51 protein-coding genes (1 of these 51 only partly in view) are annotated in these 57671 nt (G+C 46.9%); 26 read left to right on the forward strand and 25 right to left on the reverse strand.

What is annotated here, in order from left to right:
* Positions 1–63: 63 nt before the first annotated feature.
* Together QZW47_RS05790 and QZW47_RS05795 are read left to right on the forward strand one after the other, a co-directional pair.
* A complete protein-coding gene (locus QZW47_RS05790) occupies positions 64–330 on the forward strand; it encodes a hypothetical protein (RefSeq protein WP_293124935.1) in 267 nt (88 codons plus the stop codon).
* Between the two features lie 128 nt (positions 331–458).
* Positions 459–776 (forward strand): DUF433 domain-containing protein, encoded by a 318-nt coding sequence (locus tag QZW47_RS05795; protein WP_293124937.1) that lies wholly within the window; start codon positions 459–461, stop codon positions 774–776.
* A gap of 15 nt (positions 777–791) precedes the next feature.
* On the opposite strand, the gene QZW47_RS05800 is transcribed toward QZW47_RS05795, so the two are convergent.
* Positions 792–2141 (reverse strand): NB-ARC domain-containing protein, encoded by a 1350-nt coding sequence (locus tag QZW47_RS05800; RefSeq protein ID WP_293124939.1) that lies wholly within the window; start codon positions 2139–2141, stop codon positions 792–794.
* Positions 2142–2330: 189 nt separating this feature from the next.
* On the opposite strand from QZW47_RS05800, the gene QZW47_RS05805 reads away from it, so the two are divergent.
* The 6 genes from QZW47_RS05805 (at position 2331) to ileS (ending at position 9198) form a co-directional block, all read left to right on the forward strand.
* Positions 2331–3269 (forward strand): GTPase, encoded by a 939-nt coding sequence (locus tag QZW47_RS05805; protein WP_293124941.1) that lies wholly within the window; start codon positions 2331–2333, stop codon positions 3267–3269.
* A gap of 50 nt (positions 3270–3319) precedes the next feature.
* Positions 3320–3592: a hypothetical protein gene (locus QZW47_RS05810; protein WP_293124943.1), complete on the forward strand. Its 273-nt coding sequence runs from the start codon at positions 3320–3322 to the stop codon at positions 3590–3592.
* A gap of 84 nt (positions 3593–3676) precedes the next feature.
* Positions 3677–4105 (forward strand): hypothetical protein, encoded by a 429-nt coding sequence (locus QZW47_RS05815; protein WP_293124945.1) that lies wholly within the window; start codon positions 3677–3679, stop codon positions 4103–4105.
* Between the two features lie 173 nt (positions 4106–4278).
* Positions 4279–4689 carry an Npun_F0494 family protein gene (locus QZW47_RS05820; RefSeq protein ID WP_293124947.1) on the forward strand — a complete coding sequence of 137 codons (411 nt, stop codon included), beginning with the start codon at positions 4279–4281 and terminating at the stop codon, positions 4687–4689.
* 94 nt (positions 4690–4783) lie between these two features.
* Complete coding sequence (locus QZW47_RS05825; RefSeq protein ID WP_293124949.1) at positions 4784–5347, forward strand: Uma2 family endonuclease; 564 nt, start codon at positions 4784–4786, stop codon at positions 5345–5347.
* A 266-nt stretch (positions 5348–5613) separates the two neighbouring features.
* Positions 5614–9198: an isoleucine--tRNA ligase gene (gene ileS / locus QZW47_RS05830; protein WP_293124951.1), complete on the forward strand. Its 3585-nt coding sequence runs from the start codon at positions 5614–5616 to the stop codon at positions 9196–9198.
* 375 nt (positions 9199–9573) lie between these two features.
* Here the strand turns inward: ileS and QZW47_RS05835 are convergent, their stop codons facing one another.
* The 6 genes from QZW47_RS05835 to QZW47_RS05860 all read right to left on the reverse strand — a co-directional run bounded on the left by QZW47_RS05835 (position 9574) and on the right by QZW47_RS05860 (position 15174).
* The gene (locus QZW47_RS05835; RefSeq protein ID WP_293124953.1) at positions 9574–9837 is read right to left on the reverse strand and encodes a hypothetical protein; all 264 of its coding nucleotides are present in this window, start codon (positions 9835–9837) and stop codon (positions 9574–9576) included.
* Between the two features lie 30 nt (positions 9838–9867).
* On the reverse strand, positions 9868–10164 hold the full coding sequence (locus QZW47_RS05840; RefSeq protein ID WP_293124955.1) for a hypothetical protein: 297 nt from the start codon (positions 10162–10164) through the stop codon (positions 9868–9870).
* A 7-nt stretch (positions 10165–10171) separates the two neighbouring features.
* Positions 10172–10507, reverse strand: a complete 336-nt coding sequence (locus QZW47_RS05845) for a XisI protein (RefSeq protein WP_293124957.1) — start codon at positions 10505–10507, stop codon at positions 10172–10174.
* Complete coding sequence (locus QZW47_RS05850) at positions 10495–10914, reverse strand: XisH family protein (protein WP_293124959.1); 420 nt, start codon at positions 10912–10914, stop codon at positions 10495–10497. The genes QZW47_RS05845 and QZW47_RS05850 overlap by 13 nt, the downstream gene beginning before the upstream one ends.
* A gap of 171 nt (positions 10915–11085) precedes the next feature.
* Positions 11086–11325 carry a DUF4926 domain-containing protein gene (locus QZW47_RS05855; RefSeq protein WP_293124961.1) on the reverse strand — a complete coding sequence of 80 codons (240 nt, stop codon included), beginning with the start codon at positions 11323–11325 and terminating at the stop codon, positions 11086–11088.
* Between the two features lie 87 nt (positions 11326–11412).
* Entirely contained in the window at positions 11413–15174 is a 3762-nt protein-coding gene (locus QZW47_RS05860) for a leucine-rich repeat domain-containing protein (protein ID WP_293124963.1), read from the reverse strand.
* 330 nt (positions 15175–15504) lie between these two features.
* On the opposite strand from QZW47_RS05860, the gene QZW47_RS05865 reads away from it, so the two are divergent.
* Genes QZW47_RS05865 through QZW47_RS05875 form a run of 3 tightly spaced genes read left to right on the forward strand, consistent with a single transcriptional unit; the run spans position 15505 to position 16372 of the window.
* On the forward strand, positions 15505–15657 hold the full coding sequence (locus QZW47_RS05865) for a hypothetical protein (RefSeq protein ID WP_293124965.1): 153 nt from the start codon (positions 15505–15507) through the stop codon (positions 15655–15657).
* A gap of 29 nt (positions 15658–15686) precedes the next feature.
* Positions 15687–15956 (forward strand): type II toxin-antitoxin system VapB family antitoxin, encoded by a 270-nt coding sequence (locus tag QZW47_RS05870; RefSeq protein ID WP_293124967.1) that lies wholly within the window; start codon positions 15687–15689, stop codon positions 15954–15956.
* Entirely contained in the window at positions 15953–16372 is a 420-nt protein-coding gene (locus tag QZW47_RS05875; RefSeq protein WP_293124969.1) for a type II toxin-antitoxin system VapC family toxin, read from the forward strand. The genes QZW47_RS05870 and QZW47_RS05875 overlap by 4 nt, the downstream gene beginning before the upstream one ends.
* Positions 16373–16413: 41 nt before the next feature.
* On the opposite strand, the gene QZW47_RS05880 is transcribed toward QZW47_RS05875, so the two are convergent.
* The 3 genes from QZW47_RS05880 to QZW47_RS05890 are packed head-to-tail and all read right to left on the reverse strand — an operon-like array spanning position 16414 to position 17564.
* Entirely contained in the window at positions 16414–16830 is a 417-nt protein-coding gene (locus tag QZW47_RS05880) for a hypothetical protein (protein WP_293124971.1), read from the reverse strand.
* 25 nt (positions 16831–16855) lie between these two features.
* On the reverse strand, positions 16856–17317 hold the full coding sequence (locus QZW47_RS05885) for a DUF5615 family PIN-like protein (protein WP_293124973.1): 462 nt from the start codon (positions 17315–17317) through the stop codon (positions 16856–16858).
* Complete coding sequence (locus tag QZW47_RS05890; protein ID WP_293124975.1) at positions 17244–17564, reverse strand: DUF433 domain-containing protein; 321 nt, start codon at positions 17562–17564, stop codon at positions 17244–17246. Before QZW47_RS05890 ends, QZW47_RS05885 begins: the two co-directional genes overlap by 74 nt.
* A 402-nt stretch (positions 17565–17966) precedes the next feature.
* Here QZW47_RS05890 and QZW47_RS05895 point away from each other — a divergent pair, with 402 nt between their 5' ends.
* Together QZW47_RS05895 and QZW47_RS05900 are read left to right on the forward strand one after the other, a co-directional pair.
* Entirely contained in the window at positions 17967–18854 is an 888-nt protein-coding gene (locus QZW47_RS05895; RefSeq protein WP_293125069.1) for an aspartoacylase, read from the forward strand.
* Between the two features lie 282 nt (positions 18855–19136).
* Positions 19137–20216 carry a M23 family metallopeptidase gene (locus QZW47_RS05900; protein ID WP_293124977.1) on the forward strand — a complete coding sequence of 360 codons (1080 nt, stop codon included), beginning with the start codon at positions 19137–19139 and terminating at the stop codon, positions 20214–20216.
* Positions 20217–20246: 30 nt separating this feature from the next.
* On the opposite strand, the gene QZW47_RS05905 is transcribed toward QZW47_RS05900, so the two are convergent.
* Together QZW47_RS05905 and QZW47_RS05910 are read right to left on the reverse strand one after the other, a co-directional pair.
* The gene (locus QZW47_RS05905) at positions 20247–20381 is read right to left on the reverse strand and encodes a hypothetical protein (RefSeq protein ID WP_293124979.1); all 135 of its coding nucleotides are present in this window, start codon (positions 20379–20381) and stop codon (positions 20247–20249) included.
* A 550-nt stretch (positions 20382–20931) separates the two neighbouring features.
* A complete protein-coding gene (locus QZW47_RS05910) occupies positions 20932–21165 on the reverse strand; it encodes a hypothetical protein (protein ID WP_293124983.1) in 234 nt (77 codons plus the stop codon).
* 180 nt (positions 21166–21345) lie between these two features.
* Here QZW47_RS05910 and QZW47_RS05915 point away from each other — a divergent pair, with 180 nt between their 5' ends.
* A complete protein-coding gene (locus QZW47_RS05915) occupies positions 21346–23538 on the forward strand; it encodes a flavin-dependent dehydrogenase (protein ID WP_293124985.1) in 2193 nt (730 codons plus the stop codon).
* 168 nt (positions 23539–23706) lie between these two features.
* Here the strand turns inward: QZW47_RS05915 and QZW47_RS05920 are convergent, their stop codons facing one another.
* The 3 genes from QZW47_RS05920 to chlP all read right to left on the reverse strand — a co-directional run bounded on the left by QZW47_RS05920 (position 23707) and on the right by chlP (position 28213).
* The gene (locus QZW47_RS05920) at positions 23707–25035 is read right to left on the reverse strand and encodes a hypothetical protein (RefSeq protein WP_293124987.1); all 1329 of its coding nucleotides are present in this window, start codon (positions 25033–25035) and stop codon (positions 23707–23709) included.
* A 618-nt stretch (positions 25036–25653) separates the two neighbouring features.
* On the reverse strand, positions 25654–26352 hold the full coding sequence (locus tag QZW47_RS05925) for a (2Fe-2S) ferredoxin domain-containing protein (RefSeq protein ID WP_293124989.1): 699 nt from the start codon (positions 26350–26352) through the stop codon (positions 25654–25656).
* A 640-nt stretch (positions 26353–26992) separates the two neighbouring features.
* Complete coding sequence (chlP, locus tag QZW47_RS05930; protein ID WP_293124991.1) at positions 26993–28213, reverse strand: geranylgeranyl reductase; 1221 nt, start codon at positions 28211–28213, stop codon at positions 26993–26995.
* Positions 28214–28766: 553 nt separating this feature from the next.
* Here chlP and QZW47_RS05935 point away from each other — a divergent pair.
* The gene (locus tag QZW47_RS05935; protein WP_293124993.1) at positions 28767–29159 is read left to right on the forward strand and encodes a hypothetical protein; all 393 of its coding nucleotides are present in this window, start codon (positions 28767–28769) and stop codon (positions 29157–29159) included.
* A gap of 407 nt (positions 29160–29566) precedes the next feature.
* Here the strand turns inward: QZW47_RS05935 and QZW47_RS05940 are convergent, their stop codons facing one another.
* Together QZW47_RS05940 and QZW47_RS05945 are read right to left on the reverse strand one after the other, a co-directional pair.
* Positions 29567–29968, reverse strand: a complete 402-nt coding sequence (locus QZW47_RS05940; protein WP_293124995.1) for a type IV pilin protein — start codon at positions 29966–29968, stop codon at positions 29567–29569.
* A gap of 150 nt (positions 29969–30118) precedes the next feature.
* Positions 30119–30430 carry a hypothetical protein gene (locus tag QZW47_RS05945; RefSeq protein ID WP_293124997.1) on the reverse strand — a complete coding sequence of 104 codons (312 nt, stop codon included), beginning with the start codon at positions 30428–30430 and terminating at the stop codon, positions 30119–30121.
* A gap of 211 nt (positions 30431–30641) precedes the next feature.
* Here QZW47_RS05945 and QZW47_RS05950 point away from each other — a divergent pair, with 211 nt between their 5' ends.
* The gene (locus tag QZW47_RS05950; protein ID WP_293124999.1) at positions 30642–32084 is read left to right on the forward strand and encodes an NB-ARC domain-containing protein; all 1443 of its coding nucleotides are present in this window, start codon (positions 30642–30644) and stop codon (positions 32082–32084) included.
* Between the two features lie 372 nt (positions 32085–32456).
* On the opposite strand, the gene QZW47_RS05955 is transcribed toward QZW47_RS05950, so the two are convergent.
* From QZW47_RS05955 to hisD, 5 genes are all read right to left on the reverse strand, one after another.
* Positions 32457–33062 carry a hypothetical protein gene (locus QZW47_RS05955; RefSeq protein WP_293125001.1) on the reverse strand — a complete coding sequence of 202 codons (606 nt, stop codon included), beginning with the start codon at positions 33060–33062 and terminating at the stop codon, positions 32457–32459.
* Positions 33062–33415 (reverse strand): STAS-like domain-containing protein, encoded by a 354-nt coding sequence (locus QZW47_RS05960; RefSeq protein ID WP_293125003.1) that lies wholly within the window; start codon positions 33413–33415, stop codon positions 33062–33064. The genes QZW47_RS05955 and QZW47_RS05960 overlap by 1 nt, the downstream gene beginning before the upstream one ends.
* A gap of 15 nt (positions 33416–33430) precedes the next feature.
* A complete protein-coding gene (locus tag QZW47_RS05965) occupies positions 33431–34309 on the reverse strand; it encodes an ATP-binding protein (protein WP_293125005.1) in 879 nt (292 codons plus the stop codon).
* A gap of 90 nt (positions 34310–34399) precedes the next feature.
* Positions 34400–34825, reverse strand: coding sequence for a universal stress protein (locus QZW47_RS05970; RefSeq protein ID WP_293125071.1), 426 nt, complete (start codon positions 34823–34825; stop codon positions 34400–34402).
* Between the two features lie 320 nt (positions 34826–35145).
* Positions 35146–36459: a histidinol dehydrogenase gene (gene hisD / locus QZW47_RS05975; RefSeq protein WP_293125073.1), complete on the reverse strand. Its 1314-nt coding sequence runs from the start codon at positions 36457–36459 to the stop codon at positions 35146–35148.
* Between the two features lie 827 nt (positions 36460–37286).
* On the opposite strand from hisD, the gene rpsT reads away from it, so the two are divergent.
* On the forward strand, positions 37287–37586 hold the full coding sequence (gene rpsT, locus QZW47_RS05980; protein WP_293125007.1) for a 30S ribosomal protein S20: 300 nt from the start codon (positions 37287–37289) through the stop codon (positions 37584–37586).
* Positions 37587–37728: 142 nt separating this feature from the next.
* Positions 37729–38508: a TatD family hydrolase gene (locus QZW47_RS05985; RefSeq protein ID WP_293125009.1), complete on the forward strand. Its 780-nt coding sequence runs from the start codon at positions 37729–37731 to the stop codon at positions 38506–38508.
* Between the two features lie 71 nt (positions 38509–38579).
* On the opposite strand, the gene QZW47_RS05990 is transcribed toward QZW47_RS05985, so the two are convergent.
* Positions 38580–38753 carry a hypothetical protein gene (locus tag QZW47_RS05990; protein ID WP_293125011.1) on the reverse strand — a complete coding sequence of 58 codons (174 nt, stop codon included), beginning with the start codon at positions 38751–38753 and terminating at the stop codon, positions 38580–38582.
* Between the two features lie 332 nt (positions 38754–39085).
* Here QZW47_RS05990 and rpoB point away from each other — a divergent pair, with 332 nt between their 5' ends.
* The 4 genes from rpoB to QZW47_RS06010 all read left to right on the forward strand — a co-directional run bounded on the left by rpoB (position 39086) and on the right by QZW47_RS06010 (position 50193).
* Entirely contained in the window at positions 39086–42469 is a 3384-nt protein-coding gene (rpoB, locus tag QZW47_RS05995) for a DNA-directed RNA polymerase subunit beta (RefSeq protein ID WP_293125013.1), read from the forward strand.
* A gap of 140 nt (positions 42470–42609) precedes the next feature.
* Entirely contained in the window at positions 42610–43701 is a 1092-nt protein-coding gene (locus tag QZW47_RS06000) for an HNH endonuclease (RefSeq protein WP_293125015.1), read from the forward strand.
* 83 nt (positions 43702–43784) lie between these two features.
* Complete coding sequence (locus tag QZW47_RS06005; RefSeq protein ID WP_293125017.1) at positions 43785–45659, forward strand: DNA-directed RNA polymerase subunit gamma; 1875 nt, start codon at positions 43785–43787, stop codon at positions 45657–45659.
* A gap of 376 nt (positions 45660–46035) precedes the next feature.
* Positions 46036–50193: a DNA-directed RNA polymerase subunit beta'' gene (locus QZW47_RS06010; protein WP_366930818.1), complete on the forward strand. Its 4158-nt coding sequence runs from the start codon at positions 46036–46038 to the stop codon at positions 50191–50193.
* Positions 50194–50731: 538 nt separating this feature from the next.
* Here the strand turns inward: QZW47_RS06010 and QZW47_RS06015 are convergent.
* Positions 50732–51124, reverse strand: coding sequence for a response regulator (locus tag QZW47_RS06015; protein WP_293125021.1), 393 nt, complete (start codon positions 51122–51124; stop codon positions 50732–50734).
* Between the two features lie 330 nt (positions 51125–51454).
* On the opposite strand from QZW47_RS06015, the gene QZW47_RS06020 reads away from it, so the two are divergent.
* The 4 genes from QZW47_RS06020 to QZW47_RS06035 all read left to right on the forward strand — a co-directional run bounded on the left by QZW47_RS06020 (position 51455) and on the right by QZW47_RS06035 (position 56592).
* Complete coding sequence (locus QZW47_RS06020; protein ID WP_293125023.1) at positions 51455–51652, forward strand: hypothetical protein; 198 nt, start codon at positions 51455–51457, stop codon at positions 51650–51652.
* Positions 51653–51995: 343 nt separating this feature from the next.
* Positions 51996–54545 carry a DNA topoisomerase (ATP-hydrolyzing) subunit A gene (locus tag QZW47_RS06025; RefSeq protein ID WP_293125025.1) on the forward strand — a complete coding sequence of 850 codons (2550 nt, stop codon included), beginning with the start codon at positions 51996–51998 and terminating at the stop codon, positions 54543–54545.
* A 175-nt stretch (positions 54546–54720) separates the two neighbouring features.
* Positions 54721–56175 carry an ATP-binding cassette domain-containing protein gene (locus QZW47_RS06030; protein WP_293125027.1) on the forward strand — a complete coding sequence of 485 codons (1455 nt, stop codon included), beginning with the start codon at positions 54721–54723 and terminating at the stop codon, positions 56173–56175.
* Between the two features lie 264 nt (positions 56176–56439).
* A complete protein-coding gene (locus QZW47_RS06035; protein WP_293125029.1) occupies positions 56440–56592 on the forward strand; it encodes a chlorophyll A-B binding protein in 153 nt (50 codons plus the stop codon).
* A gap of 435 nt (positions 56593–57027) precedes the next feature.
* Here QZW47_RS06035 and rpoD read toward each other — a convergent pair whose 3' ends face one another.
* Positions 57028–57671: the 3' portion of an RNA polymerase sigma factor RpoD gene (rpoD, locus tag QZW47_RS06040; RefSeq protein ID WP_293125031.1), read on the reverse strand. It continues 526 nt past the right edge of the window; only the last 644 of its 1170 coding nucleotides appear in the window; the start codon falls outside the window, past its right edge; it ends in the stop codon at positions 57028–57030.

The following is a 57671-nucleotide window of genomic DNA, read 5'->3' on the forward strand; positions in this document are numbered from 1 at the left end:
TTAGATTGTGGGCGTGTACTCCGAATTTTATGACGCTATTAAACTTGATAAAGTAAGTAAAATATGATAGATTTTTACACTGTTATTATTCGCAAAAGTGCCGAATATTGGGTAGCTTTGTGTTTGGAAAATGGATTAGTAGGACAAGGCAACACTCCCGAACAATCCATCGATAAACTCAAACAGGCGATCGAGTCTTTTTCGGAAGTTTATGAAACTGAATCAGATATTTATCTCAGTCCTCTGGCTATTAATGAGTTGCATGAGTTTCTTACTTTAGAAGATGCGGAAGCTTCAGACACTTATGAACTAAGAAAAGTTTATGCCTAAAAATATTCCTGTGAAGCTATAAATACTTGTTGGCAACCCAGCAAGAGGCTAGCCTAAAATGCCATTTATAGTCAAACTCGTCTAACCTGTTCTAAAATAGAAGAGACATCCTATATTAATTCTCTACCATGTCGATCGCCATAATTCAAGAACACATCGAAATCACCCCTGGAGTCTGTGGTGGAAAACCTCGGATCGCCGGACATCGCATCCGAGTTCAGGATATTGTTGTTTGGCACGAACAAATGGGAATGTCACCAGACGAAATTCTGTATCATTATCCGAGTATTACTTTATCTGATATCTATGCAGCTTTAGCTTATTATCACGATCGCCCAGATGAAATTCGGTCTGCGATCGAAGCAGATGCAGAATTTGCCCGCCAATTGAAAGCTCAAACCCCATCGCTATTGCAACAAAAATTAAAAACTCGTCAGCATGGCTAAGATTAAATTTCATCATTAATCTTGACAACAAGTTCTAACATATTCTCGAACAACAAGAGATAAATCAAACAATACTTGCTCTCCTTGTATTCTTTTGAGTAAATAACGTTGATGCAATGATTCCAACCCATTCATTAAGTCCATTGATGAGAGAGATAAACTTTGTCTTAAATCTTCTCTTGACACAGGTCTATCCAATTTACTTAAATGTAAAACAATCTCTTGTTCTCTGGGTGATAGTCGTTTGAATAATTCAGTCAACCGAGGTTTCATGTCTTTGGTGATGATTAAACTATCTTCTTTCAAGAAATCAGCGACTTTGCCCCCAAAAATATTTTTAATTAAGCTGACAATATCTTTTAGATAAACGGGATTACCTTCATATAACTTTATAATTTTCGCCCAAGCTTCATCATCATTTAATCCCCAATTTTTCAGGATTGACATATTCTCTAATCCTTCTAACTCTAAGCAATTAATAGGATATAATTCCTCATCTAAGCAAATCATTTCTTGACATTGTTCCTGACTAATTAAGATTAAACTACTTTGATGTTCAATATTTGTTATCATGGTTAACAAGTTGTGGTAATTCTTATATTCTGTTTTGAATTGTCCTGCCAATTCTCCCTTGATAAATAGTTCTTGCAAATCATCAAGGATAATTAAACATCTTTGCTGACGTAAAATATTAAAAAGTTGAGTTAACTTATTGTCAGGTTGAACAGGAGCATCATTAACACCTGTTAGAATTTCAGTAATAATGCCATCTAAAGATTGAGATAGTTTGAGGTTTTTCCAGATGACTACATCAAAATCTTGTAAATTAAGATCGACAAACTGTTTGACTAGGGTAGTTTTACCTATTCCGCTTAAGCCTAAAACTGAGATTAGACGAGTATTTTGATGAGTTAGCCAATGGGATAGGGTTTGAAGTTCGGTTGTGCGATCGTAAAAATGGGTGATTTTAGGGGCTAGAGTTAAATCGTTATACCCTGTGCTTTTCGTTGGCTTCTCTTCATCAGCAATAGATTGATTTGTATCTGCTTGATGAGAATTAGGACACCAATTAATTTTACTATTTACTAAGCCGACAAACTGAGAATTTATCACTCTTTCAATCGTCCAAGAAAAATTATGTCTACTAATATCTTCATCTAGCTGTTCGGATAAAATCTTAAATAACTTACGACTAACATCTCCAATATAGTTTTTACTTTTATACCCACATTTCTCTGCAATCTCACTGTAAGTTTTACCTTCCCACAGTCCCTTAACAACAGCTTTTTCTAGGTCGTCGAGGTGTTCTCCTGTTTGTTTCTCGACTACCCGATCGACAAATTGTAAAATTTCTGTAATATTCATTTAAGTCATAAGGGGTATGGATTTTAGCTATTATAGCTTAATATAAACCAATAAAATCAGGTTTTTTCTGGTTTGTACTTAATATTTTGTTATAAATAATTCAATAAAATCTGTTTTTTTCAGTTAGCGGTGTTACGAACAGGATATTTATCATGGAGAAGATTTAACTTTACCGCTCTGAAAAACATTATGGATTTACGAGCTTTAGTCCAAGATTTAGCAAGAGACATTCTGGGCGATCAGAAGATGTCGGAGGAGGATTTTGAGAAAATCTACCACATGATTGAAGACAAGGTAGATAATGAACCACCGCCTCGTTTTGCTTTTATTGGTGAAACAGGAGTAGGAAAATCCTCTACACTGAATGCACTTTTTAACGCCGGTTTAGAGGTGAGCCATATCGAAGCTTGTACCCAAGAAGCAACAGGAATTGAAGTATCTTTTAATCAAGTTGAAGGTGTTAATGGAGCATTAGTTGCTTATGATATGCCTGGACTGGGTGAAAGTCGCTTAAAACAAAAAGAACACATTGCACTTTATGAAAAAGTGTTAAAAGACGTAGATGTTGCCTTGTGGATTTTAGATGCACAAAATCGGGCGATCGCGTCAGTACAGCAATATTTAGAAACTGAACTCAAAGCAGTTAATCCTAGACTTTTAGATCGGATGGTAATTGCTTTAAATAAAGTGGATTTAGTGCATTCTGGGGGAACAGCTTGGATTGAAATAGCTAATTTACCGAGTGAAGAACAAGAAAAAAATATCGAAGGAAGAATCCGTGATGTTCAAAGAAAAGTTCGGGAAGTATTGCCAAATTGGAAAGGAACAATTATAGGATATTCTGCCAACAGACGCTACAACTTACCTCAACTTTTTGATGCCATGATGGATGCTGTACCTAACAAAAGAAGATGGGTAGTTGCATCTCGTAAAGCATTAGCTGATTTTCTGGAATTGGTCGATCCTCAGTTATTACCACCAGAAAAAAGACGAGAAAGAGCAACTCATCAACAACCTCAACCTTCAAAGATGTCTGATATTGTTGCTAGTATGCCTCCTGAAGAATTTGCTAAATTTGCTGGAGATAAAAAAGCATTTTTAGCCTGGCTAAAACAACAAGAAATTTAATTCAACATCTGGTGCATCTCAAGTCAAATTAAAAAACAGGAGATTTATCCATGAGAGAAGTTCCCAATGAAAACTATATTCCGAGTGATGACGCAGCTAAAATTAGACAGAGATTACTAAATCACATCGGCGGTATGAGTGATGCTGAATTGAGGATAGCTGCGAAATCTGAAGCAAGTTTAAGAGCTTTTGTAGCCGATCTATTTAAGTCAATTGCTAGACTGTTTGGCTATATTGTGGGACAAGTAGTTGGTGTTGCCAGAGATATAGTGAGATCGATAGGTGACGGATGGTCAGAAGGCTGGAAAGCTGGATTAGGTTAAACTCTGCTTGTATTATCTCAATACCTCTACATTACTTTTTTGTATGTAGAGGTCAAATTATTTATTTGTTTTAAACTAATAATCATGAGTGAATGGATAGCATTTCCTTTTCCTAAATGCCCAAGTTGTGGTAAACAATGGGGCAAAAGCTATCATAAAGATTGTCTTTTTAATGGTCAATTACTCGTTGAACCTTATCAAAGACAGGTTAAATGTGAATCTTGTAGCGCTCAGTGGTATATTCTCGATAGTAAATTTCACTGTTCTTGTGGGTATCAATTTTATCCTTCAGAAGTGGAAGATGCTCTCTCCACAACTCAGCTATTAAGACAGCGTTTACTTCAAAAACTCAATGAAATGGATAGTTATGAAAAAAGCATTATTTCCAAATCAAACAGTTCTTTTCAACAATGGATACATGATATTAGTTATGAGATAGCAAGAGCATTGGGGACAACAATATCAAAAGCCCAAGAAGTTATTAAAAATTTCTTTGATAAGTGGTCATTGTAGCTAAGATCCTAATAGCGTCATAGTCTTTGCGATTGCTTCGCGGGGACGCTCGCAATGACATTAGCGTTAACTGAACCGTATTGTGTCATATTTGGGTATATTTTTCAGAACTCTACTTTGCTGACTCTAAATAGGTAATCATAAAAATATACTACCTATTCTGAGCCAAATCAATGACTTTTATCCCATCCGAAGCGTTTAAATCAATTAGTTATCCCGATCGCACGGTAAAAAGAGCCGATCGCGCGATCCGGTGCGCCCCTTTTCAATTACACTTCTTCCAGACCATCCGCGATAACAGCGTTTTCCTCAGTGCGATCGCCTCAAATGCGGGTGTTGAAAGCGGCTACACCCGATCGCCCGTAGCCGAACTCGCAGCCGAAAACTCCCTGCTGTGGCTGATTCAAGTCGGCGTGTTGCGGCGCGAAGTAGATGGACAAGGTATTACCGATAGTTTTAGACTCACGCCGCTGGGCCGCCAACTTGTGGAAAAATGGGAACAGCAAGGAAATAGTTTACCGACTGCTTCATTGTGCGATCGTCTGGGAAATTCTGTCAGCCGCGGGTTCGGGTTGTTCTCGTAATCGGAATTTCTATAACCGCAGATTTAAAGCAGATAAACACGGATAAACGTAGATAATTTCAGAATACGAAAGCTTGGGAGTGCAATCTTGTCTAATGGTTCAAGCCCGCACTAAACCTTTGACTCTCGATGAATTTCTCAAACGGCCGGAAACCAAACCAGCCAGCGAATTCACCGACGGTCAAATTATCCAAAAACCTATGCCGCAAGGAAAACACAGCACGATTCAAAGCGATTTGGGTGGTGACATCAACCGGGTACTCAAACCCCAACGCATCGCCCGCGCCTATCCAGAATTGCGCTGTACCTTTGGCGGTCGATCGACTGTACCAGATATTGCAGTCTTTACCTGGGAACGGATTCCCCGCGACGAGAACGGCGCAGTAGCTAACATTTTCGCGATCGCCCCCGACTGGACAATCGAAATTCTTTCCCCCGACCAAAGTCAAACCAAAGTCGTCCGCAACATTCTTCACTGTATCGCCTGCGGAACTCAGATGGGCTGGCTGATTGACGCGGAAGAACAACTGGTATTTGTCTATTTTGCCGATCGCACGATAGCAGTTTTTGAACAACCGGACGATCGCATCCCCGTTCCCGCCTTTGCTGAATCCTTTAGTCTCACCGTCGGTCAAATGTTCGGTTGGCTGACCCAGTAGCGTAATCTGGATTTATGAATGATTTTTTAACCACAGAGGCCGCAGAGGGCGCAGAGTTAGAGAAGAGAGGGTAGGTTACGGATTTGCTTTGAGCGAATGTGCGATCGATCGCTTATACTGGGATATCTGGTTGTCAGCTCTTCAAGGACGAGAGAGGACGGTCGTCCTCACTACAAACTTAATTATGATTATTAAACCGGACTTGATATCAACTCTCAATTAACCGCTAACTACTAACAACTAAGTACAAAAAACGTTTCTCAAAAATGGAAGCTAAATCTTACAAAGACACGGTAAATTTGCCCAAAACTAAGTTTGATATGCGCGCCAACGCCGTCAAGCGCGAACCGGAATTGCAACAATTTTGGGCAGATCAAGATATCTACGATCGCCTTTCCCAGGATAACCCAGGCGATTTGTTCATCCTCCACGACGGGCCGCCCTACGCTAACGGACAACTCCACATTGGCCACGCCCTTAACAAAATCCTCAAGGATTTTATCAACCGCTATCAAATGCTGCGCGGTAAAAAAGTTCGCTATGTTCCTGGTTGGGATTGTCATGGATTGCCGATCGAACTTAAGGTATTGCAGAACATGAAATCGGACGATCGGCTAAATCTTACTCCGATCGATCTCCGCCGTAAAGCCGCCGCCTTCGCACAGCAAACAATGGAGCAGCAGCGCGCATCTTTTCAGCGCTACGGCGTTTGGGGCGACTGGGAAAAACCGTATTTAACTCTGAAACCCGAATACGAAGCAGCACAAATCGGCGTTTTCGGTGAAATGGTGCTCAAAGGCTACATCTTTCGCGGCTTCAAACCCGTGCACTGGAGTCCGAGCTCGAAAACAGCTCTCGCTGAAGCTGAATTGGAATATCCCGAAGGCCACGTTTCGCGCAGCATCTACGTCGGCTTTCACGTGAGAAATTTGTCAAAATCTCTGCAAACAAAGCTCAAGCGCTATATGCCGAGCCTCTGGGCGGCGATTTGGACGACTACTCCTTGGACAATTCCGGCTAACTTGGCGATCGCAGTCAATCCCGAACTGATGTATGCAGTGGTGGAACCGCCGGCAAATTCCCACATCGCACAACAATTTATGTTAGTCGCTGTCGATGCGGTCGATCGACTGTCGGCAACTTTCAACACAGAATTAAAAATCCTGGCTACTTTCCCAGGTAAAGATTTAGAAGGTTCCACCTACAAACATCCGTTGTTCGATCGCGAAAGCCCGATCGTGGCTGGCGGCGACTACATTACCGCTGACTCAGGAACCGGATTGGTGCACACTGCGCCGGGCCACGGACAAGAAGATTTTATCGTTGGGAAACGCTGTGGTTTACCAGTTTTAACGCCCGTTGATGAAAACGGAAATTTCACCGCCGAAGCTGGAGTCTTCGCAGGTTTAAATGTCCTCGGAAATGGCAATGCCGCAGTCATTGATGCCCTTGCCGAAGTAAATTGTTTGATTAAAGAGGAAGCTTATCCTCACTCGTATCCTTACGATTGGCGCACTAAAAAGCCGACGATTTTTCGGGCGACGGAACAGTGGTTTGCGTCGGTTGAAGGGTTCCGGGATGAAGCTTTAAAGGCGATCGCCGGTGTGAATTGGATTCCCGCCCAAGGGGAAAATCGGATTACGGCCATGGTTAGCGATCGATCGGATTGGTGTATTTCTCGCCAGCGGACTTGGGGCGTGCCGATTCCTGTGTTTTATGACGAAGAAACCAACGAACCGCTGTTGAATGCAGAGACGATCGCCCACGTCCAAGCTATCTTTGCAGACAAAGGTTCCGATGCTTGGTGGGAAATGTCGATCGCCGAATTGCTACCGGAATCTTACCGCAACAACGGCCGCACTTACCGCAAGGGAACAGACACGATGGATGTGTGGTTTGACTCGGGTTCTTCCTGGGCGGCAGTTGCAAAAGGGCGATCGGAATTAAACTATCCTGCTGATATCTATTTGGAAGGTTCAGACCAACATCGTGGCTGGTTTCAATCGAGCTTACTCACCAGTGTAGCAACTAACGGCGTTGCTCCTTACAAAACTGTTTTAACTCACGGTTTTGTACTCGATGAAAAAGGTCGCAAGATGAGTAAATCTGAAGGCAATGTCGTCGATCCGGCGTTAGTCATCAAGGAATATGGCGCTGATGTTTTGCGATTGTGGGTGTCTTCGGTAGACTATTCCGCCGATGTGCCTTTGGGCAAAAATATTCTGAAACAACAGTCGGATGTTTACCGCAAGATTCGCAATACAGCTAAGTTTTTGCTGGGCAATTTGCACGACTTCGATCCGGCAAAAGATGCCGTTGCTTACGAAGATTTGCCGGAACTCGATCGCTATATGCTGCACAGAATGGGCGAAGTATTTGCGGAAGTTCAAGATGCTTTTGACAGCTTCCAATTTTCGCGATTCTTCCAAACAGTGCAGAATTTCTGTACCGTGGATTTATCTAATTTTTACTTGGATATTGCCAAAGATCGACTTTACATCAGCGCCACAGATTCACCGCGTCGCCGCAGTTGTCAGACAGTGATTGCGATCGCCGTCGAGAATTTAGCACGGGCGATCGCACCTGTGTTGTGTCACATGGCTGAGGATATTTGGCAGTACCTCCCCTATCAGACTCCCTACCAGTCAGTATTTGAGGCTGGTTGGGTGCAACTCGATGCTTCATGGCACAATCCAGAATTGGCGACTCGCTGGCAATATTTGCGGCAAGTACGCGCGGAAGTTAACAAGGTTTTGGAACAGGCGAGGACTCAAAAGGCGATCGGTTCTTCTTTGGAAGCTAAGGTTTTATTGTACGTTCCCGATGTCGCCAAAAGAGAACAATTGCAAGCTTTCAATCCCAGCAGCGAAGAATTGATGGATTACGTGCGATCGCAAAATGCAGCGATCGAGTTAGCCGCAGAGGAGAAAGCCAAAGCAGTACAAGACAAACAAGAAGCACAAGCAGCAAGTGTTGCCAAAGTCTTGACAGAAAAGACTGTTCATGTAGAAGAAGAAACAATTGCCAATGATGGTGATGCACCTTCCGAGATTGTAGAGTATTCTACCCCGGAAGCATCGGCTTTAGATTTACAGCAAATGTTAGATAAAAGCGCCCAGTTTGTGGCAGATTTACCTAACTATGCAGGCAAATTTTTTACAGAATACCAAACAGTTTGGGTAGCGTTGGGGCTGTTAGCTTCTGTGGCGATAACGGGTAGAGTAACCCTGGCAGTTTTGGATACGATGAATCAAATTCCGGTACTGGGCGGATTGTTTGAAGTCATCGGTATCTTATTTACAATGTGGTTTGCTTTCCGTCACTTGCTGTTTGCAGAAAGCCGTCAAAAAATGGCACAAACAATTGATTCCATGACAGCAGACGTGTTTGGAAAGTCAACGGCGCTGGTACTTGTAGAAACACAGGCGATCGTCCTTTCACTTCCAGTAGAGACAGCCATTGTACCAGTACAGCCGATCGCACAAACAGCCGCAGCCGAAACAGTGTTTGCAGAAACACCTGCAATCCCGCAAGCAGAATTAAGCGCGATCGCACCCAAACCAGAAATTCCGGCTGAAATAACTGTACGCGATCGTTCTGCAAGTGCTAGCAACGGCGTAGACGAACTGCGGTACTTATTTATTACATCAGAAGTCGAACTGGTTGAATCGAACGTAGTGATGCAGGAATTGCCTTACAGTTACCAATCTCCAGAGATGGCGATTGGTGTAGTTAAAGCAGACGGCGAAAAGTGCGATCGATGCTGGAACTATTCTACTCATGTCACAGAGGCGATCGAACATCCGCTAATTTGCGAACGTTGCGTCTCAGCCGTTGACGGCAAATTCTAACCACCCTCTTCAACCCGCGGAGGCGGGTTTCGTCTGTGTAGACGCGGTTTCAACCGCCGTCTCCAACCGCCGCCTCCCGTCTCCAACCCGCGGAGGTGTTCGGCGAGCGAAGTCGAGTCGCGGGTTTCGTCTGTGTAGACGCGGTTTCAACCGCCGTCTCCAACCGCCCCGCCTCCAACCCGCGGAGGTGTTCGGCGAGCGAAGTCGAGTCGCGGGTTTCGTCTGTGTAGACGCGGTTTCAACCGCCGTCTCCAACCGCCTCCCGTCTCCAACCCGCGGAGGTGTTCGGCGAGCGAAGTCGAGTCGCGGGTTTCGTCTGTGTAGACGCGGTTTCAACCGCCGTCTCCAACCGCCCCGCCTCCAAATCTTAAAAATTCATTTATTATCCTCATCATCGCTTTTTACAACCCTACGTTTCCCCCACAAATCCAAACAAAAAATCACAACAGAAACCAACAAAAACACAATTGCTGGAACAATCCAAAAAGCACCGCCTGAAATCAGAATATCGCCATCTGGCGTCGTACAGCTAGAACTAGCAGCCTCGATACAGTCTCGCCATTTCCAGTACCGCACGTAAAACAGATAAAAGAACAATGAAGAAATAAACAGACAGATACTCAGCGGAACATAATACATAAGCCTGAATAAGTCGATTGAATATTTTTGCTATTTGTTCTTAAAAAAACGGCAGACAAATTCACCAGAGTTGCTTTCTCCAAACGCCGAAATAGTCCCATCTTGCTTAACTGTAGTGCGATCGCGGCAATTGTAGACTTCCAAAGGCTGTTTCACTCCATCCACACTCAGAATCACCCTGTATTCCCAATAGTTTTTCGCACTGCGTTTGATATCGACAATGCAAATATCGCGCCCTTGATAATTGCGGCAGACAGAAGCCTCAGCCGGAAGTGCGGCGCAGAAACAAGAGATTAATAGCACCAAATAGCAAACATATTTCATCATAGGCAATCTATTCTACCGCATAACCAGTATACTTTCGCATAAACGGGGGCTGAAATCCCCAAACAATATCCTCCTTTGGAACTCCGGCTATTACTAAATCCTCAGCAATATCATCCTCAGTCGCATTCCATTGCAGCCAAATTTTGCCACCTTTGATATCAATGTGAATGCTACAGTGATGCACCCTAGTCTGTTTATCCCAGCCCACATAGAAGATTTGGTAATGATCTCGTTCTGTATCCAGAATGGTCTCGACTTCAATGTCTCCGTGAGCAGGTTTGCGATTGCCGTACTCCATTAATATTTGCTGCACAATTTGCCGATATTTGATTAGTTTTTCCATTCTACAATTCCCTCAATTGCTGCATCGTAAACTATCATATTTACCTGATTTTCCTCCACCCTTGCTTTGGGAAAATCTAGTTGAAAAAATTCTTCATAAGTTATTAATGGCACAGCCAAGTACAAAATGCGATCGGGTTCTTTTTGTTTCAGTGCAGCTCGGTAATTAATGAACTGGCCCAAAGCTCTGTGGAATTCGGAGATTGCTGACGATTTTGCCAAAAAGCTTTTAACTTCAACGGCAATTTTTTCTCCTTGTCTTTCTGCTGCAATTAGCCTTTCTGCTCCTAGATCGATCGACATATCTACACCGCCCACACTAATCGGAAACGGATCGTGGGTAATATGCCAGCCTTCTTTTTGCAAAGCTGTTTTGACAACTTCATGAAAAACATCTCTGGCAGACATAATATATTGATACCTAACTTACTGATCTCTATCTTACCTTTTTTGAAGCCAACTGGTAGTAGTATCTGTAGGGTGTGTCGCCATCGACAATCTCTAAAAAAGAGCGAAAATTTAATAGCGACGCACCTTACTATCGAATAAGGTGCGTCGCCATGAGATTGTCGATCGCCTTTAGGGATTTTCTAGGGCGACGCACCCTACAAATACTGTATACTTTAGCAGTTGGCTGCTGTGCAGAGGTAGCATAGCATAGGTTTGACCGTCGTCGTCGCTGAAGTCAACTTCGTAAACTTCCGGCGCTAAAACCTCGACGATTGTACCGACTTGACCGGCAAGTAAATTACAATCGGGTAAATCTTCTTTGATGGTAACAATATCGAGTAATTCTAATTTGGCGATCGCCTTTACCATAATTTACCTCCGAATATAACCGCTAGAGATTCGAGAAAACGTTTTAGAACCCTGACTTCTTGAAGAAACCAGGGTTCTGGATCTAATTTACTTTGCCGATGGTAGCTCGATTTTGACACCCAGTTTGTTGCTAAGATCGATCGCACTACTAGCAAAATCAGTCACGCCAGCGACACCAATGCCGATCGCAAGACCCGTCGCTACAATACGTTTTAATATAGTCTTTAATCTGGGATTGTCCCGTTCCTTCTCCGGTTTCTGGATTTCCGCTTCGACAGCTTCAATATCCAGAATGATCCCATCGCGGATCTCTTCGGGGAACTGCGTGGCGGTTTCGCGCATCGATGAGATTAGTTTGAGAAGTTCTGCCGTATTGGCGTTATTGTTTTGAGTGAAGCCAGAGGCTGTTAGTTGGGCGCTGTCTTTCACTTCTTTAGCGAAGTTGCCAATTTGTGCACCTTGCAAGTTGTTGGTTTGGGAAGAATCTTGAGTCATGTTTACTTCTGCTTTATTATTAATGGGTCTACTAACAGCTAGTTTAGCGATATCTACAATGTCGTCATATTCTCTTCCATATTTTTCATCGCCCTTTCCCTTATTGCGCCGAACTTCGATCGCCTCATAACCATCCAACAACTGCCGCAAATCCAGTTTCAGCTTAAGTTTACCGACGCGCACAGTATTCTCGCCCATATCCTCCAATCCCAGCAACTCATCGTAATCCAGCGGTTCAGCATCGGGATAACCGGGAACCGGAACCCATTGACTCACTTCCAGATTCGCAAAAGAGTTGTGAATTTTGCTAAACGTATCGCGAATTATCGTGAGAAAAGAACGCCGCGTCGATTCCCGCCCGCTAACAGCAATAAAGATTTTCTGATCTTTCGGATCGGATTTGATTCGGGCGATATTGCACACATCAGCGCCTTCGCAATAGGCCAGCATTACCCCCGTCCGCCAGTGGATTTTCTCGTGGATTTTGTCGTGCATCAGGACTATGAAACGCGACACAATGCTGTCGGGGAGGATATCGTAGTGGTATTGAAATTCCAGAGTTTCGCCTTTGAGCTCCGTGTTTTCCGGTTCTTCTTTCGGCAAAATACCGGGGATGAGGAAAGTCTTCTCGCGACAATCTCTGACAGGGAAGCAGAGTTGAAATTCGCCCATCAACTCAGTGAGACAGTTGTAACGGTGGCGGGGATATTTATGTGAGTCGAGGATGCGGCTGAGGTCGTCGTGGGTGAGAATGCCTTTAGTTTTGACTTTGAGCTCTTCGTCGCTGAGGAGGGCATAGATTCCTTCCGTCACCCAGTGAGGGTTGAGGATGTTGGTGGATTGCAGGATGGGGTGTTCGCGGAAGTTGAGGACAATGCCCAGGTTGTGCAGCAGTTCGAGTAATTGGGTTTTGTCGGTTTCTTCCCAGATGTTTTGTTTGCAGCAGATACTGGCGTATTCGCTCATATTGATGAAGTCTTTGTCAAGGGTTTCCAAACTCTGCTTGACTTGAAACCAGCTTAGCGGCAAAAGATCGTAAACTTCCTTGAGTTGAGAGATTTCGGTGTGGATGGCGCTGCGGAGTTCCTCGATTCCCGTTCCTTTTTCGCAGGAGGTTTCGAGGATAGCTTTGATGTTGGGATATTTGTCGCGCAATGCTTTGCGGTTGAGATCCAGGGGTTGTTCGTCGCACTTATTCCCGACAATGATGACTGGGGATGCGTCGCCGAAGCTTTCGATCAGTTTCAACCAGTATTCGAGGCGGTTTTCGTCTTCGCTGGTGCGGCAGTTGCACACGAGCACGTAGAGGCTGCGTTTGGTAAGGAAAAATTGGTGGGTGGCGTGGTAGATTTCTTGTCCGCCGAAGTCCCAGACGTTGAGTTTGACGGATTTGGTGTTGACTGTAATTTGCCAGTCTGTGATGTTGAGTCCGTCGGTTTGGGATTCGTTGGGGTTATATTTGTCGCAGATTAAGCGGTTAATTAGGGAGGTTTTGCCGACATTGCCTTGTCCGACTAGAAGGACTTTGGCTTCGTTGAGGGGGAGGACTTCGCCACTGCGGAGTTTTTGGAGATAGTTGAAAATGGCGGCGGGAGTACCGGGTTTATCTTTGTTGCCGAGGACTTCTGGAGAAATGGGTAGGGGATTGTGGCGGAGGTCGAGTGTTTCAAGTTTTGCGAGTGTTTCTAAGCATTCTGGAATCTTTTCAATCTGATTATTTCTGAGGTCAAGCCGTGTCAGATTCGACAGTTGAGCGATCGCCTCTGGGATGACTGTAATCTGATTGTTATCGAGGTGAAGCATTGTCAGATTCGACAGTTGGGCGATGACTTCTGAAATTTCGCTAATCTGATTGTTACGGAGGTCAAGCCATGTCAGATTGGACAGTTGGGCGATGACTTCTGGGATTTGGGTAATCTGATTGCTATCGAGGTCAAGCTGTGTCAGATGCGACAGTCTGCCAAGCACCTCTGGAATTTCTGCTATCTGATTGTTCCAGAGAGAAAGACTTGTCAAATTTGACAGGTGGCTGATGACTGCTGGAATTTTCGTAATCTGATTGTCATTGAGGTTAAGCTCAGTCAGATTGGACATTTGAACGAGTGCTTCGCAAAGCTTTGTCAACCCATCTGGGACTTGGGTAATCTGATTTTTACGGAGGCGAAGTTGTGTGAGATTGGGCAGTTGGATAAGCATTGTACAAAGCTTGGCCAACCCATCTGGGACTTGAATAATCTGATTGTCACTGAGATCGAGCTCTTTCAGATTGGGCAGTTGGACAAGTGATTCGTAAAGTTTTGCCAATGCCTCTGGGACTTGTGCAATCTGATTGCCACTGAGGTTAAGACGTGTCAGATTGGGCATTTGGACGAGTGCTTCGCAAAGCTTTGTCAACGCATCTGGGACTTGTGCGATTTGATTGTTCCCGAGGTCAAGATGTGTCAGATTCGACAGTTGAGCGAGCGCCTCTGGGATGACTGTAATCTGATTTATACTGAGGTTAATGTGTGTCAGATTCGAGAGTTGAGCGATCGCCTCTGGGATGACTGCAATCTGATTGGCACTGAGATAAAGCTGTGTGAGATTCGAGAGTTGAGCGATCGCCTCTGGGATGACTGCAATTTGATTATGTCTGAGTTCAAGTAGTGTCAGATTGGACAGTTGCCCGATCGCCTCTGGGATGACTGTAATCTGATTGCTACCGAGGGAAAGCTGTGTCAGATTCGAGAGTTGAGCGAGCGCCTCTGGGATGACTGTAATCTGATTCCTATTGAGGTTAATGTGTGTCAGATTGGACAGTTGCCCGATCGCCTCTGGGATGACTGCAATCTGATTGCTAATGAGGACAAGCTGTGTCAGATTGGAGAGTTGAGCGAGATCCTCTGGGATGACTTTAATCTGATTGTTACTGAGGTTAAGCTGTGTCAGATTGGAGAGTTGAGCGATCGCCTCTGGGATGACTGTAATCTGATTGCTAATGAGGACAAGCTGTGTCAGATGCGACAGTTGCCCGATCGCCTCTGGGATGACTGTAATCTGATTGATCATGAGGTCAATGTGTGTCAGATTGGAGAGTTGAGCGATCGCCTCTGGGATGACTGCAATCTGATTGTTAGCAATCGAAAGTATTTTTAAGTTGGTTAATTGAAAAACTACATCAGGAAACTCTGTTAACTTATTCCCAACCCACTCTTCTTTCTCCTCATCCAACTTCCCCAACAGCAAAGTCTCAAGCTGCGTGCACTTGCCAATCTCCGGCGGCAATTCCTCCAACTCCAGCCCCGCCAAATCCAATTCAGTCAAATTTTCCTCAGCCGCCCGGTGAATTCGCCGCAGTGCTTCCTCTCGCGTCATGCCCTTTCTTTCCCCGTGTGTTTCGCCGCCATCTTGTTTCTATTCTGACAGAGATTTCGGTGCTCCGGGAAAGATTAGCCGCGATCGTGCAGCCGAGAAACCGCATCGAGGCGAGAAACCCCAAAATTGTCATTGCGAGGAACGAAGCAATCTTAGTCTTGGCGATTGCTTCGTGCCTCGCAATGACATATATTTGTTATTTACGCATGGGGCCAAGAAACCGGGTTTCTACGAGTTTTTGGTTGGGTGACGAGAAATATTGAGAGAAACCCGGTTTCTGAGGTTTACGCATGGGGCCAAGAAACCGGGTTTCTTTGAGTTTTTGGTTGGGTGATGAGAAATATCGAGAGAAACCCGGTTTCTGAGATTTACGCATGGGCCAAGAAACCGGGTTTCTACGAGTTTTTGGGTTGGGTGACGATAAATATCGAGAGAAACCCGGTTTCTGAGGTTTACGGTTGGGACAAAGCAAGACAGCTATAATCAGGAGAGCAGTTACAAGAGGAAAGCCAATGGTGACAAGCCTAAATGTGGATACGGCACTGCTGCAAGAGGCGATCGCACTTAAGGAAGAAATTGCGATCGAAACCCTAGTAGAAATCGCCTTGCGCGAATACATTCAACGCCGCAAACAACCGCAGCATCTCGAACTTAGCTTTGGAGAATCTCTCAGTGCATTTCGTGAAAAATATCAAGTACATGAACTAGGTTTAAATCCCGATGAACTTTGGGGAGAGATTCGCGATCGAACTTTTGCAGGGCGCGAGGTCATATTTGAATGACACTGCGTTATTTACTAGATACTAACATTATTTCTGAACCTGTTCGTCCTGTCCCGAATGCCAATGTGATGACTCAATTAATTGAGGCAAAATCCACAGTGGCGATCGCCTCGGTAGTTTGGCACGAAATTCTGCTAGGCTGTTATCGAATGCCAGACTCTAAGCGTCGCCGCGCGATCGAAGCCTATCTTGAGGAAGAAGTGAAAGTGAAATTACCGATTTTGCCCTACACCCAAGAAGCGGCTGAGTGGTTCGCGAAAGAACGAGCAAGGCTAATTGCGATCGGTCAAACACCGTCTTATGCTGATGGGCAAATTGCGGCGATCGCTAAAGTCAACAATCTGATTCTAGTGACACGAAATGTTGCTGATTATGCAAACTTTCAAGATTTACCGATCGAAAACTGGTTTTCTTAAACTTCTCGCGTCATGCCCTTTGTTTCCCCGCCATCTTGTTTCTATTCTGACAGAAATTTCGGTGCTCCGGGAAAGATTAGCCGCAATTGTGCAGCCGAGAAACCGCATCGAGGCGAGAAACCGGGTTTCTTTGAGTTTTTGGTTGGGTGACGATAAATATCGAGAGAAACCCGGTTTCTGAGGTTTATCGTTGGGGCAAGAAACCGGGTTTCTACGAGTTTTTGGTTGGGTGTCGGGAAATATCGAGAGAAACCCGGTTTCTGAGGTTTACGCATGGGGCCAAGAAACCGGGTTTCTACGAGTTTTTGGGTTGGGTGTCGGGAAATATTGAGAGAAACCCGGTTTCTGAGATTTACGGTTGGGGCGAGAAACCGGGTTTCTACGAGTTTTTGGTTGGGTGTCGGGAAATATTGAGAGAAACCCGGTTTCTGAGATTTACGCATGGAGGGAGAAACCACACAATTTTTTGCTGGGTGGTTGAAATTATCGCGCGTACTCTTGAACTACAAAAACTGGATAACTGAACCCACGCTGATTCTGCTTTTTGATGCGAATCAGACGATCGTCGAGCGAATCAACCTCCTGAAGATAGGTATATAAAATAGTAACTTGTCCCAGGTAATCTCGATCGTCTTTACAAATAATTATTCCTGCATGATGCTCGCCGCCACGGTGCAGTGCCACAAAATCATCGCGATTGAAGGTAATCACCGTCCGATTTTGTGCAGTAGCAAAGCGCAGAACCTCGTCATCAGGAATCCCTTGATTCGCTCGATCGGCATCATAAGAAGTTAAAACATCACAGTCAAGGCTACGCAAATGCTCGACCATTGCGATCGGGAAGTTTTCATTAGAGTACAGCCTCACCCTTTCAATCATCGGTTTGATGAGAAACAATAATGCGATCGATTTGTTCGCGATGGCGATCGTAATAACGCCAAGCATTTTCTAGATCGAAACCCGACAAACCTGGATAATTCCGCAGTAACTCAGCCTCATCAGCCCCCTGTTGGTGAAGCGAAACCAGCGTCCAAACAGGAATGCGGGTATTACGAATCCGGGCATTTCCTCCACAAACTCCAGGTGTACTTTGAATCGCCCTAACTGAGAGTTTTTGTTGAAACAGCAAACTCTCTTCAGGTGTTAGCGACTCAATCACTTGAATTAAGGAGTCAACCAACTGAATGTTCATAGCCAGTAATTTACAGAATATGGAATTGCAATTGCCCAAACTATTATAGCAAATTTACCCAGCATCAACGTCTCAAGCTGCGTAAATTTGCCAATCCCCAATTGTCATTGCAAGGAACTAAGCAATCTTAGTCTTTGCGATTGCTTCGGTAAAACGCTCGCAATGACAGACAATATATGTAGACAGGGGGCGAGAAACCGGGTTTCTACGAGTTTCTGGTTTGGTGACGAGAAATATCGAGAGAAACCCGGTTTCTGAGATTTACGCATGGGGCGAGAAACCGGGTTTCTACGAGTTTCTGGGTTGGGTGACGATAAATATCGAGAGAAACCCGGTTTCTGAGGTCTGTGTTACCAAGACATCACAGATGATGGTATGCTTGAAATACAAAGTTATTTGTTTATGAATCAAATTAAACGTGTTGCCATAGTGGGAGGAACCCACGGAAACGAACTCACAGGAGTTTACCTTGTGAAGAAATTCGATCGCGCGCCAGAGTCAATTGGGCGATCGACTTTTGAAACAATTACCATGCTAGCCAATCCCCAAGCCTGCGAAATCGGCAGACGCTACATCGATATCGACCTCAACCGCTGCTTTCGCCAGCAAGACTTAGAAAATCCCGATATCTCCAGCTATGAAGCCCAGCGGGCGAAAGAAATCTATCACATTCTTAGCTCAAAAAACACCGAGGAACCAAGCTTAATTATCGACTTGCACAGCACCACATCGAACATGGGGCTAACATTCATTCTCGCCAGCCAGCATCCATTTAATCTCCAACTAGCAGCTTATTTGACCTCTGTCTATCCCCACCTCAAGCTACTGGCTTCTACAACCAACGCTCAAGATAGCCCGGTACTGCGATCGCTTTTCGAGTTAGGCGGTACGCTGGAAGTTGGTGCAGTGCCGCAAGGTGTCTTAGATGCGTCTTTGTTTCAGCAAACCGAGCAAGTTATCGGCACAATTTTAGACTGCGTAGAAGCTTACAATCTAGGCACTATGCCCGTTGTCAATAATTCCTTGACTATTTATCAAAGCATTCGGGCGATCGACTATCCGAGAAATGAGCAGGGAGAAATTCAGGCAATGATTCATCCTCAGCTACAATCCAAAGATTACGAAGCCCTGAATCCCGGCGATCCGATGTTTTTGACCTTTGATGGCGAGTCGGTCTTGTATGAAGGTAAATCGACCGTATATCCAATTTTTATTAACGAGGCGGCTTACTACGAAAAAGGAATTGCTATGTGTTTTACCCAAAAGCAAATTGTTTCTTACGGTTCGTAGTGAGGACTTTAGTCCGCAATAAGAAGGACTAAAGTCCTCACTACGAACCACCGAGTTGATTACCAAAAAGGAATTGCTATGTGTTTTACCAAAAAGCAAATTGTTTCTCATGGTTCGTAGTGAGGACTTTAGTCCGCAATAAGAAGGACTAAAGTCCTCACTACGAACCAGGGAGTTGATAACGAAAAGACACGATCGATCGTCTAAATTCCTGAGTAACTGTATTTTGAATGATTAATTGATTTTTGACTACCCAACTCAGCTTTTACATCCCACCTGCGAATGATTTTACTATCAAAAAAATACATTGCTACAATTTTGTTGACCGTCGGGTTGACAATTCTGTATAGTTGTGCTAGGAACACCGAAGTAAATGCGCCGATCGCCCAAGCCAACTCGATCGCCCAACGCCTCGTATCAACCGCCGTCGCCCAGCAGCCCAACAGCCCGAAATTCGGTCAGCCGATCGCCTGTACCCTAGGAAAAGACTGTTTTGTCATGCACTATTTCGATCGCGATCCAAGCCCCGCCGCCGTTGAATTCGGCTGCGGGCGGCAAACCTACGACGGGCACGATGGCATAGATTTTGCCATTCCCGACGCGAAAGCAATGGCGAAAGGAGTACCAGTTATCGCCTCGGCTGCGGGCAAAGTTTTGCGAGTGCGAGATGGTGTAGTCGATCGACGTTTGCAAAACCAGACAGACAAAGCCAGCGTCGCAGGTACAGAATGCGGTAACGGCATGGTAATCGATCACGGCAACGGCTGGGAAGCCCAATATTGCCACCTCCGCCAAAACAGCGTTGTGGTGAAGGCGGGAATGCAGGTAGAAAAAGGCACAGTTTTGGGCATGGTGGGGAACTCTGGCTTGGCTTCTTTTCCCCACGTACACGTCACTTTTCGGTATCAAGGTAAGCCCGTAGATCCCTTTGTCGGCCCGGAGGCCAAATTAGGCTGCAACATCACCCGCAATCCAATTTGGGATAAGCCGATCGACTATGTTTCCACAGGTTTAATCCGCGCTGGTTTTGCCAACAAGCAACCAGATGAGAACACTGTCTGGGCCGGACAATTTTCGGAGACTAAATTACCTGTCAATAGTCCTGTATTATTGTTTTGGGTGCAGAGTTACGGAGTCCTCAAGGGCGATCGCGAACAATACAAAATCTTTGCGCCCGATGGCAAAACCATCGTCAGCGACAGCAAGGAAATTCCAGCCTCCAACCGCACTTGGTTGCGTTATGCGGGCAAAAGAAACAGCACAAATTCTCCCCTGACTCCCGGAGTGTGGCGCGCCGAATACAAGTTGACGCGGGGCGATCGGGTATTAGCAGAAGTTAAGCGAGAAGTCGAATTGCGCTAGCAGCTAAGCCTTATAGAACCCATTTGAGATTTATTCGGCGTAAATCTCAGAAACCGGGTTTCTCTCGGTATTTCTCGTTACCCAACCCAAAAACTCGTAGAAACCCGGTTTCTTGCCCCCGGCGTAAATCTCAGAAACCGGGTTTCTTTCGGTATTTCTCGTCACCCAACCCAAAAACTCAAAGATGTCAAATGGGTTCTATAAACTTTAATATCCGTTTATTTCTTAGTCCCTCTGAGCTCGGACATCGTTTGTGTAGATGCGGTTTCAACCGCCGAGTCTTATTTATTTCTTAGTCCGCGATCGGACTTTTACAACAATGTCATACAGCCAATTCACCAGAAAGAATTGGTTTAAAGCCGGAACCCCTAAAGGCGAGAAATTAAAATCAGACGATTCATTACTCCAATCCTCTTCCTTCTAGGTAGAGGTAGCTGTCAACTCTTCGACTTCGCTCAGCGCAAGCTGTCAACTGTCAACTATCAACTGAATGAAGACTTACCAATCAAACTATGGAAGTCGATTTAAATGATTATTTTATTGATAATATTAGTCAAATTATTGGGATATTCAAATATTTGATAAAATAAGACGGCGAATGGAATTCGCGACTACACAAACCAAGTCCGCACTTCGACAAGCTCAGCGACCACCTCCGCGGACTCAAGAAAATCATATAATTTTCACCGCCGTGTCTTCTTCTGATTTTGACAAATTAGGGCAAATTTTCCCAAGCTTGAGCCACAATCTCGCTCAGCCAGCGCCTTTGAGCCAAATCGAGCAGATTGTCGTCTGCGAGCACCTCAGCCTTTAACTCATCCAAAGACTGAGAACGCGATCGGGCTATTTGAATCACACCCGCGATCGCAGATGCCACCAATTCTTCATTCAGCGGCTGCTGTCGCAAAGCAATCATTTCTTGAGGATTCGTAGGAATGGGGTAATTCATGAGATTGCATACCGAAGAAAGTAGATATTCAGCTACTGCGGGGCTTCCAGCGAATTAGCTAAAAATCTGAGAACACTGTAAACTTATTTAAAACTAAATAAGTATTCGGGAGTATAGCCTACTTTGCTCCCTTGTCAACTCCCCCATCTTTATGAATTTATTAGGAATAGAGACCGCAAAATGCAAGAAATTCTTTATCTAGAAGTCCCGACACCGGATACAGCAGCCGTCTGTACTTGGTTGCAACACGAATTTGATCCCGGAATCGGAGAAAAAATTATTACTCCTGACGGTTTTCGCCTGCTTTCAAAGGTAACAGCAGCCGAGTTTGTCAAATCTGGAGTTCAAAATGCTAATCTAAAACCGACATTCGCTGATAGCAATTCCGAAAACCACAATTCGCGATCGACTGAACTTTCCACTTTTGTCTGGTCAGTTCAGCGTACAACTTATTTAAAAGTTTTTCGTCTAGAAGACGCGCCCCCTGGCGAAAAAAAGTTCCTAGAAACTCTGAATCTGGCTGTGAGAAACAAGTTTCCCCATCACTACCTGGAACCCCCAGTCATAGACCTCTCCAAACAGTCAATTTTTGACGCTCTTGCCCCCCATTACCCCCTCACCGTCAAATACTTCCAAAAAATGCCCAAAGGCGAATACGACCTTCAGCGCGTCTACTGGTGGGAGCAGCGCTGGCGCGAAGGCACTCGCAATCCTCAAAAGCCAAAGCAAGTAGTGTTTTTGAAGGAAGAAGGAAGAAGGAAGAAGGAAGAAGGAAGAAGGAAGAAGGAAGAAGGCACTGTTTCGGTATCCGATTCTGGGGATACTTTTAAGGAAGAAGGCACTGTTTCGGTGTCGGATGCTGGGGATACTGTTTACGATTTGATTTATATTGGTGGGGCTTTGGGAGTTATTCACGCCGCAGTTATGGCGAGATTGGGCTACCGAGTGCTGCTGCTGGAAAGAATGCCTTTCGGGCGGATGAATCGGGAGTGGAATATTTCGCGGGATGAAATTCAAAGCTTAATTGATTTGGGTTTGTTTACGGCTGCGGAAATCGAAACTTTGATTGCCCGAGAATACAAAGATGGCTACAACAAGTTTTTTGATGCTAACAATCCGCCCGTTGCTAAAGCCCCAATCCTCCACACGCCGAAGGTGTTGAACGTAGCTTTAGATGGTGAAAAACTGCTGTATTTGGCTGGAGTTAAGCTAACAGAAGCTGGCGGGGAAATTTGGGACGAAACCGAGTTTATCAGAGCTGATGTTGACTCTGAGAAAGTAGTAGTTCAGGGCCGCCACTTGCCGACAAAAGCCGATCGCACAACCTCCGCCAGACTGCTAGTAGACGCAATGGGTTCAGCTTCTCCCATCGCTTGGCAATTGAACGGAGGGCGGGCGTTTGACAGCGTTTGCCCCACCGTCGGAGCTGCCATTGACGGAGGATTTGAGCCGGGGGTTTGGGATTCCGAGTACGGGGATGTTCTCTACAGTCACGGCGACATTTCCCGCGGCCGCCAGCTCATTTGGGAACTGTTTCCCGCTGCTGGTGGAGAGCTAACAGTTTATCTGTTTCACTACCACCAAGTAAATCCCGAAAATCCCGGTTCTTTGCTGGAACTGTACGAGGACTTTTTTACGATTTTGCCGGAGTACCGCCGCTGCGATCTCGATAAATTGGTGTGGAAAAAGCCGACTTTTGGTTATATCCCCGGGCATTTTAGCAGCAACAGCAGCGATCGCGCGGTGGCAGTCGATCGCCTAATTGCGATCGGCGATGCAGCATCTTTGCAATCTCCCTTAGTATTCACCGGTTTCGGCTCCCTCGTCCGCAATCTTTTTCGCCTAACAGACCTTCTGGATACAGCCCTAAAACACGATTTGTTGACAGTAAATCACTTAAACCAAATTCGCGCTTACCAGAGCAACGTGTCAGTAACTTGGCTGTTTTCTAAAGGGATGATGGTTCCCACCGGCCGCAGTTTGCCGCCCCAAAGAATTAATTCAATTCTCAATACCTTTTTCGGTATTTTGGCAGAACAAGAACTCACCGTAGCCGAAACTTTTATTAAAGATAGAGTCGATTGGCTCACTTTCAATCGATTGGCTATTCAAGCAGCCGGAAAAAACCCTTCTTTGCTGTTGTGGATTTTAGATTTTGTCACCTTGGGCGATGTTTGGCGCTGGTTGGGGAGTTACTTAACTTTTACTCTGCTGGCTTTAGCCAGTTGGCTGTTCGGATGGCTGCCGAGTTTCGCCCGCAAGGTACAGCCTTGGTTGGAACCCAGATATCCGGGTGTTTGGCTGTGGCTGTTAGCTACTAGCTATGCTCTTACCTACGGCATGGGAAAAGGGAAGAAAATAGTTTTGAGTTGATAGCTGAGTGCAGTGCCGTATCGCTCTCGTTGAATACGCGAGCGATACGGCACTGCACTCAAATAATATTTTTCCTGTCGAAATGCAAACGATATTATCTGTCTTTTTGGTAATTGGTAAATCTGAAAAATTACCAATTACCAATTACCAATTACCAACTTGAATTCACTATCGAAAACTCGGCAATTCAATTTCAGCTAGCGATCGACGTTTTTTAGAAGCCCGCAGCGGACTAGAAATCAAGCTCAGCCAGTCTGGTTGGGCAACGGCTGTAGGTTTGACCGCACTCGATCGCGCTTCTTGAATGCCAAAGGTTTCCACAGAATTCAAAATTTGAAAAGCCTTGGCCAATTTTTGGCTGCCTAATGTCGCAGCAGTTTCAGGTTTAGACTCAGTTACCGGCAATTCAGGTTCTGCAACCGCAATGGCAGACTCGGTTTCTGGCTCCTGAGGCTGGTAGGTTTCGGTCTCCTGCAATTGAATGCCTGATGCTTCGGCTAATTTGTTAAGTTCGAGATTGGCGATCGATTCAGGGTCGATCGCACGTTCAGCAAGCGCTGCCTCTAGATGCTCTTCCGGCTCTGACCAAGCTTTGACAGGGGAAGCGTTAAAGGCTGGCGGCAGCGGACTCTGAGAGCTTCTTACAGCCGCCAGCAAAGATTCTAATTGCTTGTGGGCGCTATCCTCCGCATCATCAGGTGGCTCGATAATTAAAGACTTCTGTGGCATCTCCAGACTTTTTTCCAAAGCAGCTTTGAATTGCAAAGTGTGGCGCTGCTGGCGGTGCAAGCGCGATCGCAATTCCGTGCAAACATTTTCTGTAGCTGCTAAGGAGTGAAACTGTTCGTTGTAGCGCTGCACCGTAGACGCACATTCTCGCTCCACAATCGCCAACCTGGTTTGACTGGTTGCCAACTTACTCCTTAAACTCTCCACTAAAATTTCTTGACCTTGGAGAGTTTGATGTGAAACTTCCACTTTGCCAAACAGCCTCGTCAATTGTTCTTGAGTATTTTCGAGTTCAGCAGTCCGCTGTTGTAGCAAAGTTTCTCGATCTTGCAAGGTTTTTTGGGATTCTTCGAGCGCTGTTTCTAGCTGAGCGATGCGCTGTAAAAGGTCGCGGTTGCATTCGTGCAGCGCTTGCATCAGGGTGACTGGGGTCGATCCTTTGCCCTTGGCCTGTTCGACATTGCCAAGCAGATTTTTGAGATGATCTGAAATCGCGGGCGAGTCCGCCTCTAGCTGCTGTGTCTGAGATTGAAAATTTTTCGCCGATTGTGTTGTAGGAATTGCATCTACGCCAATGGCGTTGGGAAAATCTACTGTTTGCCAGTCTTCTTCTGGCTGTTGGAAAACCCTCGCGGGGGTGTCTGTCTGCTGGGGGGCGATCGGCTCAAAACCCCCAGCAGCAGCAAAATTTGACTGTAATGGTTCGTTATCCGATTGAACAGCAGGGTGCGATTGATGCTGATTGGCTCGAAGATCAGCTTCTGACATGGCTTTCTATCCCAATAGTCACAGGGTCTCAAATACAGTCTATCCTGATAGATTCTCTAAAAGGAAGTCATTGGTCAGTGGTCATTGGTCATTAGTCATTAGTCAGTGGTCATTGGTCATTGGGCATTGGCCAAACAGGGCATTGGGCATTGGGCATTGGGCATTGGCCAAACAGGGCATTGGCCAAACAGGGCATTGGGCATTGGGCATTGGTCATTGGTCAGGAGTCATTGGTCAGTAGATATAGCAACTGCCAAGGCGATTAGGGCAGATTTTGTAGGGGCGGGTTCACCGATATCTTTCATCGGTATAGACAAATTCTATAAACCCGCCCCCACCCCACGACTTAACCACCCTGGCGGTTGCTATATCTTGAAAAAGTCATTTTAATCAAATTTTGGAACAGGCAAGATGCCTGTTCCACATAAAAAAAATTTTGTGGAACAGGCATCTTGCCTGTTCCTAGCTATTTTTGCAAGAGGTCATTGGTCATTGGTCAACTTCCTGACTTGCTGACTTGTTTATTCGCGTAGCCTTTAAGTGGTACAGTCGTCTAGACTCCTAAGTCATCAAAATTCCACCACTCCGGTACTCGAAGATTCGGCTAAACTTGTTCAACTAAACTTTTTCAACAACCACAAAATGCTTGTCAATAATTGCTGAAACTTGTGCAGGTTTGATGCGACTGTAGCGAGTTTTGTCCGGCATCAACACTATATTTGGCCCAGCTTTGCACTGTTTAAGACATCCCGTACCCTGAATAGTCACTTTGTCTTCTAAACCCCGCGCATTTAAAGCAGTTTCTAAAGCTTTACATATTGCTGCACCGCCGCGTTTTTGGCAGTCAGATTTTTGACATACTAATATTTTAGTTTTGGTTTTCGTTTTAGCCGGAGTTTGTACGGTCTGAACTGCTGTCGGAGTGCTGAATTCAGTTTTGCCGATCGCGCGATCCTGATTCTCTTCGAGGGCTTCGCCAACGAATGTCAATGCCGCAGCAGGTACAGTGCTAGAGTCTATCTGTTCGGGCGATCGTCCTCCGTGATTGCCCAGAGCCAGCTTCAGGCTACGGGCTTTAAGTTTTATTTTACCATTTTTCAAATTGAGTTCCTTCTCACCTGCAACTAGAACTCTCAACCCAGGCGTCAAAATAGGCGCTAAAAAAGACCGTAATTCCTTGCAAAGTTTAACCAGAAATTCCACTCCGCGATCGGTGCTAATCCGCAAATATTTAAGTTTGCAGCCATCTTCAATAATGAGGCTGAGGATTTCGCCTTCTAAACTGAATTCCGAAAGTTGCTTACCAGACTGATACATCGTTATGACTCCTGAGTTGAGTGCGAGGGTGAAAGTTAATAACTTTGAAAACAGTAATAATTTGCATTAACTTTTGCCTTGACCGATCGCGCGGACAAGTGCAAAGCGAGATATTAGAAGGAAGCAAATAATTCTCAAAAGCCCTTCTATAGATAATTTGTCCTTTACCTTCCCCTTCTGGATCTCTGCTTTCGTTTCAGGAAGCCTTCAGGACAATCATCTTTTTATAGCATAACCTAAATGCTAATAATTCTCAATTGATTTAGAAAAAAATTTTGCTTTGACTAAGACAGAGGTGAGGTAAAGGTTCGTAGTGAGGACTTCAGTCCTTCCGAATTAAGAAGGACTAAAGTCCTCACTACAAACCAGGTTCGTAGTGAGGACTTCAGTCCTTCCGATCTTCATGAAGAAGGACTAAAGTCCTCACTACAAGCCAGGTTCGTAGTGAGGACTTCAGTCCTTCCGATCTTCATGAAGAAGGACTAAAGTTCTGACTACAAGCCAGGTTCGTAGTGAGGACTTCAGTCCTTCCGATCTTCATGAAGAAGGACTAAAGTCCTCACTACGAACCTGGTATAAAAAGCGAGCAGTTGAGAAAACCGCCCGCTCTTTTATACAAAGTGCGACAACTCGCCAGAAATTAAGGAGCTAAAGCACTGCCGCGCAACAAGCTACCAATGGTTTTCGCGGTAATCTTCATCTGAATCAACGGATTGGCCGGTACTACTGTCTTATACAAATAGCTATCGAATGTGAGTTTCTGCACATCGCGATCGGCACACATTTCCACAAAAGCTTCGCGAGTAGCATCGGAACGGTAGAACACGCGCTGCAAAATGTCAAGCACCTTGTAAGTAATACCGTAAGCCTTATCCCACCGCTTCAGATACAGCTTAATTTCTTGTTCAGTCGGAATCCGCGTGCCCTTATTGGAAATTTCCACAATAGTTTCAGCGCACATCCGGCCAGACTTAGCCGCAAAATAGATACCTTCGCCCGAAGACTTGGTAACATAACCGGCAGCATCACCGATGAGAGCAACTCGGCCCACAACCCGGCGGGGACGCGGATGTTCCGGGATCGGGTGAGCTTCCACTTTAATGATCTCACCGCCCATGAGTTTTTTGGCAGCGCGGGCGCGGACTCCGGCTTGCAGCTTTTTGATATTGGCTTGATTGACTTTCATCGTGCCGGTACCGACGGCTACGTGGTCGTATTTGGGGAACACCCAGGCGTAGAAGTCGGTGGAAACGTCATCGCCGACGTACATTTCGGCTAGGCCTTCGTAGTAAGCCATTTTATCTTCTGGGAGGCGGATGCGTTCTTGGAAGGCGATCGCATAATTGTAGTCACCAGCATCAATCGCCTTAGCTACGCGGGAGTTAGCGCCATCAGCACCGATGACCAAATCCACTTTCAGGGTTTTCTGAGTTCCCACAGCGGTGCCGTTGGAGTGGTCGGCGTAGTGGAGAATGTAGGGGTCGGTGTTGTTTCCAGGAATCTCTAAGGTGTGAACAGTACCGTTAATCAGTTTGGCACCTAAGGAAGCAGCCCGATCGCGCAAAAAGCCATCGAGCACTTCGCGGCGGCACATACCGATGTATTCGTGTTCGTTTTCGATATTGATATCCACCTCTACATTGGAGGGGGAAATCATTTTCATTTTTCTGACTTGGCGATCGATAATACTTTGTGGCAAGTCAAATTCTTCAACCATGCACAGAGGAATTGCCCCACCGCAGGGTTTAGCGTTGTCTAATTTGCGTTCAAATAAATAAGTTTCGATGCCTGCTTTTACCAATGTTTCGGCGGCGCAAGAACCGGCTGGCCCTGATCCAACAACTGCAACCCGTAGTGTCAAAGCTTTTCTCCCAATTTTTTCTATAAGTCTTTACCCAGTCAGATGTGATGGTATCACGGAGTTTCTTGGCTGTGGGGTGAGAATGGGAGATTTAAATGAAATGAAACAGAGCTTAACAATTGGATACAAAAATGGGGTTTTTGATGCTGATTTCTATCGAAAATCTTAAATCTTTAATGGTAGATGAATGCCGATTGACTCTGATGTGCGATCGAATTAAATACAGTGCGATCGAATTAGATACAGTGCGATCGAATTAAATACAGATCGGACGGCGGTTGAAACCGCTCCGACACAAACGATGTCCGCCTCCGCGGACTGAAGAAAACAACGTAAATTTTTACCGTCGGTTCCCCAACCCGCGGAGGCGGGTTTTGTATGTGTAGACGCGGTTTCAACCGCCGTGTGTATTTTGCCGCCGTGTCCTGGCCCCGATATCTCGACTTTAAACTATGGATGGGGGCGCTGTAAACTATGGATCGGGGCGATCGAACTCCGTGTAATAAGTTACATTTAAGTTAACTAAAGTTCCTATATAAAATTTCAAATTGCTATGCTAGGTAATTTTCAACAAAGCCAACTGCGGATTGAGGTTGAAGCTTCGGAGACTGCGATTCGGGACAGTTTGATGCGTCCGGTGCAGTTGCAGCAGTGGCTGTGGCCTCAGCAGTTTTCTAAGGGTTTACCGGAAATAGTCGATCGCGAATTGACTTTCACCAGTTGGATTGGCCCGGTAGCGGTGCAGCACTATGTAGAGATTGCCGAGTCAAATTGTCTGCGGCTGTTATTAAGTCAGGGAATTGACGGGTTTCACGAGTGGTATTGGGGCGACGGTTGGGTGCAGTCTCGGTTGGAGGGAGTCTCGCTGCTACCGCTGAATTTGGGACAAACCGCTAGTTTGTTGCGGCTGCGGGAGTTTTTGGCGGGGAAGGGAAAGGGGAAGTAGGGCTAGGGAAATCGATCGCCCGATCGACTCTGCACAGATGGGATGAATCAAAGCAATTTCTTCGTAAAACTTATTATTGCTATCCCAGTAACCCAGTATTTTGTAATTGCAGGATTCTAAATGTTGGGTTGCGAGGTGATTTATATCAATAGGTTCTAAGATTTTAGCAAGTTCATCCCAATGATTGGGTAGAGATTCCATTGGGTTGTGTGCGATCGGGATTCTTTGATTATACCAAATATCGCACTCCGATTTTCTCCTACTGATTATAGCTTGTCTTATGAATGGTTGTCAAAGCGGTAAAAATCTTCTATGGTGTTGGAGAAACAGAATTAGTGATAGTCAAAAAAAGAGCGACCGCCCCTGAATAATATAAGGGCGATCGCTCCTATTATATTACAAGCACTTTAGCCATCAGATGATGCACACATAAACACCATATCGCTACCGCCTCCCTTCTGTGCAGCCATACAACAAGCTAATGTTTCATTACCATCTTCAGGCTTGGTGGGAGGGGATATTTCTAGCTTGAACATATAATAGTTGGTTTCATTTGGCAATCCCAGTAGTTCTAGGGACTCTGCAAACTTAGTATTTTCAGCATAGTAAGCTAGTTGTTTTTTCTTACAGGTATTAACGTAAGTAATTCCCTCTACTTGTTTAGCTTTATTTATGAAATTCAACATTGCCCCCAGAGAGATAGTAGAAAGAATACCTATCATGACAATAACTACTAACAGTTCTACTAGGGTAAAGCCTAAGTTCTTCTTGCGATAAAATGTATAAAAAAGTCTAAAAATATATTTCATTGATTTCCCTAATTAAATTCTTAAGCACTTTTCGTGTCTACTACAAGCCTATGTTCGTAGCAGACACGAAGAGTGCCTTATTGATATTGGTGTTTATTCTGATTGACTAACAACCATAAGAATGTAAGCCGCGACAGGATGAGGGTAAAATTACTGCCAAAACCATCGCCAGCGGTAACAATCTGTCTTCCAATTGTCTGCGCCGAACCAACTAACACTCTCCCCCCATACATTGTTATTACCATACTTCCATTGACAGAGCTGATTCCGATCGGGAGGTGCAGGCACAACTACTTTTCTCTGTGCTCGCCAATAATTAGCATTGTCTGTTACAGTAAGGCGACCCAGCTTGGTGTCTGTTCTAAACCAGGCAGCATCCGCTGGCTGAGTGTGAGAAAAAAGAACTACACTACCAACTAAGGCAGCCGCCGCTATTTTACTAAATTGTCCTGGTTTTAGCATCAATTATGGTCTCCTATTTAAAACAACTAACCTTTGAACACCTTATATTAAGATTATTCAACTAAAATCTGATAAATGCAAATTACAACGTGTCAGAATAAGTAACCAATTTAGTCAGGCAAAATGTCAGCCAATGTCATCTACTGTTGCTAATGTCATCAAATGTCAGATATTTGTGATAATATGAGAGAAATCTTTACAAGTCAGAGCAATGGACGTAAAAGATGTATTACAGTTTACAGATAGTCTATTTTTTTCCGAGACTGGTAAACATATAGATCGTCTGCAAGAGACTATTTTGAAAGGAACCTGGGATGGTCAAAAATATAGCGACATTGCAGAAGAAGAACATTGTACCGAAGGTCATGTAAGAAATGTTGCCTCAGAATTATGGCAAATTCTTTCCAATGCTTTAGATCAAGAAGTTAATAAATCTAATTTGAAACGTACATTACAAAGGTCTAATTTATCTATTAGTTCATCAACTTTTACCAAAGATTTTATAAATGTTACTAATGTTAATTTTTGCAATAGTAATATAAAAGACTCAGAAGTTATGAATAATCGATCGCCCGCATCTCCCTCAAACCTCGAAAAAACCCCAACTCAACCCCACCTCGACTTAAGCGACGTACCCAAAATCTTCACCTTTTACGATCGCACATCCGAACTCACCACCCTCAAACAGTGGATTCTACACGAAAACACCCGCCTACTCGCCATACTAGGCATAGTCGGCATTGGCAAAACAGCACTCGCCGTACACCTAGTAGAACAAATCAAGCATGAATTCGATTTCATCATCTGGCGAAGTCTCGCCACATCTCCACCCCTGTCAATACTTCAAACAAATATAATTCAATTCCTCCGTAGGGGCGATGCCCCCGTGTCCGCCCCAGACGAAAAAGCAACCACAGGGGGATTGTCCCTACTGGACTACTTGCAAAAATACCGCTGTCTGCTGATACTTGATGACGTACAAATGGTGAATAGCAGCGGGCAACTGGCTGGTAATTACCAACCTGGATATGAAGATTACGGCACGCTATTCAGACAAGTAGGAGAATTATCTCACAATAGTTGTTTACTCCTAATCAGTTCGGAAAAACCCAGAGAAATCGCCGCATTAGAAGGCAAAAATCAACCCGTTCGTTCATTACAACTCAATGGTTTAGGTGCGGGCGCGGGGGAAATCCTCAGAGAAAAAGGTTTAGCTGAAGATGAAAACTGGTCAGAATTAATTGAACTATACAGAGGCAATCCCTTGTGGTTAAAAATAGTTGCGACAATGATTCAAGATTTATTTAACGGCAACATCTCTGAACTTTTGTCGGATGATTCACTATTTTTAGGTGATTTAGAATCTTTACTGGATCAGCCATTTAATCGCTTATCCGAGCCAGAAAAACAGGTAATGTCATCGCTAGCAAGTGAAACCGCGCCAGTTTCCATCGCGAAACTGCGAGAAAATATGCAATTATCTCGTTCGCGCCAGCGTTGCGTAGCAGTATCGCAATTGTTGAAAATCATGCAATCCTTGGGACGGCGTTCACTAATTGAAAAAATCCAGGAAGGCGATCGCACATTTTTCACCCTTGGGCCCGTAGTACAAGAGTATGTCAAAACTCAATATTCCCGCCCAAACTGTGAGTAATAAAAAAGGCGTTCCCCAACCTGCGTAGGCAGGTTTTGTTTGTGTAGCGGCGATTTCAATCGCTGTGGCTTCGATCGCACTCCCACCAAAGAAACCGGGTTTTTACCAAGGTTAAACGCATTAACGCAAAAATTTCGGAAAAAACCCGGTTTCTGCCTCAATGCCCGATCGCCGTAGGGTGCGTCAGATCACGTTATATTGTATGCAGGTTTAATAAATCTTGGCTGACGCACCCTACAATTAATTCCCCTTACTTACAAAGACGGCGAAAATGTAGCCTTAATTGCCGCTGACGAATTGGCAAGCTTAATAGAGACAGTATATCTGCTGCGATCGCGTGTTGATTACTGATCAAGCATTTGGTCTTATTTCTTATCTAGTAATCAGCTTACCTTGATTTCTTGCCGCCCTAATTACATTGTGGTTAGCAGTAAAAACTTTGATACCAGGAACAGTCACATAATCACCATCATCAGTAATTACTTGAACTACCCCTGCTTTATCCATTGCTTCCAGAATTAGCAGATCGTAGCCATCTAAAAGTTGAGTTTGAAATCTAGTTAAAGATGCGTTAGTTGTAGTTTCATCAATAGTTACATCAGTCGATACAGCAATAGATGTTACCTGACCCCAAGCAGCTATAACTTCAGCTACTACGTTAGCTCTTTCTGTTGGATCGTTATGGCGATATTCTTTTGTGTTTAATGTAGTCGAAAAAATTTTTCGTTCTGCCTGTTCAATATTATGTGCTAACTCTGCCAAAGAAAGTCCACAATATAAAAGCAATCCTTGAGCAGAAATAATTTTTCTTAAATAAGCAGAATAATCCTTAATTTGATAGGGAAGAGCAGAGGTACTGGCTTGAGTGTAAGTCAGCCAGTACCAGACATTAGTATCTACCAGAAAAATGTCATCTTTTTGAGGTGTGTCAAACTGGATATTAACTACCTCAGCCTTGACTGCATATTGGATTGCCATTATACATTTCCCACCTGTTGGCTGACAATTTCATTGATTGCATTGCGAGTTGCATTATCTGCTGCGTAGTAGCGTTTTGAGTTCTTAATCACCTGTTTGAGTATTTGATGGCCTACACTATTAAGATGAGAAAATGTCAGCAGACGGTTTAAAGTGTCTGGGGAGATATCCCTAAGTAGCTGTCCAATGGCAAAATTGAAGAACGGAGATGCAAAAATCTCTACACCAGCAAAGTCAAGCTCCACAGCGTGCTCTGCCCGTAGTTCGGGGTATGTCAACTCATACACCTTCATACCGTCATCGGGTGTCATGCAAGTTTTGCCAATCAAAGTGCCAATCTTGTAAGATTTCATATTTCAGAAGTTCCATCAGAAAAGTGGGGCGTCGCCGTCGGTGTCAGAAGCCAGCACATAAATGGCTTCATCACATTGGAGGGTAATGTTAACCAGTGTCCCTCCGAAAAAGGTTTGGCGCTTTTGGTAAGTTTCCTGATCTTTGTTAATCAGTGCATACCCATTGTGACTGAAAAACTCCAACTTTCCTCTATTCATCTTTACAAATCTTTTCAGAGAGTCAAGTCCAACGCCCCCAGCAACATCACCGCGCCTGGTTGTAGTTCCTGCTTCAAATGCCCATTTTAGGGCTTCGTCTACTGGTAAATCCGAAAGTTTTCGGAATAGGCGCACATTTTGGGGAATCCCAACACCGAAGTCAACGACAGTCAGTTTTAGTTCCTTTTTTTTAGGGTAGTGCTGTCCACAGCTAAAGACTCCGATTTCTGTTTGACCATGCTCAAAGGCGTTAGCGTAGATCTCCCAAACGGTTCCTACGATGACGTTTTGCAATTTTTGACTTATATCAACCCAGTCTCGTCCTAGCCATTTTTCTGCTAGGTAGTCAACCAAGCCATCTTTATCTTGTTTTTTATCTTCTCGATAAGGGATAGAATTACCCTGCCAAGGTTCTTTATTCTCACAAAAAGCATATATGAATCCGTTTTGTTCAAGATTCATTTTTACGTCGTTATGAATGCTATCCCAATTAATGTTTAATTTTATCGAGCGGGATTGAACGAGACGAATTAATCCTCCCAGAAAAGCTACGGCATTTTGTTTGAGAAAAAAACATTTAGAAAAGTCAATAATTACTTCTGAGCAATCCTCATTTAGTTGATCCAAAAGCTGAAACAGATTGTCAAAATCCTTCAGCTTATCATTGATTGTAGGGATTTTAAGAGTCACGCTCATAATTATTCTATGGAAGGCTTGATCCAGAAAGAAATTTAGTAAAATATCAATCAGCCGATCGCACTGTCAACCTCTGCGGTGCAATTCCCCTTACTTAGCCCGCACCACCAACACCGAACAAGGAGCCTCAGCCACAACCTCAGCGCTTACCGAACCCTCCAAAATCCGCTTCAAACCAGTCAAACCGCGACAGCCGATCGCAATTAAGTCTACTTTATAAATATTCGCCAACCGCAAAATCTCCTCGGCTGGTTCCCCCGACACAATCTCTAACTCACTCTGGCAAGGCAAAGTTTCCTGATAAGATTGCAATAACTTCTCTACTTCTCGGTAAGCAATCTCATTTCCCTGAGCGTGAGGTCGATCGACAACCGCGTCAAAATCCAACGTACCAGCACTCACAACATGAGCTAAAATCACCTTCGCCGTCGGTTCTAGCTTAAACTGCGCCACAGCTTGCAAAACCTCTGCTGCAAACTCAGAATTGTCGATCGCCACCAAAACAGTATTCAAAATAATGCACCTTTCATTCAGTTGACAGTTGACAGTTGACAGATGAGTGCGATCTGAAAGGAAGACGATGGTCGTAATGAATAGTCTGCTTTTAATTTCTCACTACAAGGGAGAGGTTTTAAACCAATTCTTTCTGGTAAATCTCAGATATTAGACTTTAAACTTCTCGTTGATACTCGCCTACTTCCCACCAACAATATCATTAACTATACAGAAACCCAGTTCCTTAACATAATTGCGTAATTTAAGCAAGATATGGGAAGAAACCGGGTTTCTTAAGCCCGAAGTGCGAAAATCTCGATCGCCAAACTCCAATCTACCATCTAAAAATCACCCTCCCCCTCATTTTCAGTCCGCAGCCGCACCGAATCAGCATGAGAAGGTAAACCCTCAGCTTCCGCCAAAACATTAATCGCCCTACTCACCTTCTTAAGTGCAGCCGGGGAATATTGAATCAAACTCGAATGCTTCATAAAAGTTTCCACCCCCAGCGGCGAAGCATAGCGTGGCGCGCCAGAAGTCGGCAAAGTATGATTCGGGCCAGCCAAATAATCACCCACAGCTTCCGGTGTCGAACAGCCCAGGAAAATCGCCCCAGCGTGCCGAATTTGGTCTAGCAAAGCCCAGGGATCGGCTACTTGCAATTCTAAGTGTTCGGGAGCAAACTCGTTAGAGAGTTCCGCCGCCGCTTTCAGAGAATCCACCACTACTACTAAACCGTAATTGGCGATCGCCTTTTCAGTCAAAGTCCGGCGCGGGTGATTTACGAGTTGTTTGTCTACCTCAGCTACTACCTTTCTAGCCAACACCGAATCCGCCGTCAGCAAAATCGCCGACGCCATCGAATCGTGCTCGGCTTGCGCCAACATATCCGCAGCTACGTGTACCGGATTCGCCGTAGCATCAGCAATAATCAGCACCTCCGAGGGCCCCGCCAGAGAATCAATTCCCACGGTGCCGTAAACCAGTTTTTTCGCCAACGTGACGTAAATATTTCCCGGCCCGGTAATTAAATCTACCTTGGGAATACTTTCGGTACCGTAAGCCAAAGCTGCGATCGCCTGGGCCCCGCCGACTCGATAAATCTCATCAACTCCCGCCTCCTGAGCCGCTACGAGCACCGCAGGATTCATTTTCTTCTCCTGTCCGGGGGGAGTACACATCACCAGTTTCGGAACCTTGGCGACCTTCGCAGGTACCGCATTCATGATTACCGAGCTGGGATAGGACGCCTGACCGCCAGGAATGTAAATTCCCGCGCGATCGACTGGCGTGTAGCGCTTACCCAAAACAATCTCGTCATCACCAAACTGCACCCAAGACTTGGGGACGCGCTGTCGGTGAAACGCTTCTACCTGTTTGCAAGCCAACTGAATTGCATTTAATAATTCTTTCGATATTTGCTGATAAGCAGCATCCAATTCGGCGCCACTCACGCGCAAATCTGTCGCATTTAGGGTGATGCGGTCAAATTCAGCAGTATATTGCAGCACAGCCTGATCGCCTTTGCGTCTTACAGCTTGCAGCACCTCCCGCACGGTGGCTTCTTTGTGAATAACAAGTTCGTCGTGGGTGCGATCGCAGATTCGTCGCAGTTCAGCTTGCGCCTCAACCCACTGAGTAATAATTCGCAGCATGGAGATTAGGAATGCCGTCAATAATTCACGCTTGATTTGCTTGCAAGAATAAATTTTCTTGCTTGATTCTGGGTAAGTCGGCGACCACCAGTCCACCAGCTTCAACCGCGAGACTCGCGGCCTTTTCAGAGGCTTCAGTGCAGCGTTTACTCTGTCGAGGATTTTGCCACACTATTTTGCCACACTGAGGACAAGTCACAATTTTCCTTGAGGAATTGCCCCCCAGAGAACCGGGTGTGAACCCAGAGGGTGTCGGGTGAGGGAGGGGAGAGTGTCTGACGGGGAGAATTTTGATTCTACCGAATGCCTTCTACCTTCTACCTTCTACCCAAGGCCGATGCTTCTTGCCACAGCCCAAATAACCCGTACTCTTTGTTATAGCTTAACTTGGATTTTTCCGGGAATGGGATTTTGAGCAGAATAGATGCTATATTTGTTTTTTTAACACCCGATCATTTTTTTATAAAAAAAACGCCAAGTTATTGTATACTTGAAAATTGCGCGCAATAAACCGTGACTTTAAGTCGTAATGGTCGAAACCCCGCAACGCCGACTCCGTAACACCAGTATCGTACCTTTGGGTATCGTCAGGGGTAGAAAATCGGCAGTTACATGAGTCAATTAAAAATTATGGCGCGATCGCCCTTGAAAAAGTAGCAGCAGGCTCAGCTTGGATGTGAGCGATCGGCTAATAGCTGACTCAGCTTTAAAAAAATCAAGCTTTTTGCGGCTCGCACCCGAAAAGATTGTCCCTCAAAATCTCCGTGTCTTGAGAGTATCTTGAGACTAGGATGTATCAATCAATACCTACTTCCAGAAACTGAAATATGGCAAATATTAAGTCCGCCGTCAAACGAGTCAAAATCGCCGAGCGCAACCGCTTGTACAACAAATCTTACAAGTCAGCGGTAAAAACCCTGATGAAGAAGTATTTCGCGACCGTTGAGAAGTACGCCGCATCTCCGACACCAGAATTAATGCAAGAAGTGCAGCAGCGGATGTCTGAGGCCTACAGCAAGATTGACAAAGCTGTCAAAAAAGGTGTATTGCACCGTAACAACGGTGATCGCAAAAAGTCCCGCTTGGCAAGAACCCTCAAGCCACACGAAACACAAGTAGCATCCTAAGACAGAAGGAAGAAGGAAGACGGAAGAAGGAAGAAGGAAGAGGGAAGAAGGAAGAAAGAGAATTTTTCCTACTCTCCCACTCTCCCACTCCCGCACACTCTCACTCTCCCCCTCCTCCACTCTCTCACTCTCCCATTCGCCCATGCAGCTCATCGACACTCACGTTCATATCAACTTTGAGACTTTTAAGTCGGAGTTAGAAGCCATTCGAGAACGCTGGCGCGAAGCAGGTGTGGTTCGATTGGTTCATTCTTGTGTAGAACCCGAAGAGTTTGCTGGAATTCAAGCAATTGCTAATCAGTTTGCAGAAGTCTCCTTTGCGGTGGGGCTTCATCCCCTAGATGCGGGTAAGTGGAAAGACGAAACTGCAAGCCGGATTAGGGAATTAGCGAGTTCAGATTCTCGGGTAGTGGCGATCGGCGAAACCGGACTAGACTTTTTTAAAGCAGACGATCGCGAACACCAGTTTAAAGTGTTTGAGGCACAGCTTGAAATTGCTCGGGAACTCGACAAACCAGTCATTATCCACTGTCGCGACGCCGCCGCCCCCATGGCCGAAATGCTGCGGGAATTTTGGCAAAAACGCGGGCCCGTGCGCGGTGTGATGCACTGCTGGGGAGGCACGCCCGAAGAAACCCAGTGGTTTTTAGACTTGGGTTTCTACATTAGTTTTAGCGGCACAGTCACCTTTAAAAAAGCCTTGCAAATACAAGAGTCAGCTTGTATGGTAAATAGCGATCGCATTCTAGTCGAGACAGATTGCCCTTTTCTCGCCCCCGCACCCCAGCGGGGAAAACGCAACGAACCAGCTTACGTCTACTACGTAGCCGAGCAAGTTGCTAAATTGAGAGGAGTTTCTCTCTTAACCTTGTCCCAGCAGACAACCGAAAATGCGTGTCAGCTATTTGGTCTTTCACTTTAGCTAGAGCCGAACACAAAAACGAGGAAAGCAAATCGATTTAAGGACAAGAGATGGCTAAAATCTCATCTATATCAAAGTCCAGAAACCGGATTCAGCCTTAAGTTGAGATTCTTTGGGAGTTGCAGGCTGCGATCGGATTTGCGTCCTATAATTAAAAGAACAGACCGATCGGGCGATCGTAGTCGCCGAACTGCCAGCACCTGCGCCAGCACACCTTCGGAACCAGCCAAAAAATCAAGCAACATCTCAAGTTTACACGTTCAAACTTACACATTAAAAGAAACTTGGAACCTCAGCAATTTGGCAATAGCTGTCAAGTCAATTCTAGGAGTCAAAAGTGTAGGGGATTTACCCTGAAGCACAAACAGATCGAAGCTAAAAGCAGCTCTTTCGCAGCCAAAATCCGCACAAAAACAATGCGAGCAACCATAAAAAATAACCGTTGCAGCACTGGGCAGGCGATCGATAATATCATATAAATTCTCTCACACAATTCATCAAAAAAACGCAACAAGGTAAAAACGCCAAGCCTTGGCGCCATGTAAAAAGCTAGAGCCACTGCGGAAAAAGGAAACCCATGACCACTAAAGATTACACAGAATTCGCCTTCACCTTGCCCGACCTGATCGAAATCCAGCGGGCAAGTTTTCGCTGGTTCCTAGAAGCCGGACTGATCGAAGAACTCGACAGCTTCTCCCCGATTACAGACTACACGGGAAAACTGGAACTCCACTTTATCGGCAAAGACTTCAAACTCAAGCGCCCGAAATACGACGTAGACGAAGCCAAGCGCCGGGACAGCACCTACTCGGTGCAAATGTACGTCCCTACCCGCCTGATTAACAAAGAAACAGGCGAAATCAAAGAGCAAGAAGTCTTTATCGGCGATTTGCCTTTGATGACCGAACGCGGCACTTTCATCATCAACGGCGCGGAACGAGTGATCGTCAACCAAATCGTGCGATCGCCCGGCGTATACTACAAATCTGAAACCGACAAAAACGGGCGCCGCTCCTACAACGCCAGTCTCATCCCCAACCGCGGCGCGTGGCTAAAGTTCGAGACCGACAAAAACGATTTAGTGTGGGTGAGAATCGACAAAACCCGCAAACTCTCAGCCCAAGTGCTGCTCAAAGCCCTAGGCCTGACAGACGGCGAAATCTACGACAGCCTGCGCCATCCCGAATACTTCCAAAAGACGATCGAAAAAGAAGGACAATTCGGCGAAGAAGAAGCCCTAATGGAGCTCTACCGCAAACTGCGACCGGGCGAACCCCCCACCGTAGCCGGCGGCGAACAACTCCTCAATTCGCGATTTTTCGACCCCAAACGCTACGATTTGGGTCGGGTAGGCCGCTACAAACTCAACAAAAAACTGCGGTTGACAGTTCCCGACACGATGCGGGTACTGACATCCCAAGATATCTTGACCGCGATCGACTACTTGATCAACCTTGAATTCGACATCGGCTCCACCGACGACATCGACCACTTAGGAAACCGCCGCGTCCGCAGTGTCGGCGAACTGCTGCAAAACCAAGTCCGCGTCGGTTTGAACCGCCTAGAACGGATTATCCGCGAACGGATGACAGTATCCGACGCCGACTCGCTGAGCCCCGCATCTTTGGTCAACCCCAAACCCCTGGTAGCAGCAATCAAGGAATTCTTCGGTTCCTCCCAGCTATCCCAGTTCATGGATCAAACCAATCCCCTAGCAGAACTGACCCACAAACGCCGCCTGTCCGCCCTCGGCCCCGGAGGCTTGACTCGGGAACGCGCCGGTTTCGCCGTGCGGGACATTCACCCGTCCCACTACGGCCGGATTTGCCCGATCGAAACACCAGAAGGCCCCAACGCCGGACTGATGGGCTCTTTGGCAACCCACGCCCGCGTCAACCCCTACGGCTTCATCGAAACCCCATTCTACCCAGTCGAAAAAGGACAAGTATTGCGGGACAAAGCCCCCGTATACATGACAGCCGACGAAGAAGACGACTTGCGCGTCGCCCCCGGAGACATCAGCCTCGACGAAAACAACAACCTCTTGGGCGAAACCGTAGCCGTCCGCTACCGCCAAGAATTCACCACCACCACCCCAATGCAGGTGGACTACATGGCGATTTCACCCGTGCAAATCGTCTCCGTCGCCACATCCCTGATTCCGTTCCTGGAACACGACGACGCCAACCGAGCTCTGATGGGCTCCAATATGCAGAGACAAGCCGTGCCGCTGCTCAAACCCGAACGCCCCCTCGTGGGTACCGGCTTAGAAGCTCAAGCCGCCCGAGATTCCGGGATGGTGGTAGTTTCTCGCATCGACGGCGAAGTGATATACATCGACGCTACCCGGATTATTGTCAAGCCCATGGCGGCAGATGCCGAGTCGAATTCCAGCGAAGAACATTTCCTAATTCGCGAATACGACGAGCTCAAAACCAGACAACCCTCAGTGTGGAGGCAAAAATATGCAGGCTGCGTCGAGCACGAACTGCAAAAATACCAGCGCTCCAACCAAGATACCTGCTTGAACCAGCGTCCCCTAATCTATGAGGGCGATCGCGTCGTAGCCGGTCAAGTGCTCGCCGACGGTTCCTCCACCGAAGGGGCAGAACTAGCTTTGGGTCAGAACATCATCGTTGCTTATATGCCTTGGGAAGGCTACAACTACGAAGATGGAATCCTGATTAGCGAACGCTTGGTGTACGAAGACGTATACACCAGTATCCACATCGAAAAATACGAAATCGAAGCCCGCCAAACCAAACTCGGCCCCGAAGAAATCACCCGCGAAATACCCAACGTCGGCGAAGACGCGCTGCGCCAGCTAGACGAACAGGGCATCATCCGCAAAGGTGCTTGGGTAGAAGCCAGCGACATTTTGGTCGGGAAAGTCACGCCCAAAGGCGAATCTGACCAACCACCAGAAGAAAAACTGCTGCGCGCAATCTTCGGTGAAAAAGCCCGCGATGTCCGCGATAACTCTCTCCGCGTCCCCAACGGCGAAAAAGGCCGCGTCGTAGACGTGCGGGTGTTTACCCGCGAACAAGGCGACGAACTGCCCCCCGGCGCCAACATGGTAGTCCGCGTCTACGTAGCCCAAAAGCGCAAGATTCAAGTCGGCGACAAAATGGCCGGCCGCCACGGTAACAAAGGTATCGTATCCCGGATTCTGGCGATGGAAGATATGCCCTACTTACCCGACGGTACCCCAGTTGACATCGTGCTCAATCCTTTGGGCGTACCGTCGCGGATGAACGTCGGTCAAATCTTCGAGTGCTTGCTGGGCTGGGCGGGTGAAAATTTGTCAATGCGCTTTAAGATGGTGCCGTTTGATGAAATGCACGGGGCCGAGAAGTCGCGGGAAACCGTTCACGGCAAGTTGCAGGAAGCCCGCGAAAAAACCGGCAAACCTTGGGTATTTAACGAAAAAACCCCCGGCAAAACCATCGTCTACGACGGCCGCACCGGCGAAGCGTTCGATCGCCCCGTCACCGTCGGCATCGCCTATATGCTCAAACTCGTCCACTTAGTAGATGATAAAATCCACGCCCGCAGCACCGGCCCTTACTCGCTGGTAACGCAGCAACCTCTGGGCGGCAAAGCACAGCAAGGAGGACAACGGTTCGGGGAAATGGAAGTTTGGGCTCTCGAAGCCTTCGGCGCCGCTTATACTTTGCAAGAATTGCTGACTGTCAAGTCAGACGATATGCAGGGTAGAAACGAAGCTTTGAATGCGATCGTCAAAGGCAAAGCCATCCCCCGCCCCGGTACGCCGGAATCTTTCAAAGTGCTGATGCGAGAGTTGCAATCTTTGTGCTTAGACATTGCCGTCCACAAGGTCAATACCAACGAAGAAGGCAGCGAACACGTAGAAGTCGATTTGATGGCAGATGCAGGTGGGCGGCGATCGCCCTCCAGGCCTACCTACGAATCGCTTTCGCGCGACGAAGACGAAGATTAGAGATTGCAGATTTTAAATTTTAGATTGTTTTACAGCATTCAATCTAAAATTTAAAATCGACAATCTCACATAAAAATGCCTCAACAGTGTTCGTAGCACTGTTGAGGCGAATCAACGCTCTAACAAGGAGATGCGCTGACATGACTATTGTAACAGTTATCCCCGGAATTCAAGGAGAATTAGACCTGGAGACAGGCTGTATTAATTGGCAAGGCAGTAAGTATGGCAACGGTTACGGGCGCAAATGGCTCGATGGCAAAACGTTATTAATCCACCGATTAGTCCTCGAATCGAAAATAGCAGGATTCCTCGATTCTCGTTATTTTGCTTGCCACACCTGCGACAATCCAAGCTGCATCAACCCGGAACATCTCATCGCTGGATCGGCTGCTGAGAATACCGGACAGATGATGGAGCGCGATCGCAAAACTCCCAGACGCAAAAGTATTCCGGGAATTGATAAACTGTCGATCCAACAACTGCGAGAAATTCAGACTAAATATTTATCGGGAAAAATCAAGAACCACCTAGCAAAAGAGTATGGGGTACAACATGAAACTATTACTAAGATACTTCAGACAAATATTCCCGATAACTTCACCACAGTTTCCCCACGCTTTCTAGGAGAAATTCAAGACAATGGCTGCATAATGTTCCAAGGCCCAAAAGATGGTGCTGGCTATGGCAAGTATTTTACAAAAGAGGGAAAACAGGCAACAGTTACTCGTGCTGTTTTAGCAGAGAAATTAGGATATGAACTTCCTACTTATATGGATGCTTGCCATACCTGCGACACTCCGAGTTGTATTAATCCAGAACACCTCTGGGCTGGTACTCGTTCTCAGAATTTATTAGATGCTTCCAAGAAAGGACGCACGCAAGGAAAAAGTCATCCTCTTTCCAATGCCAAATTAGACTGGGAACAGGTGCGAGAAATTCGGCAAAAACTAGCAGCAGGAGAGAGAATGAAGGATGTAGCTGAAGCATACAGTGTCGGTCGCAAAACTATACACGATATTAAATATCACGTCACTTGGAAGCAAGAAGGCGAAGAAGTTCCGATAACTCGTATGGGGGGATCTATCGATCGCAAGCTGACATTTGCTCAAGCACAGGATGTGCGAGAACGAATTAAAGCCGGAGCATCCATTGCTAAAATCGCTGGAGAATTTGGAGTATCCAGTAGTGTAATTTATGACATAAGAAATTATGTCACATATAAAGGAGTATGACATTGATTTAGTCGTTAAACAATCAATCAAAAAAGATAAATCACAGCCAATAATTTCTAGTAAATCGTCAATTGGAGTCAAGAATGGCTAAGATCGAACAAAGATTTGATTACGTAAAGATTGGGTTAGCTTCACCAGAAAGAATTAGACAATGGGGAGAAAGAACTTTACCCAATGGTCAGCTAACTGGCGAAGTTACAAAACCCGAGACGATCAACTATAGGACATTAAAACCTGAAATGGACGGCTTGTTTTGCGAGCGCATTTTTGGGCCTGCAAAAGATTGGGAATGTCATTGTGGTAAGTACAAAAGAGTTCGGCATAGAGGTATTGTTTGCGAGAGATGCGGTGTAGAAGTCACTGAATCTCGCGTCCGCCGCCACCGGATGGGATTTATCAAACTAGCAGCTCCAGTAGCTCACGTTTGGTATCTCAAAGGCATCCCGAGTTACATGGCAATTTTGTTAGATATGCCGCTGCGCGATGTCGAACAAATTGTTTATTTCAACGCCTATGTTGTGCTGAATGCTGGTAATGCAGAAAAGCTGCAATACAAGCAATTGCTCACAGAAGATGCTTGGCTGGAAATAGAAGACGAACTTTACAGCGAAGATTCCACGCTGACGGGCGTAGAAGTAGGAATTGGTGCAGAAGCTTTGCAAGTTTTGCTGCAAAACATTCCGCTAGAAAGTGAAGCTGAAAAGCTGCGGGAAGATATTGCTAATGCTAAAGGTCAAAAACGGGCGAAGTTGATTAAACGCTTGCGGGTAATCGACAACTTTATCGCTACCGGTTCCCATCCCGATTGGATGGTGCTCAACGTGATTCCGGTGATTCCGCCGGACTTGCGGCCGATGGTACAGCTAGACGGTGGACGTTTTGCAACGAGCGACCTCAACGACCTCTACCGGAGAGTCATCAACCGCAACAATCGCTTGGCGAGACTGCAAGAAATTCTGGCGCCGGAAATTATCATTCGCAACGAAAAGCGGATGTTACAAGAAGCCGTGGATGCGCTGATTGATAACGGGCGTCGGGGCCGGACTGTGGTGGGCGCAAATAACCGTCCGCTGAAGTCGTTGTCAGACATTATTGAAGGGAAACAAGGTCGTTTCCGGCAAAACTTGCTCGGGAAACGGGTTGACTACTCTGGACGATCGGTAATTGTTGTGGGGCCGAAACTGAAAATTCATCAGTGCGGTTTACCGAGGGAAATGGCGATCGAGCTTTTCCAACCTTTCGTCATCCACCGCTTGATCCGCCAAGGACTCGTCAACAACATCAAAGCTGCCAAAAAACTGATCCAGCGCAACGATCCCAGCGTTTGGGACGTGCTGCAAGAAGTGATTGAAGGACACCCCGTGATGCTGAACCGGGCCCCGACGCTGCACCGTTTGGGAATTCAAGCCTTCGAGCCGATTTTGGTAGACGGGAGGGCGATTCAGCTTCACCCGCTAGTCTGTCCGGCTTTTAACGCTGACTTTGACGGCGACCAAATGGCCGTGCACGTGCCTTTGTCCCTGGAATCTCAGGCGGAAGCGCGCTTGCTGATGTTGGCTTCTAACAACATTATGTCGCCAGCAACCGGCAGACCGATCGTCACTCCTTCTCAAGATATGGTACTCGGTTGCTATTATTTGACAGCCGAAAATCTTGATGCTCAAAAAGGAGCAGGCCACTATTTCTCTAACCTTACCGATGCTGTCGTAGCTTACGAACAAGGGGTCATTAACTTGCACTCATACGTGTGGGTGAGGTTCCAAGGCGCTATAGAAAACATAGAACCCGAGGGAGAACCTCTGAAGACGGAGCGATCGACTGACGGTACTGTGACCAAAGAATACAAGTTCCGCCGGGTTCGGGAAGACGCAGAGGGTAAGTTGATCACTCAATTTATTCGTACTACTCCGGGCAGGATTATCTATCACCAAACGATCGAATCGGTAATCAACAATTAGGAAGTCTGGGACAGTTGACAGTTGACAGTTGACAGTTGACAGTTGACAGTTGACAGTTGACAGTTGACAGCGAACTCTATCAGGCAGTAATGAGGATTGGATTAATGAATAATCTGAATTGAATTTCTCAAGATAAGAGAGAGGCTTTCAACCAATTCTTTCGGGTGAAAAATGAAAATCGATTGCTAATAAATAATGGCGCTCGAACCAGAAAAAAACACCCAGCAAATTGCCAACTACCAATTTAGATCGTGTCCGGTCGATTAGCAGCATCTAAAAAACGGCTCGTAGTGCGGACTTCAGTCCGCTCTAAACCAGAGAACTGGAGTCCGCACGCGCGATCGAATCTTACTGCGGTTAGTCGATCGGACACGATATTAGCAATTACAACAGCAGAAATACCAATTACACTTACCAGCCCAAAAAAATGACAGAAAAAAAAGAAATTGTTTTTCGCAATCGAGTTGTTGACAAAGGTCAGCTCAAAAAATTAATCTCTTGGTCTTTCATGAACTATGGAACGGCCCGCACGGCGCAAATGGCAGACAAACTCAAAGACTTGGGTTTCCGCTTTGCAACCAGAGCAGGAGTTTCAATTAGTGTAGACGACCTGCAAGTACCGCCCATCAAACGACAACTGCTCGAAGCAGCCGAAGAAGAAATCCGAATCACCGAACAGAAATACACCAGAGGCGAAATCACCGAAGTCGAACGCTTTCAGAAAGTAATCGACACCTGGAACAGCACCTCAGAAGACCTCAAAGACGAAGTAGTCAAAAACTTCCGAGCCACAGACCCCCTCAACTCGGTATATATGATGGCCTTCTCCGGCGCCCGGGGCAACATCTCCCAAGTGCGGCAACTCGTCGGAATGCGCGGATTGATGGCAGACCCCCAAGGCGAAATCATCGACTTGCCAATTAAAACCAACTTCCGCGAAGGACTCACCGTCACCGAATACATCATCTCCTCCTACGGCGCGCGCAAAGGCCTCGTAGACACCGCCCTCCGCACCGCCGACTCCGGCTACCTCACGCGCCGCTTAGTAGACGTATCCCAAGACGTAATCGTGCGGGAAGTAGACTGCGGCACCCAGCGCGGAATTCGCGTCCGCCCCATGACCGACGGCGCAACCGTGCTGATTCCCCTCAAAGACCGCCTTCTGGGCCGCGTATTTGCCCAAGACGCGGTGCACCCCAAAACAGGCGAAATCGTATCCTACGGCAGCGAAAAAGCCGTCCGCAACCAGCCAATTACCGAAGAACTCGCAGGCGAAATCGGCAAAGCCGGAGTCGCAGAAGTCTACCTGCGATCGCCCCTCACCTGCGAAGCCACCCGTTCCGTCTGCCAGTGCTGTTACGGCTGGAGCCTCGCCCACTCCAAAATGGTAGACATGGGAGAAGCCATCGGGATTATCGCCGCTCAGTCGATCGGCGAACCCGGAACCCAGCTCACCATGCGAACCTTCCACACAGGCGGCGTATTTACCGGAGAAGTCGCCAAACAAGAACGCGCACCATTTCCCGGCACCGCCAAATTCAAAAACCTCCGCACCCGCGCCTTCCGCACCAGACACGGCGAAGAAGCCCTCGTCGCCGAAAACAACGGCAAACTCGTACTCGAGGGCGACGGCTATGAAGAAGGCAAATCCGGCGCCAAAAATCAGAAACTCAAAGTAGAATTCGCGATCGCCCAAGGCTCAACAGTCATGGTCAAAGACGGACAGCACGCCATCACCAGTCAAATCCTCGCCGAAGTCCCCATCATCGGCCGCGCCGCCCGCAAAACCACAGAAAAAGTCACCACCGACGTAGCCTCCGACCTCGCCGGCGAAGCCAAATTTGCCGACCTCGTACCCGAAGAAAAAACCGACCGCCAAGGCAACACCACCCGCACCGCCAGCCGGGGCGGGCTGATTTGGATACTCTCCGGCGAAGTCTACAACCTGCCCCCCGGCGCCGAACCGGCCGTCAAAAACGGCTCCCGCATCGCCGCCGAAAGCGTCATCGCCGAAACCAAACTGATCTCAGAACACGGCGGCGTCGTCCGCATCGCCGACGAACGCGAAATCGAAATCATCACCGCCCAAGTCCTGCTCGACCAAGCGATCGTCCGTGCCGAAAGCGCCGGTGGCCGCGAACACTACGTCATCGAAACCTCCTCCAACCAGCGGTTCTCCCTCAAAACCGCCCCCGGCAGCAAAGTCATCAACGGCGAAGTAGTCGCCGAACTCCTCGACGACAGCTACCGCACCGCCACCGGAGGCATCGTCAAATACGCCGGAGTCGAAGTCCACAAACGCGGCAAAGCCAAACTCGGCTACGAAGTCGTCAAAGGCGGCACCCTGCTGTGGATTCCCGAAGAATGCCACGAAGTCAACAAAGACATCTCCCTGCTCCTAGTCGAAGACGGCCAATACGTCGAAGCCGGAACCGAAGTCGTCAAAGACATCTTCTGCCAAACCAGCGGCGCCGTAGAAGTCACCCAGAAAAACGACATCCTCCGCGAAATCGTCATCAAACCCGGAACCCTCCACGCCGTCGATCGCCCCCCGCTCACCCTAGGCGAAGGACAAATAGTCAACGCCGGTCAAGAAATCGAACCAGGCTTAATTGCCGAAGAATTGGGCTACGCCGAATACATCGAAACCCCCGAAGGCCCAGCCCTACTGCTGCGCCCCGTTATCGAATTCCCAGTCCCCGACAAACCGCCCGTACCTTCCCAGACAGCCCTCAACGAATCGATCGCCCTCAAAGCAGTCCAGCGCCTCCCCTACAAAGACGGAGAGCGCGTCAAATCCGTCGAAGGACTCGAACTGCTGCGGACTCAGCTCATTCTCGAAATCGGCTCCGGAGCCCCCCAACTAGCAGCAGACATCGAACTGTTGCCCGACGAATCCGACACCGACGACGAATTCGCCGAAACTGAAGCAGCCGATGCAGCCAACAGCGATCTAGCATTAGTCGAAGGCCAGGGCGATCGCACCTCCAAAGCCTTCCGCTTGCAGCTAGTAATCCTGGAATCGCTAGTCATCCGCCGCGACGTATCCGCAGACCCCACCCAAGGCAGCACCCACACCAGACTTTTGGTAGAAGACGGACAGTCGATCGCCCCAGGCGCAGTCGTAGCCCGCACCGAAATCCTCTGCAAAGAAGCAGGCATCGTCCGCGGCATCCGCGAAGGACAAGGCGAACCCGTCCGCAGGCTCCTAGTCATGCGCTCCGCCGACTCCATCTCTGTTTCCGTCGCCAGCACCCCAGAAGTCAGCCCAGGTCAGCTCCTAGTAGCCGGAACCGAAGTCGCCCCCGGCGTCATCCTCGAAGAATCCGGTCAAGTCGTCAAAGTCACGCCCGCATCCGACACCGAACCCGCCCAAATCCTGCTGCGAGTAGCCCGCCCCTACCGCGTCTCCGCCGGAGCCGTACTCCACGTAGACGACGGCGACCTCGTACAGCGCGGAGACAACCTCGTCATCCTCGTCTTCGAGCGCGCCAAAACCGGAGACATCATCCAAGGCCTACCGCGGATTGAAGAACTCCTCGAAGGACGCAAGCCAAAAGAAGCCTGCATTCTCGCCAAACGCCCCGGCACCGCTCAAGTCGCTGTAGATGACGACATTGTAGAACTCGCCGTAGTCGAAGACGACGGCCGCATCGAGCAATATCCCTTGTTACCCGGTCAAAACCCCATCGTCTCCGACGGACAGCGCGTCGGCGTCGCCGAAGCCTTAACCGACGGCCCCGCCAACCCCCACGAAATTCTCGAAGTATTCTTCCAAGTTCTCAAAGAACGCCAGCCTACCTTCGAGGCAGCCTTGGAGAGCTTCCAGCAAGTGCAGACCTTTTTAGTCAACGAAGTGCAATCCGTCTATCAGTCTCAAGGCGTAGATATTTCCGACAAACACATCGAAGTGATTGTCCGCCAGATGACCAACAAAGTCCGCATGGAGGACGGCGGCGACACCACCATGCTCCCGGGCGAGTTAGTCGAACTGCGACAAGTCGAACAAGTCAACGAAGCCATGTCCATCACCGGCGGCGCACCCGCCGACTACACCCCCGTACTGCTGGGCATTACCAAAGCATCACTCAATACCGACAGCTTCATTTCCGCAGCTTCCTTCCAAGAAACGACTCGGGTACTCACCGAAGCTGCGATCGAAGGCAAATCCGACTGGCTGCGCGGCCTCAAAGAAAACGTGATCATCGGCCGCCTGATTCCCGCCGGCACCGGATTCAACGCCTACGAAGATGCCAGCGTCCAGGATGCCGGTTTTGACGGTGCCGTCTTTGACGACGAGCTCCAAGATTTGCAAGAAGATGTCGTGTTGGACGATCGCACAGCCCGCCGCAAGTATACGATCGAAAGCGCTTTCGAGATCGACCGCACCCCTGAAATTGAGTCCGAAGAGGATTTTGAGGAAGTTGAGGTTGATGACGACGATTTTGTCGGCTTGGCTGAGGAGGATTCTTTGGGGGCCGGCGCTGACGATGACGACGATATCGATTATGACTTCGATGAGGACGAGGACTAATTTGAAAATTTAGGCTACCGCGCAGCTAGCAGTCTTGCAAAAGCTGCGCGGTTTTTTTGCTCAACAGCAACGTACTCTCTTACGCCTTTGATTACTTGAAAATTATGATGTTGTTTTCTGCTCTTACCCGCAGAGAACTAGGGAAGCGATCCGATCGCATTTTAAACTCGCAGGATTGCTTAAACGCGCTCCTTGGTGTCTGCTGAAGGCAGAAGGCTTTTGTCTGAATGCCTCAGTTATAGCAGTGGGCCGCTTGACAGTAGACAGCTTGCGCGAAAAGCGACTTGTCCCGAGCGAAGTCGAGGGAAGTCGAAGAGTGGACAGTTGCTTCGTCAAGGAAATCAAACCGTTTCTGCTATGGGCTATAGGCTCTATTCATGAGGTTATTTATGTCCTCACCGCTGTGGCGATTGCTATAAAATTCCAGATAAATGGATAGTGCAAGAGTTTTAATTGTTTGAACTCACCAAACAATTAAAACTCTGACTAAACGTTAGGAAAATCTGACTTATTCCTAATGTTTAAGAGTTCGTTCGCTTTAGGGTAGCAAAGCTTTGATCCGATCGACAAACTCTTGATGATCTACTACAGGTTTGGAAATGTAACCGTCTGCACCGCTTTGATCTAGGAAGGTTTCTCGATCGCCAGCCATCGCGTGAGCAGTTACCAAAATAATCGGCAGCGAGGCTGTTAGCGGGTCTGCTTTCAGCAGTTGGGTAATCTTGATGCCGTCTACGGCTTTTCCCTGGTACACGCTCCGCGAAAGAGACACGTCCATTAATATCAAATCGGCTTCGCCGGATGCTGCAATCTGCATTACTTCTTCCACGTTTTCCGTATGCTTCACGGCTAAGCCACCCCGCTTAGTCAGTATTTTGGAAAAAACCCGAGCATTAACCAAATCGTCCTCTACAATCAGAACGGTTTTCATAAATAAATATGGGAAGTATGGAAACTTTGCGACTTGAGTCCAAAGAGGAACACGGCACGAGGACTACATTCCCCGTCAAAAATGCAGAGTTTTTCGCGCCGTCAGCCGGGAACCCTGCAAAACCCGCATATATATCATCGACCCGCTAAATGTCAGAGGATGTACAGATGCTCAGCAGCACCCTGTACCATAATTTAGACTACTACACACAGACAGTTTAGTTGTTTTTAAGAACTAGATGTGACACTGGTGAGAGTCTCCACATTCCCCGGTAGCAGGTTTCTAGTATCCTATTTTTAGCTCGAACCTGCGACTGAGAGTCGGTAAGGTGTGACAATTATTTTCTTTCCTGCTCTTAGAATCAAGCAACTTTTATGCACGTACTTTCGCCCCGGCATTTGGAGTAGCAAATCTAGCGAGAGATTGTTGGGGATTCCCAATTCGGGCGTTGAGAGCGATCGAGACGGCCCAAAAGATGAGGCTTCCGTCGATCGACCAAATATCCGACTACGAAGCCGATCGGCGTGACTTTTTGACTGCTGAATTCTTCAATATCGGCATTTGTGAGCGATTATAAGGAAAAGCAGGCAGGTGAATCAACCTTCTCACGGCGGGGGGTAAATAGACAGACAGGCACAAAAGTCGGCAACATAGAGGTTAGTGTAAGAGTGGAGAGCAAGAGGCAAGTGTTCCCCGTCTTCGGCATTCTCACCACTGCTTTCACCGATTAAATTTATTTTGCTCCTCCGGCTGAAGGGTTTTTGTCGAACTTTCGGTTCGCCTGCGGCAAACGCTTTTCATTCAAGACAGGCAACCTGAGCATTATTGACAGAGGCTGTCTGCACTCAGGAATTAACGGACACAAGGACTCATGGCTAAACAACTCAACCTACTTTCCGGGCAAGTAATTTCTACGGCTCTGCACGCCGAGATGCAGCAATCGTACCTCGAATATGCCATGAGTGTGATTGTCGGGCGAGCTTTGCCTGATGTCCGCGACGGTTTAAAACCTGTTCACCGTCGAATTTTATACGCGATGCACGAACTCGGTTTGACGCCAGACAGACCTTACCGCAAGTGCGCCCGGGTAGTGGGAGATGTTTTGGGAAAATATCACCCCCATGGCGACCAATCAGTTTACGACGCTCTGGTGCGAATGGTTCAGGAGTTTTCGAGCCGCTATCCTTTGCTAGCAGGTCACGGTAATTTCGGCTCGGTGGACAATGACCCGGCTGCTGCGATGCGTTACACGGAAACTAGGCTGGCACCGATCGCCCACGAAGCTATGCTAACCCAAGTCGGTGACGCAACTGTTGATTTTACTGCCAACTTTGACAGTTCCCAGCAGGAACCGACGGCGCTACCGGCTCAGTTGCCGTTTTTGGTACTCAACGGCTGTAGCGGCATTGCTGTGGGCATGGCAACCAATATCCCGCCACACAATTTGGGCGAGGTGGTAGATGGTTTAATTGCTTTGATTGAAAACCCGGATCTCTCAGATCAGAAGTTGCTGGAACTGATTCCCGGCCCAGATTTCCCCACCGGAGGGGAAATTGTCGCCTCTGAGGGCATTTTTGATGCCTATACTAAGGGTCGAGGCAGCATTGCGGTCAGGGGTGTGGCAGGGGTGGAAGAAGTGCCTGGAAATCGCAAGGTGCGGACTAAAACGGCGATCGTCGTGACGGAATTTCCGTTTCAAGTCAATAAGGCGGGTTGGATTGAAAAGGTCGCAGAGTTGGTGAATGCCGGTCGCCTCGACGGTATTGCAGATTTGCGCGATGAGAGCGATCGCGACGGCATTCGAGTTGTAATTGAACTCAAGCGGGAATTTACCCCTGAAGCGGTTCTGGCTCGACTTTACCAACAAACTGACCTGCAAACAAATTTTGGTGCAATTTTGCTGGCAATTGTGAACGGTCAACCCCGACAGTTGACCCTCAGACAGTTATTGCAGGAATTTCTGAATTTCCGAGAAGTGACTCTTACCCGCCGCTACAATTACGAGTTGCAGGCGGCAGAACGTCGCTGTCATATTGTCCAAGGCTTAATGTTGGCTTTGACAAATCTTGATACTGCGATCGACATTCTGAGAAATTCTCCTGACGGCACTACTGCTAAGCAAACTTTCCAAGTTCGCCTCGATTTGAGCGAAAGTCAAGCTGATGCGATTTTGGCGATGCCGATGCGCCGGTTGACTGGTTTGGAAAGGCAAAATTTGCAATCCGAGTTTGATGAGTTGATGGCAAACATTCAAGAATTGCAGCGGTTGTTGAGCGACAGGCGCGAACTCTTGAAGGCTTTGAAAAAGGAATTTCGCTCGCTCAAACGTAAGTACGCTGACCCGCGCCGCACAAAATTCGCCAAGGGTGCAGGAGGTGAGGGAAAAGCCGAACCGCAAGTTTCTAGTAAGAAAAACTCTGGTGTCAAGCCGTTGTTGCCGGCAACGATTCAGACTAACTTATTGCCTGTTGTAGAACCAGAGGAAACTATTGTTGAATTTACGCACAAGCAGTACGTGCGCCGCACGCCTGCGGGGGAACGCGCGCGCTCGAAAAGTCGCGAAAAGTCGGTTCCAGCTTTAGAAAAAAATGATGATTTTATTGTGACGGCAAACCTGACGAAAACCGATCGCACTTTGGTCGTCCTCACTCCTAATGGCAAAGCTTACCCTCTGAAAGTGGCCGATATTCCTAGCAGCCAAAAAGACCGCGGCACGCCGATTGTCGGTTTGTTGTCGCCGAGTGCTACTAAAGAAAGTGCAGGCCGCGCTTTTTCAGAAATCACGATCGCACACTTTGTTTTGCCCGAAAGTTCCGAAGCCGCAGATTTGGTAACTCTGACTCAGCAAGGGAAAATTAAGCGCTTGCCGATGCAGGAATTTGCTGATTTGACTAATCGCGGCATTACCGTTGTTAAACTCAAGGAGGACGATCGGCTCCGCACTGCTAGTCTGAGCAAAGTTGGCGACCAAGTAGCCGTCGCAACTTCTGGAGGCCGAGTCCTGCGATTTGATGTCGATGACGAACAACTCCCGCCCATGGGCCGCACCGCCCAGGGGTCTCAAGTAACGAGATTGCGGAAGCAGGAACAGTTGGTAGGCTGCATCACTATCGACCCGGAAGACAGTCTGGTGCTATTTTCGGAGTTGGGTTGGGCAAAACGAATGCCTGCCGGTTCTGTTAGGCTGACTAACCGCGGCGAAATTGGTACTCAAGCTTTTCGCTTCGCTGAACCTAAGGATGCTTTAGTTGGCTTGCTGTCGGCTGTTCCGGGTACGGATGTTAAACTTTTTACTAATTCTGGTCGCTGGCTGCGATCGACTACTGATGCTATAGCTTTTTGGGGGAAAGATGCTCCGGGCGATCGGGTTTTTGACCTCAATCCCGGTGAAAGAATTATCAAGGTTATTAGCAGTCAATAGTCAATAGTCATTAGTCATTGGTCATTGGTAATGGGGAATTGGTAATAGGAAATAAGCCTTGTTTTCAGGCTCTGCCTGAGAATACAAAGCCGGAGGCTCTGCCTCCAATTCCCCAATTCCCCAATTCCCCAATTCCCCAATCTAAAATCTAAAATCTAAAATCTAAAATCGTTTGATGCCGCAAGTTGTATTAGAAAATATATACAAAAGTTTTCCCCTCCGCCAAGGAGAACAGGGAAAAGTAGCAAATAGCGTCGGAGAAAGTGTCTCGACAGAGACTCCTAGCTCTTCGTCTAACACTGTTTTGCGACGGATTAACCTGACCGTTCTCGACGGGGAATTCATGGTGTTGGTGGGGCCTTCTGGCTGCGGAAAAAGCACTTTGCTGCGATCGATCGCCGGTTTGGAAGTTTTGACAGCCGGTAATATCTGGATTGGCGATCGCCTGCTTAATGATTTGCCTCCTAAAGACCGCAATATCGCTATGGTATTTCAAAATTATGCTCTCTACCCTCACTTAAGTGTTTACGACAATCTCGCCTTTGGATTGCGCCGCTCACAAAAGGAAGAAGTCCGAGGGAAGTCGGAAGAGGGAAGAGGGAATAAGGAAGAAGTCCGAGGGAAGTCGGAAGAAGTCCGAGGAAAGTCGGCAGAAGGAAGAAGGAATAAGGAAGAAGAGACAGAGACAGAAAAAGCAAGAAGGGAGAAGGCAGAACAAATCAAAAATAAGATAGAAGAGGTTATTAATTATTTAGCTTCTCATGTAAACCAGGAGCAATTATATAGTTCGTGGCAGGATTTTTTGGTGGGAGCAACTCGCAAATTTCCTCCTGGTTTGCGCTATTTTTCGGAACGGGAAAAGGCGGTAGGAGCAAGAGTCCTGAAGGTGGCTGAATTATTGCAAATAGAACCGCTTTTACATCGCTTGCCGAAACAACTTTCGGGAGGGCAAAAGCAGCGTGTAGCTTTGGGTAGGGCGATGGCTCGCAATCCTGAGGTGTTTTTGATGGACGAACCGCTATCGAATCTTGATGCTAAGTTGAGGGCGGAAACTCGATCGCAAATTGTGCAGTTGCAGCGACAGTTGGGAACTACTACTATTTATGTGACTCACGACCAAACCGAAGCGATGACTATGGGCGATCGCATTGCGATTATGAATGCCGGTCAGCTTCAGCAAGTCGCTCAACCTCTAGAGCTTTACAACAAACCTGCTAATTTGTTTGTGGCTGAGTTTATCGGTTCTCCGCCGATGAATTTTTTACCCGTGCAGTTGACAGCTCCGCTGTTGATTTCTCACCCGCTATTTCGCTTTACTTTGCCGGATATTTGGGCGAAAAATCTACAACGATACGACGGGAAAAAGCTGATTTTGGGCATCCGCCCCGAGCATCTGAGCATTAACCCTCCTGCTACCAAAAATCTGTCGGTACAAGTGGAACTTGTCGAGGCTTTGGGACATGAAACTTATTTGCGGGTGTGTTTGACTGATGCTCCCGCCGTGCGGATGCAGGTGCGGGTTCCTCCTGAGCGATCGATCCGTGTTGGTGAGGAGCTTTGGCTGGCGATCGCCCATGACAAGATTCACTTGTTCGATCCTGATACCGAATTGGCGATTTTTCCTCGGTAGGGAACATCAAAAAGGTCGATCGATTTGAGATTTGAGATTTTAAATTGACTTGTGGCGCAGTCAATCTGGATCTTGATCAGGAGCTTTGTCCGATCGCTTGTTCAAATATCTAAAATTTTAGGCTATCCAGATCTGGTGTCGGGGGCTTGCACTCATTTTTGGGCTGGTCAGAGTTCTCAAAAATCACAAGATTGCATTTTTTTCAAGTTACTGTTATATTAATTTACATAAGCCTTACAAAAGTTAACGAAAGGAGTTCGCACTATGCAAGAACAAAAACGCAATGCTTGGGACTGGGGCTTCAGCGCAGGAGCTGAAAATTGGAACGGTCGTTTAGCAATGATTGGTTTCTCTGCCGCTGTCATCATTGAATTGGTTTCTGGTCAAGGTTTGCTTCACTTCTGGGGCCTGATCTAATACCATTTGAGATTTGAGATTGGGAATGCTTTCCATAAGTGTTTAGGGTTGCATTCTTTTCTTGAAACTTATTCTTGGAGGCACTCCCGACAAAGAAACCGGGTTTTTTACCTAATCTGCGGACTACAGCGCATAATTTTCGTAAAAAAACCCGGTTTCTGGCTACCCGTGGGTCAGTCCTAACACTGAATCTAATTTTGTAGTTAAAACTTTTGAGACACTCCAAAGCTTGGGAGTTCCTTTGGGGACTCCCAAAATTTTGCCCGTGCGTTTTTAGCAGCGCAATTTATGCAATAAAATTTACCCACAGCTAATAGCAAATTGCAGCCGTGCGTTTAGTGGCACAATGTTTAACAGCGATCGCTCTTTTTAGGGCGAGGGGTGCCGCCCCAAAAGAGTGGAAATCACTCTTTTGGGTGATGCCAGACAATGACTCTAGCGGATATATTCTTTTAAGATGCTGTTGCGGTTGGGATGGCGCAACTTCCGCAGCGCTTTAGCTTCGATTTGACGAATTCTCTCGCGAGTGACGTTAAAGATTTGACCGATTTCCTCTAAGGTCTTCATCCGTCCGTCGTCTAAACCGTAGCGCAACCGCAGTACATCCCGTTCTCGGGGGCTGAGAGTGTCCAAAACACTTTCCAAATCTTCTCTGAGCAAGTTTTTTGAGACTTGATCTTCTGGCGTTTCCCCGTCAGATTCAATAAAGTCTCCCAGACGTGAGTCTTCTTCTTTGCCGATCGGAGTTTCGAGAGAGATTGGCAATTGTGCAGATTTGGCGATGAAGCGCAACTTCTCGATCGTCATCTCCATCCGGGTAGCAATTTCTTCTTCCGTAGGCTTGCGACCCATTTCCTGAGACAGCAGTTTGGTAGTTTTCTTGATCCGCGAGATGGTTTCGTAAAGGTGAACCGGCAGGCGGATGGTACGCGATTGGTCGGCTATAGCCCTGGTGATGGCTTGACGTATCCACCAAGTTGCGTAGGTGGAAAACTTGTAGCCTTTTTCGTGATCGAATTTTTCAGCGGCACGGATCAAGCCTAAAGAGCCTTCCTGAATTAAATCTTGGAACGACAAAC

The sequence above is a fragment of the Microcoleus sp. bin38.metabat.b11b12b14.051 genome, from assembly GCF_013299165.1.
GTDB lineage: Bacteria > Cyanobacteriota > Cyanobacteriia > Cyanobacteriales > Microcoleaceae > Microcoleus.

Coding starts and splice junctions, on each gene's coding strand:
- QZW47_RS05790 (WP_293124935.1), top strand. CDS start 64: ATGATAGATTTTTACACTGTTATTATTCGCAAAAGTGCCGAATATTGG.
- QZW47_RS05795 (WP_293124937.1), top strand. CDS start 459: ATGTCGATCGCCATAATTCAAGAACACATCGAAATCACCCCTGGAGTC.
- QZW47_RS05800 (WP_293124939.1), bottom strand. CDS start 2,141: ATGAATATTACAGAAATTTTACAATTTGTCGATCGGGTAGTCGAGAAA.
- QZW47_RS05805 (WP_293124941.1), top strand. CDS start 2,331: ATGGATTTACGAGCTTTAGTCCAAGATTTAGCAAGAGACATTCTGGGC.
- QZW47_RS05810 (WP_293124943.1), top strand. CDS start 3,320: ATGAGAGAAGTTCCCAATGAAAACTATATTCCGAGTGATGACGCAGCT.
- QZW47_RS05815 (WP_293124945.1), top strand. CDS start 3,677: ATGAGTGAATGGATAGCATTTCCTTTTCCTAAATGCCCAAGTTGTGGT.
- QZW47_RS05820 (WP_293124947.1), top strand. CDS start 4,279: ATGACTTTTATCCCATCCGAAGCGTTTAAATCAATTAGTTATCCCGAT.
- QZW47_RS05825 (WP_293124949.1), top strand. CDS start 4,784: ATGGTTCAAGCCCGCACTAAACCTTTGACTCTCGATGAATTTCTCAAA.
- ileS (WP_293124951.1), top strand. CDS start 5,614: ATGGAAGCTAAATCTTACAAAGACACGGTAAATTTGCCCAAAACTAAG.
- QZW47_RS05835 (WP_293124953.1), bottom strand. CDS start 9,837: ATGTATTATGTTCCGCTGAGTATCTGTCTGTTTATTTCTTCATTGTTC.
- QZW47_RS05840 (WP_293124955.1), bottom strand. CDS start 10,164: ATGATGAAATATGTTTGCTATTTGGTGCTATTAATCTCTTGTTTCTGC.
- QZW47_RS05845 (WP_293124957.1), bottom strand. CDS start 10,507: ATGGAAAAACTAATCAAATATCGGCAAATTGTGCAGCAAATATTAATG.
- QZW47_RS05850 (WP_293124959.1), bottom strand. CDS start 10,914: ATGTCTGCCAGAGATGTTTTTCATGAAGTTGTCAAAACAGCTTTGCAA.
- QZW47_RS05855 (WP_293124961.1), bottom strand. CDS start 11,325: ATGGTAAAGGCGATCGCCAAATTAGAATTACTCGATATTGTTACCATC.
- QZW47_RS05860 (WP_293124963.1), bottom strand. CDS start 15,174: ATGACGCGAGAGGAAGCACTGCGGCGAATTCACCGGGCGGCTGAGGAA.
- QZW47_RS05870 (WP_293124967.1), top strand. CDS start 15,687: ATGGTGACAAGCCTAAATGTGGATACGGCACTGCTGCAAGAGGCGATC.
- QZW47_RS05875 (WP_293124969.1), top strand. CDS start 15,953: ATGACACTGCGTTATTTACTAGATACTAACATTATTTCTGAACCTGTT.
- QZW47_RS05885 (WP_293124973.1), bottom strand. CDS start 17,317: ATGCTTGGCGTTATTACGATCGCCATCGCGAACAAATCGATCGCATTA.
- QZW47_RS05890 (WP_293124975.1), bottom strand. CDS start 17,564: ATGAACATTCAGTTGGTTGACTCCTTAATTCAAGTGATTGAGTCGCTA.
- QZW47_RS05895 (WP_293125069.1), top strand. CDS start 17,967: ATGAATCAAATTAAACGTGTTGCCATAGTGGGAGGAACCCACGGAAAC.
- QZW47_RS05900 (WP_293124977.1), top strand. CDS start 19,137: ATGATTTTACTATCAAAAAAATACATTGCTACAATTTTGTTGACCGTC.
- QZW47_RS05910 (WP_293124983.1), bottom strand. CDS start 21,165: ATGAATTACCCCATTCCTACGAATCCTCAAGAAATGATTGCTTTGCGA.
- QZW47_RS05915 (WP_293124985.1), top strand. CDS start 21,346: ATGCAAGAAATTCTTTATCTAGAAGTCCCGACACCGGATACAGCAGCC.
- QZW47_RS05920 (WP_293124987.1), bottom strand. CDS start 25,035: ATGTCAGAAGCTGATCTTCGAGCCAATCAGCATCAATCGCACCCTGCT.
- QZW47_RS05925 (WP_293124989.1), bottom strand. CDS start 26,352: ATGTATCAGTCTGGTAAGCAACTTTCGGAATTCAGTTTAGAAGGCGAA.
- QZW47_RS05935 (WP_293124993.1), top strand. CDS start 28,767: ATGCTAGGTAATTTTCAACAAAGCCAACTGCGGATTGAGGTTGAAGCT.
- QZW47_RS05940 (WP_293124995.1), bottom strand. CDS start 29,968: ATGAAATATATTTTTAGACTTTTTTATACATTTTATCGCAAGAAGAAC.
- QZW47_RS05945 (WP_293124997.1), bottom strand. CDS start 30,430: ATGCTAAAACCAGGACAATTTAGTAAAATAGCGGCGGCTGCCTTAGTT.
- QZW47_RS05950 (WP_293124999.1), top strand. CDS start 30,642: ATGGACGTAAAAGATGTATTACAGTTTACAGATAGTCTATTTTTTTCC.
- QZW47_RS05955 (WP_293125001.1), bottom strand. CDS start 33,062: ATGGCAATCCAATATGCAGTCAAGGCTGAGGTAGTTAATATCCAGTTT.
- QZW47_RS05960 (WP_293125003.1), bottom strand. CDS start 33,415: ATGAAATCTTACAAGATTGGCACTTTGATTGGCAAAACTTGCATGACA.
- QZW47_RS05965 (WP_293125005.1), bottom strand. CDS start 34,309: ATGAGCGTGACTCTTAAAATCCCTACAATCAATGATAAGCTGAAGGAT.
- hisD (WP_293125073.1), bottom strand. CDS start 36,459: ATGCTGCGAATTATTACTCAGTGGGTTGAGGCGCAAGCTGAACTGCGA.
- rpsT (WP_293125007.1), top strand. CDS start 37,287: ATGGCAAATATTAAGTCCGCCGTCAAACGAGTCAAAATCGCCGAGCGC.
- QZW47_RS05985 (WP_293125009.1), top strand. CDS start 37,729: ATGCAGCTCATCGACACTCACGTTCATATCAACTTTGAGACTTTTAAG.
- QZW47_RS05990 (WP_293125011.1), bottom strand. CDS start 38,753: ATGTTGCTTGATTTTTTGGCTGGTTCCGAAGGTGTGCTGGCGCAGGTG.
- rpoB (WP_293125013.1), top strand. CDS start 39,086: ATGACCACTAAAGATTACACAGAATTCGCCTTCACCTTGCCCGACCTG.
- QZW47_RS06000 (WP_293125015.1), top strand. CDS start 42,610: ATGACTATTGTAACAGTTATCCCCGGAATTCAAGGAGAATTAGACCTG.
- QZW47_RS06005 (WP_293125017.1), top strand. CDS start 43,785: ATGGCTAAGATCGAACAAAGATTTGATTACGTAAAGATTGGGTTAGCT.
- QZW47_RS06015 (WP_293125021.1), bottom strand. CDS start 51,124: ATGAAAACCGTTCTGATTGTAGAGGACGATTTGGTTAATGCTCGGGTT.
- QZW47_RS06025 (WP_293125025.1), top strand. CDS start 51,996: ATGGCTAAACAACTCAACCTACTTTCCGGGCAAGTAATTTCTACGGCT.
- QZW47_RS06030 (WP_293125027.1), top strand. CDS start 54,721: ATGCCGCAAGTTGTATTAGAAAATATATACAAAAGTTTTCCCCTCCGC.
- QZW47_RS06035 (WP_293125029.1), top strand. CDS start 56,440: ATGCAAGAACAAAAACGCAATGCTTGGGACTGGGGCTTCAGCGCAGGA.